The sequence below is a fragment of the Anaerococcus vaginalis ATCC 51170 genome (assembly GCF_000163295.1).
In the GTDB taxonomy this organism is placed as follows: Bacteria; Bacillota; Clostridia; order Tissierellales; family Peptoniphilaceae; genus Anaerococcus; species Anaerococcus vaginalis.
Map to the genome: position 1 here is coordinate 1,321,837 of NZ_GG700527.1, position 57,671 is coordinate 1,379,507.

General features: G+C 30.5%; 35 protein-coding genes and 1 riboswitch (1 of these 36 running past the window's edge). Of the genes, 8 read left to right on the top strand and 27 right to left on the bottom strand.

The window, feature by feature from the left end; translation table 11 throughout:
- The 3 genes from HMPREF0078_RS06300 to uvrB form a co-directional block, all read right to left on the bottom strand.
- A partial coding sequence (locus tag HMPREF0078_RS06300; protein ID WP_039920581.1) for a YPDG domain-containing protein occupies positions 1 to 5,601 on the bottom strand: 5,601 nt, incomplete at its 3' end.
- A 746-nt stretch (positions 5,602 to 6,347) separates the two neighbouring features.
- Positions 6,348 to 9,161, bottom strand: a complete 2,814-nt coding sequence (gene uvrA, locus HMPREF0078_RS06305; RefSeq protein ID WP_004839303.1) for an excinuclease ABC subunit UvrA — start codon at positions 9,159 to 9,161, stop codon at positions 6,348 to 6,350.
- Positions 9,162 to 11,141 (bottom strand): excinuclease ABC subunit UvrB, encoded by a 1,980-nt coding sequence (gene uvrB / locus HMPREF0078_RS06310; protein ID WP_004839304.1) that lies wholly within the window; start codon positions 11,139 to 11,141, stop codon positions 9,162 to 9,164.
- Between the two features lie 239 nt (positions 11,142 to 11,380).
- Here uvrB and HMPREF0078_RS06315 point away from each other — a divergent pair, with 239 nt between their 5' ends.
- Positions 11,381 to 13,210: an HAD-IC family P-type ATPase gene (locus tag HMPREF0078_RS06315; RefSeq protein ID WP_232618468.1), complete on the top strand. Its 1,830-nt coding sequence runs from the start codon at positions 11,381 to 11,383 to the stop codon at positions 13,208 to 13,210.
- A gap of 31 nt (positions 13,211 to 13,241) precedes the next feature.
- Here HMPREF0078_RS06315 and HMPREF0078_RS06320 read toward each other — a convergent pair whose 3' ends face one another.
- Entirely contained in the window at positions 13,242 to 14,009 is a 768-nt protein-coding gene (locus HMPREF0078_RS06320) for a hypothetical protein (protein WP_004839306.1), read from the bottom strand.
- Positions 14,010 to 14,157: 148 nt separating this feature from the next.
- On the opposite strand from HMPREF0078_RS06320, the gene HMPREF0078_RS06325 reads away from it, so the two are divergent.
- Positions 14,158 to 14,433, top strand: coding sequence for a GNAT family N-acetyltransferase (locus HMPREF0078_RS06325; RefSeq protein WP_004839307.1), 276 nt, complete (start codon positions 14,158 to 14,160; stop codon positions 14,431 to 14,433).
- Positions 14,434 to 14,442: 9 nt separating this feature from the next.
- Here the strand turns inward: HMPREF0078_RS06325 and HMPREF0078_RS06330 are convergent, their stop codons facing one another.
- Together HMPREF0078_RS06330 and HMPREF0078_RS06335 are read right to left on the bottom strand one after the other, a co-directional pair.
- Positions 14,443 to 15,579, bottom strand: a complete 1,137-nt coding sequence (locus tag HMPREF0078_RS06330) for an MFS transporter (protein WP_004839308.1) — start codon at positions 15,577 to 15,579, stop codon at positions 14,443 to 14,445.
- Positions 15,576 to 16,172, bottom strand: a complete 597-nt coding sequence (locus tag HMPREF0078_RS06335) for an HD domain-containing protein (RefSeq protein ID WP_004839310.1) — start codon at positions 16,170 to 16,172, stop codon at positions 15,576 to 15,578. The genes HMPREF0078_RS06330 and HMPREF0078_RS06335 overlap by 4 nt, the downstream gene beginning before the upstream one ends.
- 85 nt (positions 16,173 to 16,257) lie before the next feature.
- Here HMPREF0078_RS06335 and glsA point away from each other — a divergent pair, with 85 nt between their 5' ends.
- A complete protein-coding gene (glsA, locus tag HMPREF0078_RS06340; protein WP_004839311.1) occupies positions 16,258 to 17,187 on the top strand; it encodes a glutaminase A in 930 nt (309 codons plus the stop codon).
- A 711-nt stretch (positions 17,188 to 17,898) separates the two neighbouring features.
- On the opposite strand, the gene HMPREF0078_RS06345 is transcribed toward glsA, so the two are convergent.
- Complete coding sequence (locus HMPREF0078_RS06345) at positions 17,899 to 19,962, bottom strand: glutamine synthetase III (RefSeq protein ID WP_004839312.1); 2,064 nt, start codon at positions 19,960 to 19,962, stop codon at positions 17,899 to 17,901.
- Between the two features lie 206 nt (positions 19,963 to 20,168).
- On the opposite strand from HMPREF0078_RS06345, the gene HMPREF0078_RS06350 reads away from it, so the two are divergent.
- Positions 20,169 to 21,221 carry a C40 family peptidase gene (locus HMPREF0078_RS06350; protein ID WP_004839313.1) on the top strand — a complete coding sequence of 351 codons (1,053 nt, stop codon included), beginning with the start codon at positions 20,169 to 20,171 and terminating at the stop codon, positions 21,219 to 21,221.
- Positions 21,222 to 21,333: 112 nt separating this feature from the next.
- The gene (locus tag HMPREF0078_RS06355) at positions 21,334 to 22,605 is read left to right on the top strand and encodes a Glu/Leu/Phe/Val family dehydrogenase (RefSeq protein WP_004839314.1); all 1,272 of its coding nucleotides are present in this window, start codon (positions 21,334 to 21,336) and stop codon (positions 22,603 to 22,605) included.
- A 139-nt stretch (positions 22,606 to 22,744) separates the two neighbouring features.
- On the opposite strand, the gene HMPREF0078_RS06360 is transcribed toward HMPREF0078_RS06355, so the two are convergent.
- Both HMPREF0078_RS06360 and HMPREF0078_RS06365 read right to left on the bottom strand, forming a co-directional pair.
- Positions 22,745 to 23,725: a DUF1002 domain-containing protein gene (locus tag HMPREF0078_RS06360; RefSeq protein ID WP_004839315.1), complete on the bottom strand. Its 981-nt coding sequence runs from the start codon at positions 23,723 to 23,725 to the stop codon at positions 22,745 to 22,747.
- Positions 23,726 to 23,734: 9 nt separating this feature from the next.
- Entirely contained in the window at positions 23,735 to 24,523 is a 789-nt protein-coding gene (locus HMPREF0078_RS06365) for an Mrp/NBP35 family ATP-binding protein (RefSeq protein ID WP_004839316.1), read from the bottom strand.
- Positions 24,524 to 25,087: 564 nt separating this feature from the next.
- Between HMPREF0078_RS06365 and HMPREF0078_RS06370 the strand changes: the two genes are divergently transcribed.
- The 3 genes from HMPREF0078_RS06370 to HMPREF0078_RS06380 all read left to right on the top strand — a co-directional run bounded on the left by HMPREF0078_RS06370 (position 25,088) and on the right by HMPREF0078_RS06380 (position 27,959).
- A complete protein-coding gene (locus HMPREF0078_RS06370) occupies positions 25,088 to 26,650 on the top strand; it encodes an ABC transporter substrate-binding protein/permease (protein WP_004839318.1) in 1,563 nt (520 codons plus the stop codon).
- Positions 26,643 to 27,377: an amino acid ABC transporter ATP-binding protein gene (locus tag HMPREF0078_RS06375; protein ID WP_004839319.1), complete on the top strand. Its 735-nt coding sequence runs from the start codon at positions 26,643 to 26,645 to the stop codon at positions 27,375 to 27,377. Before HMPREF0078_RS06370 ends, HMPREF0078_RS06375 begins: the two co-directional genes overlap by 8 nt.
- Positions 27,378 to 27,443: 66 nt before the next feature.
- Positions 27,444 to 27,959, top strand: coding sequence for a hypothetical protein (locus HMPREF0078_RS06380; RefSeq protein ID WP_004839320.1), 516 nt, complete (start codon positions 27,444 to 27,446; stop codon positions 27,957 to 27,959).
- Between the two features lie 181 nt (positions 27,960 to 28,140).
- Here the strand turns inward: HMPREF0078_RS06380 and thiE are convergent, their stop codons facing one another.
- From thiE to HMPREF0078_RS06470, 18 genes are all read right to left on the bottom strand, one after another.
- On the bottom strand, positions 28,141 to 28,752 hold the full coding sequence (thiE, locus tag HMPREF0078_RS06385) for a thiamine phosphate synthase (protein ID WP_004839321.1): 612 nt from the start codon (positions 28,750 to 28,752) through the stop codon (positions 28,141 to 28,143).
- Positions 28,749 to 29,570, bottom strand: a complete 822-nt coding sequence (gene thiM, locus HMPREF0078_RS06390) for a hydroxyethylthiazole kinase (RefSeq protein WP_039920585.1) — start codon at positions 29,568 to 29,570, stop codon at positions 28,749 to 28,751. The genes thiE and thiM overlap by 4 nt, the downstream gene beginning before the upstream one ends.
- Positions 29,545 to 30,084, bottom strand: a complete 540-nt coding sequence (gene thiW / locus HMPREF0078_RS06395) for an energy coupling factor transporter S component ThiW (RefSeq protein WP_004839323.1) — start codon at positions 30,082 to 30,084, stop codon at positions 29,545 to 29,547. Before thiW ends, thiM begins: the two co-directional genes overlap by 26 nt.
- A gap of 8 nt (positions 30,085 to 30,092) precedes the next feature.
- Complete coding sequence (thiH, locus tag HMPREF0078_RS06400) at positions 30,093 to 31,247, bottom strand: 2-iminoacetate synthase ThiH (protein WP_198482157.1); 1,155 nt, start codon at positions 31,245 to 31,247, stop codon at positions 30,093 to 30,095.
- A 1-nt stretch (position 31,248) separates the two neighbouring features.
- Positions 31,249 to 32,013: a thiazole synthase gene (locus tag HMPREF0078_RS06405; protein ID WP_004839325.1), complete on the bottom strand. Its 765-nt coding sequence runs from the start codon at positions 32,011 to 32,013 to the stop codon at positions 31,249 to 31,251.
- Positions 32,003 to 32,617, bottom strand: coding sequence for a sulfur carrier protein ThiS adenylyltransferase ThiF (gene thiF, locus HMPREF0078_RS06410; RefSeq protein ID WP_004839326.1), 615 nt, complete (start codon positions 32,615 to 32,617; stop codon positions 32,003 to 32,005). The genes HMPREF0078_RS06405 and thiF overlap by 11 nt, the downstream gene beginning before the upstream one ends.
- 1 nt (position 32,618) lies before the next feature.
- Positions 32,619 to 32,816: a sulfur carrier protein ThiS gene (gene thiS, locus HMPREF0078_RS06415; protein WP_004812827.1), complete on the bottom strand. Its 198-nt coding sequence runs from the start codon at positions 32,814 to 32,816 to the stop codon at positions 32,619 to 32,621.
- 151 nt (positions 32,817 to 32,967) lie between these two features.
- A riboswitch (TPP riboswitch) is annotated at positions 32,968 to 33,067 on the bottom strand.
- Between the two features lie 37 nt (positions 33,068 to 33,104).
- The gene (locus tag HMPREF0078_RS06420; protein WP_004839327.1) at positions 33,105 to 34,445 is read right to left on the bottom strand and encodes a citrate synthase; all 1,341 of its coding nucleotides are present in this window, start codon (positions 34,443 to 34,445) and stop codon (positions 33,105 to 33,107) included.
- The gene (locus HMPREF0078_RS06425) at positions 34,438 to 35,445 is read right to left on the bottom strand and encodes an isocitrate/isopropylmalate dehydrogenase family protein (protein ID WP_004839328.1); all 1,008 of its coding nucleotides are present in this window, start codon (positions 35,443 to 35,445) and stop codon (positions 34,438 to 34,440) included. Before HMPREF0078_RS06425 ends, HMPREF0078_RS06420 begins: the two co-directional genes overlap by 8 nt.
- Positions 35,446 to 35,447: 2 nt before the next feature.
- Positions 35,448 to 37,379: an aconitate hydratase gene (locus HMPREF0078_RS06430; RefSeq protein WP_004839329.1), complete on the bottom strand. Its 1,932-nt coding sequence runs from the start codon at positions 37,377 to 37,379 to the stop codon at positions 35,448 to 35,450.
- Positions 37,380 to 37,601: 222 nt separating this feature from the next.
- On the bottom strand, positions 37,602 to 38,369 hold the full coding sequence (gene proC / locus HMPREF0078_RS06435; RefSeq protein ID WP_004839330.1) for a pyrroline-5-carboxylate reductase: 768 nt from the start codon (positions 38,367 to 38,369) through the stop codon (positions 37,602 to 37,604).
- 584 nt (positions 38,370 to 38,953) lie between these two features.
- Positions 38,954 to 40,216 carry a glutamate-5-semialdehyde dehydrogenase gene (locus HMPREF0078_RS06440; protein ID WP_004839331.1) on the bottom strand — a complete coding sequence of 421 codons (1,263 nt, stop codon included), beginning with the start codon at positions 40,214 to 40,216 and terminating at the stop codon, positions 38,954 to 38,956.
- Complete coding sequence (gene proB, locus HMPREF0078_RS06445; RefSeq protein WP_004839332.1) at positions 40,185 to 40,979, bottom strand: glutamate 5-kinase; 795 nt, start codon at positions 40,977 to 40,979, stop codon at positions 40,185 to 40,187. The genes HMPREF0078_RS06440 and proB overlap by 32 nt, the downstream gene beginning before the upstream one ends.
- A gap of 131 nt (positions 40,980 to 41,110) precedes the next feature.
- Entirely contained in the window at positions 41,111 to 42,286 is a 1,176-nt protein-coding gene (locus HMPREF0078_RS06450) for an iron-containing alcohol dehydrogenase (RefSeq protein WP_004839333.1), read from the bottom strand.
- 154 nt (positions 42,287 to 42,440) lie between these two features.
- A complete protein-coding gene (locus tag HMPREF0078_RS06455; protein WP_004839334.1) occupies positions 42,441 to 47,840 on the bottom strand; it encodes a SpaA isopeptide-forming pilin-related protein in 5,400 nt (1,799 codons plus the stop codon).
- A gap of 51 nt (positions 47,841 to 47,891) precedes the next feature.
- Positions 47,892 to 55,067: a SpaA isopeptide-forming pilin-related protein gene (locus HMPREF0078_RS06460; RefSeq protein WP_004839335.1), complete on the bottom strand. Its 7,176-nt coding sequence runs from the start codon at positions 55,065 to 55,067 to the stop codon at positions 47,892 to 47,894.
- Positions 55,068 to 55,410: 343 nt separating this feature from the next.
- The gene (locus tag HMPREF0078_RS06465; protein ID WP_232618469.1) at positions 55,411 to 56,379 is read right to left on the bottom strand and encodes an alpha/beta hydrolase; all 969 of its coding nucleotides are present in this window, start codon (positions 56,377 to 56,379) and stop codon (positions 55,411 to 55,413) included.
- Positions 56,380 to 57,312: 933 nt separating this feature from the next.
- On the bottom strand, positions 57,313 to 57,671 hold the 3' portion of the coding sequence (locus tag HMPREF0078_RS06470; RefSeq protein WP_004839339.1) for a cysteine hydrolase family protein. It continues 163 nt past the right edge of the window; 359 of the gene's 522 nt are visible here — the last part of the coding sequence; its start codon lies off the right edge, out of view; its stop codon occupies positions 57,313 to 57,315.

The following is a 57,671-nucleotide window of genomic DNA, read 5'->3' on the forward strand; positions in this document are numbered from 1 at the left end:
TTTTCCTTCTGGTACTTTTGCTGTCCAGTTTCCTTCTCCATCTGCTGTTGTTTCTACTTTTGTTCCGTCTGGAAGTTCTACTTCAACTTTTGCATTTGGTTCAGCTTTTCCTTTGATTTCTTTATCGCCAGCTTTTGGTGCTGTGATTTCTGGTTTTGCTGTTGCTTCTGCTGGATCAGCTTCTGCTACTGTTTTTGTTGCTTCGTCTGATTGGTCTTTTCCATCTTCTTGAGCTACTGCTTTTACTGTTTGATCTTTTTCTAATGCTGGTGTATCTACTGACCAGTTTCCTTGATCGTCTGCTTTTGTTTCTTTTACTGTTCCGTCTGGAAGAGTTACTTTTACTGTTGCACCTGGTTCTGCTGTTCCTGATACTGTTGTATCGCCTGCTTTTGGTTGTGTTATTGTTGGTGCTGGTGTTTGACCTTGTTTTACAACAGTTAAATCAGGAGCTAATTTAGCAGTTTGTTTTCCTCTTGTTATTGTAACTTCTCCCTTATTATCTACAGAGATTTGATTATCTAATAGATCTGGGTTTGCAGTTTTAACTGCTTCTTTAACTTTATTTTGTTCATCTGCTGTTAAGGAATCAGGATTTGCTACTTCTACTACTGCTGGGTTTTTAGCATAAATTCTATTTACTAGATATGCTTTCTTACCTTGTACATCTGATGGTGTGTTTTCGCCTTCATCAAATAAATAAGTATATCCTTTAAATTCCTCTGGATTTTCCTTATCATATCCTATAGTAGCTTCTTTAAGTTCTTTTCCATCAAGTCCAACTGCTTTTGATCCTAACAATAATTTATATACATTTGTATATGTTATTGTTGTATCGTCTTCAGTCTTGTCTGTACGAACAAATTCATATCCTTCTATATCTGATTTTCCATCGTTATCTGGATGTGCACCATCTTGTTTTTTTAATTCAATTGTTCTTCCATCAGCTGTTTCTTGTACCCATTTTGTGATTTCTTTTTTAGTTACTGGATTATTCTTTGCATTTACTTTTGCTTCATCAGAATGTGTACCATCTTTTTCAGCTACTGCTTTTACTTCACTTCCATCTTTAACTTGATTTGCAGGAATTGTTACAACGCCTGTTGCTGGGTCTATTGTTATAGATGGGTCAGTTCCATCTGGCAATTTCCAATTTCCATCTTTGTCCTTTGTTGCTACAAGAGTTCCTTGATGATTGTTTTCATCAGTGTATGTGATTTGAACAACATCAACGTCTTTGTCAGTTGGTGGTGTTACTGTTACAGATCCATCATCATTTGCTTTTAGAGTTGGAGCCTCTGGTTTAGCTGCTGGAGCTTTTTCCTTTACAGTTGTATTTTCTGTAGCTGGTTTTTTATCTTTTTCAGTTTGTTTTACAACTATTTTTTGACCTTTTTTAAGAGTTTTTCCAGCTGGAACATCTACAGACCAAGTTCCGTCGTCTTTTACTTTAGTTTTTAGAATAAAATCTTTGCCTTTCATTACAACAATATCTGATCCAGCTACACCTGTACCAGAAATTTTAGCATCGCCTTCAGTTACATCATTGATTACTGGTTTTTTTGAAGTTTCTTCGTTTTTCTTAGTAGCTATTGCTGTAATTTTTGCATTATCTTTTGTAATTGCTGTTCCTGGTTTTGTTGACCATGTTGGATTTTCATATCCGTCTTTTGCTGTTACTGTTGGATATTTGTCAGCTGTAAGAACTGTGCCTTCTTTTACATCATAAACCTTAGCTCCTTCAAGAGGATTTACTCCTTCGCCAGCTTCAAATGTTACTCTTACATATCCTGCTGGTGTTGGTTTTGTTGGATCAGCTGTTCTGTCTATGATATCGTCTAATTTTGCTACATTGATTTTTGCTGTTGCATTGTCTGTAGATTTGTCTGGATAAGTTACTACTACTGGAATTTCTACTGGATTGCCAGCGTCAGCTTCTGTTGGTGTGTATTTGATTTCTCCTGTGTTTTCATCGATTGTTGCATCTTTTGGAGCGTCTTTACCTAATGTGTATTTTGTTCCTTCTGGTACTTTTGTAGCTTTTCCGTCTTTATCTGTAACTTTTGGTTTTACAGTTGTTTTTTCTCCAGCTTTTCCTTTTGCATCTTCATATTTTACATCATACTTATCAGCATCTTTTTCTGCTGGTGTTGTGTCTGTTACTGTTACTGGTACTGTAACGTCTACTTCTTTGCCGTTTGGTAGGGTTACTGTTACTACTGCTTCCGTGTCTCCAGCTTTGGATACGTCTGGTTCTGTTTTTACTACTACTTTTGATCCTTTTGGTAGGTTTGTGATCTTTTCTTTGTATTGATCTACTGTTGGTTGTGTTCCTACTGTTGTTTCTACTTTTCCTTCAACTTTGGCATCCCATTTCTTTGGATTTTGATCTTTATCATCATTGATTCCATCGTTGTCGTCGTCTGGATCTGTTGAATCTGGTATTCCGTCTCCATCTGTATCTCTTAATATTGTTATTTGGATTTCTTTTGTTGATTCGTTTCCAGCTGCATCTTTTGCTTTGATTGTTACTGTGAAGTCTCTTTCTTCTTCTGTGTCTGCCCAGTTTGTTAGTTTGTCAGGTGTTCCTTCGATTTTGCCTGTTTCTTTGTTGTAGCTTAATCCTTTTGGTAGTCCTGTTACTTCTACTGTTGGGTTTTTATCTGCATCGTCTTTTACATTTACCTTTATTGGTGTGATTTTTTGTCCTTCTGTTACTCTTGCACCGTTAGCCCATACTTGTGGTCCTTTGTTGTTTTCATCTTCTTTTGGTGCTACTGGTGTTTTTGGATCGTCATCATCGTCTAAGTCACCAATTTCTGGTTTTGTTGTGTCGTCTGCTTTTTCAGCTATTGATAGAGGCACTCTATCTACGTGTCCTTTTTTGATTAATACTTCTTCGCCTTTTTCATTTAATATATAAATATCATAAGTTACTTCTACATTTGGATCATCTTGTGTTGCTTCAACTTTTGTTTTTGGTGTTCCTGTAATTTGATCTCCTGTAATTGTTAGACCATCAATAGCTTTTCCATCTATAAATTTAGCTGTTACATTTTTAAATACATATCCATCAATTTGTTTTGGTTCTACTTTAGTATTGTATTCTTTACCTACATTACCATCTTTCAAAGGAGAATCTGTAACTGTATAAGTATAGAACCTTGATGCTGTTATATCCCCTGATTCATCTGGAACTACTGTAGTAACTTCAACTTGGAATTTACCACTTTCTTTTGGTACTCCCTTAATATCTCCTGTTTTAGGATCAATTGTAAGACCTTCTGGAAGTCCCTTAGCAGAATAAGTTGCATCTTTTATAGGATTTGGATTTTTATATTCGAATTCATCATACATTGAAGTAATCTTCTTTGTATCTTCAACTACTACTGTAAATGAATCTTGAGCTAGCAATTCTGCATTTTTACCTGAGCTATCTACCCTATATAGCTTAGCTGTATAATTAGTTGTCTTTGTTACTTTGCTTGTGTCAAAGTCTGCTGATTCTAGTGATCCTGTGCTTGATGGTTTTGAAGCTTTTGATTCTTGAACTTTATTTCCATCTTCGTCATACCAAACTATTCTAAAGTTCTCACTTGATTCTCCATAATATGGTAGACCTTCTGTTGATGTTTTAGCAACATCTCCAACTTTTGCAGTGTTCTTGCCTGAGTCATAATTTGTTATATTAAATTTAACTTCTGCTGGAGCAACTGCAAAGTCTGCACGTAAGATTTGTGGTACAGCATTAGTTACACCAACACCAAATCCACCTCCAGACCAACCACTATTGATACCAAATACATTACTCATTTGTGTATATTGATTATTGTTATATGGTGTCATAACACGGAGATTCTCAGAACCTTCTATAGATACAAATAACCAGTCATAGTTTACGTGTTTTACTTGATTTGTAGCAGCTTTTGAAAAATCAAATCTTCCATTGTCTGCCTTATCTGCAACTTTGCCAAGTCTGTCAATTTGTTCTTTTGTCCACCTATTCCAAATTTGTCCACTGGAAGCATCGCCTTCCTTATAATTATAATTTTTCAATCCAGCATCTTTATTTTTTAAGTTTCCCCAAGTTCCCTTAAATTGGATAATATATTTTCCATCAGCATTTGTTTTTGCTGATACTGTTTCAGCTATCCACTTGTCTGGATCTTTTTTAACTTGTTCTTTTATCCAATCTTGTAATTTCTTTTCTTGCTCAGCAGTCCAGCCATTTCCACGAATATCTGATGGTTTTTTAACACCCATCATAACAGCAGTAGAATCGCTATAAATTTCTTTTAGCGCATAATCTGATAGATATGAAGCTTTTACTGTTACACCTTTAGCTGGAGTATCTATATCAGCAACTTGATTCCATTGGATTCCACCAATTCCTGATTTGTAATCCCAACCAACTGTACCTGTAAGATATCCACCGTCTTGTTGGATTTCTGTTGGTGTTGCTTCTTTATGCATTTGTTCAAGTGGTTTTTCCATTAATAATATTTTCCAATTACCATGAATATTTCTGGCAGTGTTTGATCCTGACCCACCTTGTGTTATTGGTAAATCAGACCCAGGGAATATAACAGATTCACCTGTTATATATTGAAGTTGGTAGCCTTCTGGAATAGTTGACTCATCAATCCAGAATCTATATCTTTCACGACCAGCAGAAACTGTTGTATCTGCATCAAATTTAATTAATTTTCCATCTTCGGCTAAATATGGTTTTATTCCCATGTGTAATTGACCATCTGCTCCTGATGTAGCTGTATAAACTGGAGATGAATATTCTTTTCCACCCCATGTTTCAAACCATTGGAAATAAGCCTTAACACCTGCAATTGGCTTAAATTGATTATCACTTGCCTTAGATAGGTTTGCATCAATATTTAGTCCATTAACCACGCCAACATAAGCATGCACAGCGTTATTTGCATCAGCGTCTGTAGTTGTATCTTCTGGTGGAGCTGCATCTCTAACTCCAGTTTTTGGATTTTCTGGAGCTTTTACTGGTTGTATGTCTACATTTTCAGAAAGTTCTAAATCCTCTGCTTCTTCTTTTGCTTCAACAGCTTTAACATTAACTTTGATTTGAATTTCTTTTACAGATCCATCAGCAAAAGTTATTTTTGCACTTGTAGTTTTTTCGCCAGCTTCTTTTGTATCAACTGGTGTTACTACATCAAGTTTTGCATCTTGTGGAAGATTGGTTACAGCTTGTTTGTAATCAATTTCTTCTCCTTCTTCTACTTCTATAGCTTCTAATTTTTCTACAAAAGTGTCAGCTTGTTTTGCAACAACTTCTTGTGCTTGTTCTACAACTTCTTCTTTTGTTTCTTCTTTTTTAATTTCTTCATTTGCTACTGGTGTAGCTTCTTCAACCGGATTTTCTTCTGGCGTGTTTGTCTCTGTTGCTACTGTTTCATTTTCACTAGCTTCAGCAGCCTTAGAAGATCCCGGAGCAATTATTAATGAAAATCCTAACATACATGAAACTAATCCAATGGATAGTTTTCTTGTACCATACTTAGGAGTTTTCTCTTGACTTAATTCTTTTTTCTTTTCGATGATTTCAGTCATCTTTTTCGAATTGTTCATGATTTTCTTATCCTTTCATTAATATATTTTGTTAAAGTGTTAATACAGAAATATGATAATTTATGCAAGACTTTTTGCAACATATTTTTTGTACCATAACTTTAAATTAGAATTTTATGTATAGATTATTATATCATTTTCATTAAAAAAATCCACTTATTTTTTATAATATCCTTATTGAAAATATTTATAAAAATTCATTTTGGAATTTATAAATATTTTTCAATCTATTTTAAAAGTAAATATATTTAAAATTATTTACTATTTTATCAGCGTTTTGATTTTTATTATCAAATTTTTGTGAATATTGATGAATTATTATTAGCAAAAAGAGATTATTTTATAAATTTTTGGAAATAAAAATAAAGAATTCGGTATTTAAACATTTTAAAAATTTTTGAATATTTAAATAAAAAAATGAGATGGCTAAGTCGTGAAAAAATCTGAAAAAAATAAAAAATCACGACTTAGCTACTTGCTTAAAATATTTGAAAAATGAGTTTTGATTTTTTCTACTATACCAGAAAATATAGAAAAAATAAAAGACCACATCAAGGTGGCCTTAGATTGTAGACAAAGTTAGTTTAGTGATTCATTATTAATTTAAAAATAAAAATACGCTACACCCCATTTTTTTTCTTTGTAATTCTATATTTGTTTTATTGCCCAAGTTTTATTATTTTTATATTTTTAATCTTTATCCTAGTTTTTCTTCTTGATTTTCTTATTGAAATATATTTTAACTGCTACAATATTTTTTTAAGAAATTGTCCTGTGTAGGATTTTTTTGTTTTTGCTATTTCTTCTGGCGTGCCTGTTTTTACTAATTCTCCTCCTCCATCTCCGCCTTCTGGGCCTAGGTCTATGATGTAATCTGCTACTTTTATCACGTCAAGATTGTGTTCTATCACTACTACTGTATTATTTTGATCAACTAATCTATTTAAAACTTCTATTAATTTATGAACGTCTGCCATGTGAAGGCCTGTTGTTGGTTCGTCTAAAATGTATAGGGTTTGACCTGTGGATCTTTTTGCAAGCTCGCTTGCAAGTTTTACTCTTTGGGCTTCTCCTCCTGAAAGTTCTGTTGATGGTTGACCGATTTTTATATAGCCTAGTCCTACGTCATATAGGGTTTGTAATTTTTTTACTATTGATGGATGATTTTCGAAAAATTTTAGGGCTTCTTCTACTGTCATATCCAAAACTTCGGATATATTTTTCCCCTTGTATTTTACTTCAAGGGTTTCTCTATTGTATCTTTGTCCGTGGCAAACTTCGCATGGAACGTAGACGTCTGGCAAAAACATCATATCTACCTTTATTGTTCCATCGCCATTGCAGGCTTCGCACCTTCCTCCTTTTACATTGAAGGAAAATCTTCCCTTGTCAAAGCCTTTCATTTTTGCTTCTGTTGTCATTGCAAAAACATCTCTGATATTGTCAAATAATTTGGTGTAGGTTGCAGGATTTGATCTTGGTGTTCTTCCTATTGGAGATTGGTCGATGGAAATTATTTTGTCAATTTGTTCTACGCCTTCGATTGAGTCGTGTTTTCCTGGGTGGGTTTTGGATTTATTTAATTTTTTGGTAACTGCCTTGTACAAAATTTCATTTACTAAGGAAGATTTTCCTGAGCCTGATACTCCTGTTACTGCTGTAAAGGTTGATAGAGGAAATTTTACATCTATTCCTTTTAAATTATTTTGTCTGGCGTTTTTTACTTCTATATATTTGTCCCAAGTTCTCCTCTCTTTTGGCACTGGGATTTTTTCTTTTCCTGAAAGATAGGCTCCTGTGATTGATTTTTTGCATTTTTTTATATCGGAAAGTGACCCTTTTGCAACAATTTCTCCTCCATGAACTCCTGCTTTTGGTCCAATATCTACAAGATAGTCTGCAGCTTTCATTGTATCTTCGTCGTGTTCTACAATTATTAGTGTATTTCCAATATCTGTTAAATTTCTCAACGATTTTATTAATTTGTTATTATCTCTTTGATGAAGTCCGATTGATGGCTCATCCAAAACATAGCAAACGCCAACAAGGCCTGATCCGATTTGGGTTGCAAGTCTTATCCTTTGGCTTTCTCCTCCTGAAAGGGTTGAGGCTGCTCTTGAAAGGGAAAGATAACCAAGTCCTACGTCTTGCAAAAATTTAATTCTTGCCTTTATTTCTTTTATTATTAATTCTGCAATTTTTTCTTTCATTGGCGAAAGTTTTAAATTATCAAAAAATTCTATAGTTTTGTCGACTGACATATCTGCAATTTCTGAAATTGATTTGCCATCTACTTTTATTGCAAGGATTTCATCTTTTAATCTTTGCCCGTGACAAGTTTTACATTCTTCCTCGCTCATAAAGCCTCTCATTCTTTTCTTTTGAGAATCGGAATTTGTTCTTTCGTACCTGTCGGATAAATTTTTGATTGCTCCTTCAAAATGTCCTGTGTATTTTTTTCTTCCAGAAAAATGACTATCAAAGGTAAAAGAAATCTCTTTTTTTGTTCCGTACAAAATTTCATCAATCATTTTTTTTGGAGCATTTTTGATTGGCTCATCAAGGGAAAATTTGTGATTTTTGGCAATGGCTTTAATTATTTCATTATAATATGTTCCTTTTCCGCTTGTGGCGTATGGATCGATTGCGCCTTCATTTATGGAAAGATTTTTGTCGGGAATTACAAGGTCGGGGTCGATTTGCAAATGAAAACCAAGTCCGTTACATTCTGGGCACATTCCTTGGGGAGCGTTGAATGAAAACATATTTTGTGTAATTTCTGGAAGGGAAATATGACCTTCTGGGCAGGCAAGTTTGGATGAAAGGATAAAATCTTTTCCGTCTATTACATTTATTTCTACAAGTCCATCTGTAAGTTCAAGGGCAGTTTCCAAAGAATCTGCAAGTCTTGATTCAATTTTTTCTTTTATCACAATCCTATCAACTATTATTGATATGTCATGTTTTTTTGTTTTTGAAAGTTCAATTTCTTCTTCAAGATCATATCTTTCGCCATCAATCATCACCCTAACATAGCCCATTTTTTGAATATTTTCGAGTTTCTTTTTGTGTTGACCTTTTTGGGATCTTACTACTGGGGCAAGGATTTGGATTCTTGTTTTTTCTTCAAGTTTTAAAATCCTATCAACCATTTGATCGATGGATTGGGCTTCAATTTTTTTGCCACAAACTGGGCAGTAGGCATCGCCAATTCTTGCAAACAAAAGCCTATAATAGTCGTAAATTTCTGTTACGGTTGCAACTGTTGATCTTGGGTTTCTGTTGGTTGTTTTTTGATCGATTGAAATTGATGGAGAAAGTCCTTCAATTGTATCGACATCTGCCTTGTCCAAATTTCCCAAAAATTGTCTGGCGTATGACGATAAACTTTCTACATATCTTCTTTGACCTTCGGCATAAATTGTGTCAAAAGCCAAGGTGGACTTTCCCGATCCGGAAAGTCCAGTAAATACAATCATTTTATCGCGAGGAAGGGTAAGGTCTACGTTTTTTAAATTATTAGTCCTTGCCCCCTTTATAACTATTTTATTTTCACTCATTTATACCTCCGCAAATTCTCTTTTCATTTTTGCTATTTGGTCACGAATTTGTGCTGCTTTTTCGAAATCTAATTCTTCTGCGGCCTTGTACATTTCTGTTTCCAAATTTATAATTATATTTTCAATTTGTTCTTGTGAGAATTCTTCTTTTACTTCTTCTACATTTTCTGTTGATTTTGTTACCTGAATTATTTCTGCTATGTTTTTCTTGATTGTCGTTGGGGTTATGCCGTGTTTTTCGTTAAATTCTGTTTGAATTTTTCTTCTTCTTTCGGTTTCGTCAATAGCTTTTTTCATTGATCTTGTAATTTTATCTGCATACATTATTACATGACCTTTTGAATTTCTAGCAGCCCTTCCTATGGTTTGGATAAGGGAAGTTTCACTTCTTAAAAATCCTTCTTTGTCTGCATCTAAAATTGCAATCAAAGAAACTTCTGGCAAATCTAATCCTTCACGAAGAAGATTTATTCCAACCAAAACATCAAATTTTCCAAGTCTTAAATCCCTAATTATTTCACTTCGCTCGATTGTTTTTATATCTGAATGGAGATATTTTACCTTAATTCCATTTTCTGATAAGTAATCGGTCAAATCTTCTGCCATTCTTTTGGTTAGAGTTGTTACAAGAACCCTTTCATTTTTGTCGATAATTTGATGGATATTTTCTATCAAATCATCAATTTGATTTTCTACTGGTCTTACATCAATTAATGGATCCAAAAGTCCAGTTGGTCTTATGATTTGTTCAATAACTTTTCCACCTGTTTTTTCCATTTCGTAGGGACCTGGAGTTGCTGAAACGTATATTGTTTGTTTGATTAATTTTTCAAATTCTGGAAATTTTAGGGGTCTATTGTCAAGGGCTGAAGGAAGCCTAAAGCCAAAATCTACTAAATTTTGTTTTCTTGACCTGTCCCCCTCATACATTCCACCAACTTGGGGAATTGAAACGTGAGATTCGTCAACAAAAAGCATAAAATCATCTGGAAAATAATCTATTAATGTATATGGTCTAGATCCTGGTTCTCTTTGGGATAAATGTCTTGAATAATTTTCTATTCCTGAACAAAATCCAATTTCTTCTAGCATTTCTATATCGTAATTTGTTCTTTGCTCAAGCCTTTGAGCCTCTACTAATTTATTTTCATTTTCAAGTTCAACAAGTCTTTCTTTTAATTCTTCTTTTATAGTTGTAATAGCAGCTGCTGCTTTTTCGGCGCTTGTTGCATAGTGACTTGCAGGATAAATATAGCCGTGGGAGATGTGGCTTGTAACTTTTCCTGTCAAAGAATCAAATTCTGAAATCCTATCAATTTCATCTCCAAAAAATTCTACTCTTATTGCTTTTTCTTCGTTTCCTGCTGGGAAAATATCTAAAACATCTCCTCTTCTTCTAAAAGTTCCACGCGAAAAATCAAAATCATTTCTTACAAATTGTCTTTCGATTAATTCTTTCATAACTTCTTCTGGAGAAATTTCTTGACCTGGTCTTAGGGACAAAACTAATTTTCTATATTCTTCTGGATCTCCCAAGCCGTAAATACAAGAAACGCTCGCCACAATTATTACATCGCGTCTTTCAAACAAACTCATTGTTGCTGAATGTCTTAATTTATCAATCTCATCATTGATTGAAGAATCTTTTGCAATATATGTGTCGGTTGCCGCAACGTAGGCTTCTGGTTGATAATAATCGTAATATGATACGAAATATTCAACGGCATTGTCTGGGAAAAATTCTTTAAATTCTGTAAATAATTGGTAGGCAAGTGTTTTGTTGTGGGCAAGAACAAGAGTTGGCTTTTGAACTTCTTGAATTATATTTGCCATAGTAAAAGTCTTGCCAGATCCTGTAACTCCTTGGAGAATTTGATGAGCTTTTCCATTTTTTATTCCACAAGCAAGTTTTTTAATTGCATCTGGCTGATCTCCTTTTGGAGTGTAGTCTGATTTTAAAATAAATTTATTTTTTGTCATTTGACACTTCCTTTATGTAAATCATAATTTTTTTCTTTTTTTTTCTTTTTAAATCTATTTTCAGTCTTTTCCAATATACACTTTCACTTTTTAAATTCAACTTATTTACTCGGGATTAAAAGCTTTAAATCTTGCCACAAATTCGCCTTTCTGCTATAATTTTTTGTGAATATACTTATGAATTTTTTAATGTTAAATTTAATTATGAAAGGTTGATATATATGGAAATTTTTAAAAATATGAAAAAGGAAAGAAAAAAAGAATTGTTAGTCCTAACAATTTTTGCGATTTTCTTTATCTTTGTTACTTATAAATTTAAGCAAAATGGGAAAAATTTTTTTCTTGTTATTAGTTTTCTTGCAATATATCTTGCTGTTGGAGCTGATACTTTTGTAAATGCAATAAATTCAATTTCTAATAAAAAATTTATGGATGAAAATCTTCTTATTACTCTTGCAAGTTTTTTTGCGTTTTTTATGGGATTTTTTGTTGATGCTTGTGCCATAATGTTTTTATTTAATTTGGGCAATTTTTTTGAAAATCTTTCAAAAGATAGGATAGATGAAAATTTCAAAAAATTATTTGATATTGTCCCAAAAACAGTTACAAAAGTTTTGGATGATGGGACTTTGGCAAAAATTTCGATTAAAAAAATAAAAAAAGGCGATATACTTCTTGCAAAAGAGGCAGATATTATCCCTGTTGATTCTGTTGTAATTTCTGGCGAAGGGCTTTTGGATACTTCATTTTTAAATGGCAAATCTTTGCCAATTGAAATTAAAAAGGGATGTGAAATTTTATCAACTTCTATGCTAAAAACTGGAGAGATCAAATACAAGGCTGTGAAAGTTTTTGATGAATCTATGGCAGCAAAAATTATGAATTTGATAAAAACATCAAGAAATAAAAAATCTCAAAGTGAAAAATTGATTAAGCAATTTACAAAAATTTATACGCCTTTTCTTGTTGCCATAGCAATTTTTCTTGCTGTAGTTTTCCCTATTTTGGGAGGAGATTTGAGCAAATATTTACAAAAATCTATAAATTTCTTGATTGTTTCTTGTCCAAAAGTTTTTATACTTGGGATTTCTCTTTCATATATTTCAGCTTTAATTCTTGCAAATAAAAATAAAATCCTTGTTAAAGATATAAAATCTTTTGAAAAGCTGATTGATTGCGATTATTTTTATACAGATATGACAAATACTTTGACTGTTGGGGAATTTGATTTGAAAGAAATTGTTTATTATTCTCCTTATAACAAAAATTTGCTTTTGGATTATTTGTATAATTTGGAAAAATTATCGGCTGATCCTATTGCAAAAGCCATAGTCAAAAATCTTAGACGTAGAGATAATTTTTCGTATTTTATAGCAAGTAAAAATATAAATGATATTGACATTTGGGCAAAAACTTATGAAAATGAAGAAATAAAAATAGGCTCCAAAGACTTTGTAAATGTTGAAGATGATTCAAATGAAAAGGCAATTTTTATGTCAATAAATAATATTTTAGTTTGTAAGGTTGTTTTGGAAGATACCATTAAAGATGATGCCAAAGAAAGCTTAGATTATTTAAAAAATGAATTTGTTGATATTGCTGTTTTATCAGATGAAAAAGAAAAAGTTGTTGAAAATCTCGCGAAAAATCTTAGCATTTCCTATGCGGCAGAAATTTCTTCAAACGAAAAAATTAATCTTATAAAAAATGAGCAAAAAAATAAACATAAAATTATTTATGTTGGAGATGGAATAAAAGAAGGCGAAGTTTTGAAAAATTCTGATATTGGAATTAGCATGGGTCAAAAATCTTCGGATATTGCAATTTATAATTCTGACATAATGATTTCTGATAAATCTTATGGAAAATTAAGAGATTTGATGAAAATCGCAAAAATCGTGGACAAAACTGCAAAAAAAAATCTTATCTTACTTATTTTTACAAGAATTGTGCTTTTGATTTTAACTTTAATTGGATATTGTCCAATGTGGCTTGTAAGCCTTGTTGATGTGGTAGTTTTAATTATTTCAATCTTATCATCAATTAAAATTTTTAATAAAAAAATTTAGCAGGAAGAATTTTTATCTTCCTGCTTATTTTTTATATATTTCTTGTAATTGTAAATTCGTTATTGTTTTCTGGATTATCTTTTTCAATTTCTTGGTCTATATCTCCTGTAAAATTTAAATAATTATCAGAAAGTCTTGCTGAAACCAGTGGCGAAATTAATATATAATACAAGCCTAAAATTCCGCCTCCTAACATAATAATTCCAATACCTGCTTCAGGACTACTTGTTCCAACGACAATTCCAACAATTATTCCAAAAATAAGGATAATTGGTAAAACTATATACAACAAATACAAAGTAATAGTTTTGCCAAATAATTTTACTCCAATTGCAAATACACTTTTAAGTGCATCCGTGATTGATTGGTCTTTGTTTCTTGGATCTGAAACTATATGATTTGCATAGGCTGTAAAAATTGAAAGAATGCCTAAAAGAAGTGTTCCAAGAACAGAAAGTGATAATAAATTTAATTTCTTACTTTCTACATCAAAAACTCCAATTTTTCCAAAAGAAAAAGTCAAAACAATTGTAATAACTATAAGAATTAAATTTACAATTATTGCTTTTTTATCAAGTCTTTGCAATTGATTTAAATAATCTCCAACACTTCCCTTTCTATTGTTGATTAAACCTGATGCAATTATAAAAGAACCAAGCCAAGTGATAACAGAAGATAATAAATTATATATTATACTTTCATCTGCATTGCTACCAAAAATTCTGTTGAGAACAAAAGCAAAAACTGCAACTATAATCTCAACCAAAATAACTGAGCCATAACTATATTCTCTTTTCATAATAATTCCTTTCGTTTTTCCATAAATTTTCTCTTACAAAAATATTTATACCCACAAATTCGACTTTAAACAAAAATATTATATTTTTTTATATTAAATTAAATATATTTTAAGCTCATTAAGGGTATAAAAAAATAGAGGTGATATTATGGAATATAAAATAAATAAAAAAGAAAAACAAGTGCAAGTTTTTGATAAGGAAAATAAAATAGGATTTATAGATATAGTAGAAAAAGAAAATCTAATCGATGCACCACACACAGAAGTTGACAAAAAATATGGAGGTCAAGGAATAGCAGGAAAATTGGTAGACGAATTAGTTCAATACGCAAGGGATGAAAATAAAAAAATAATTCCAACCTGCCCTTATATAAAAGATAAATTTGAAAAAGACGAAAAATATAAGGATGTGTACTATAAATAAAAGAGCCAGCTAGGCTCTTTTTTTATTTCTTCTAAAAAATATTCCAATAAAAATAAAATAAATTATTACAAAACCACCAAAGCCTTTTGATAGGGAATTTGTATTTATTAGCTTGTCTATGCTTTTCATAAAAAATGGTGCTAAAAATACTCCTATATTACACCCTATAAAAATTAAATTTGTGGCTATTCTTGAGCTGTGACCTTTTACAAATCTTGGCACTTCTGCAAATATGTAAGGCATACACATTGATTGTCCAAAAGTCAAAAGCAAAATAGAAAATAAAAATCCTAAAAGATTTTTTTCAAAATTTACTATCAAAAAATTTGCTAGTATAAAAAATCCCAAGCCAAAAAATATAGTTTTTTCTCTCAATTTCAAATTGATTGGTGTAAATAAAAATGCCGAAATCATTCCAACAATTGGCACAAAATTTAAATAAAAACTTACATTTACATCAATTCCACGGCTTTGGCTTGCAACAAAAGGAAATCTCATTAGCATTGCCGTTCCATTTAAAATCATAAGCATGGCAAAAATTATAAAAAGAAAAATATTTGAATCAAAATTGATTTTTGCCTTCTCTTTTTCAATTTTTACATCTTCTACATTGATTTTGAAAAATATAAAAATAAGAAATGCTGATGTATAAAGTGAAAAAGTGTACATATAATCAAATTTTACAAGGATTCCTGCCAAGGAAAAAAGAATTATTTGCCCAATAAATTCAAAAGCATTTCTTAGACCATGAAGTTTTGTTCTCTCATTGTTATCATGGTAGAGCAAATTAATATAATTTGCCGAATGCCCATTAAAAAGACCAAGCCCTGCCCCAAGAAAAAATCTTGAAATAATTATTGATAAATAAGTCCTAAAAACTAGGGGAATAATCCCGCTAAATCCCACAATCAAAAGTCCCAACAAAACTGTATTTTTTATTCCAATAAAAATCGCCAAATATTCTGCCAAAAAAATAAAAATCATAACAGCAAGGCTTGAAAGACTTATTATGAATTCAGCCTCATTTCTAGTAAGATTGAAGGCTTCTTGTATATAAACTAAACTTCCAGAAATTATGCTATTGCTTGTTAAAATCAAAGAAATTGATAAAATTGCAAATTTTTCTCTTTTTAAATTTTCTTTCATTGTCTATCCAAATATTTTTCAAATAATTTATTAGAAAAATCTATCAAATCATGAGAAAAATCATTTCTCAAATATTTTTCATTCAAATCTCCAAGCCTAACCCTATCAAGAGCATCAGCATCCTTGAAAAGTTTTGACAAATATCTTGCCCTATCCATATCTTTTACAAAAAATTCTTCAATTGTTTCGTCCATTTGTTTGTCAGGTCTTGAATGAACTGCCAAAACTGCTTGAAGAATATTTTTATCGCTTTCATTTATTTTTGCATAATCAATCGAATATAAAGCTGCCCTATAACCATGTTCTGTATCATAAGAATCGTCAACTCTTTTTGTATCATGCAAAGATGCAGCAAATCTTAAAATATCCGTATCATTTTTGTCCAATTTATAATTAAAAGCCAAAAGCATTGAAATAAAAATTACTCTTTCAATATGACCTTGACCGTGGATTTTGCTTTGGTAAAGAATTTTTGTATTTAAATTTTTATAAGTATCTAACAAAATTTTGTAATAAGAAGAATTTTTAAAATCCTCAAAAAATTTAAAATCTTCTAGCCATTTATCTTCATTTAATATTTCCAAAATAATCATAAGAAACTCCTTTTATTTCTTTAATTAATTATTATTATATCAAATCGGGTAAATATTTTATATAAAATTGTAAGTAGGTGATATTATGTTTATGAAAAGAGAAGATATAGAAAAAGAAATAGAAGAATGCATAAAAAAAGCAAAAAATTTTTCAAACCAAGGAGAAGTTGCCTCCTACATTCCAGAGCTTAAAAACGTAGACGAAAACGGCTTTGCCCTTTCTATTGTTACAACAAGCGGAGATATTTATAATTTTGGAGAAAAAGAAAAAATATTTTCAGTTCAATCCATTTCAAAAATTTTTACCCTAATCATGGCACTAAAAGACAACACAACAGACGAAGTATTTTCAAAAGTTGGAACAGAGCCAACAAGATACGAATTTAATTCATTAATTCCAATTGACCAAAGGGCAGCAAATCCATTTATAAACGCTGGAGCAATGACAACAACATCAATGATTTATGGAAAAAGTGAAGAAGAAAAATTTAATAGAGTTATGGAATTAATAAAACAAATGAGCGACGATGGCACATTTACATTTATGGAAAATATTTACAAATCAGAAATTTCTACAACAGACAGAAACAGAGCAATTGCTTATTATTTAAAAAGCAAAAATATTTTTGCCCAAAACGCTGATGAAGTTTTAGATTTATACGTTAGAATTTGTTCAATAGGAACAAACGTAGAATCCCTTGCAAAACTAGGAGCACTCCTTGCCAACGAAGGCTTTGACATCCACTCATCAAATTTAATAATTCCACAAAACATAGTCCAAATGACAATAGCCCAAATGGCATCGTGTGGAATGTACGAAAAAAGCGGAGAATATTTAATGAAAGTAGGAATCCCATCAAAATCAGGAGTAGGCGGAGCGATTTTAGGCGTTGTACCAAACAAATGCGGAATCTGCGTATATTCCCCAAAATTAGATAAGTCAGGAAATTCAGTTGTTGGGAAAAATTTATTAAAAATATTATCAGCAGACTTAGGACTTAATATTTTTCTGTAGAAATATGAAAAGACTTTTTTGAATAAAAAATTTAATAAAATAATAAATCATAATATTTTTTTAATTCTTCGTTAGTTAAGGGGACAAATTAGGGGACTTCCGATTGTCCCCACAATTTTTCTCCTTAAACCCCTTTCAACGAACCCCCTTAACCGGCCCTTGCAGGGAGCAAAATCAGAAAGAAACTTGCGTTTCTTTCAGTTTTTAAATTGATTAGCCAAATTTAATAAAAATAAATACCCAAAATAAATAAATTCTAAGTTCATTAAAATAGAAAAAATAACTCACTAACGTTCAAACAATTTTTTCTCCAATAATTCACTTGAATTTATAATTATTTTTAAAAATTTGAAAGAAGCGTAAGCTTCTTACAAGAAAAGCTCCATGCAATGGTCGGTTGCAGGGGGGGCAAAAAAGTGGGGGTTTTAGGGGATATAATTAGCTTGAAATTGTGCCAGTGGTACAATTTCAATAATTATACCGCGGACTTTATTCGTAGCTTTATTTTAAAATTGAATTTTGATTTAAGATTTTTTTAAATTTAAAAAGCAATTTAGCGTGGAAAAAGGGGGAGAATCGAAACTCCCCCATTTCCTCCGCCCTAACATTACGAAGTATTAATTTTATAAAATAATTATTTTATTAATGAAAGAAATAAATGTATATCACAAAAAAAGAAGCTTTTTCAAGCTTCTAAATTTTTTAAAAAATCTATAAAGATTTCAACATGTCCACATATCTAGGCATTGAATAATTTTCTCTGGAAATTTCTTTTTCTAAATTATCTGCTACTTCTCTTATTTCTTCTGTGATTTTTCTGGTTTTTTCTTGAATGTAGATTGCTTTTTCTTCTATTTCTTTTATTTTTTCAAAATCTTTTAGAATTTCTTTTATTTCTTCTCCAAATTCTAATAAAACTTTTACATTTTCATTTATTCTTTTTGCCTTTTCTTCTAATTTTTCATTTTCTAAAAAGGCAAGATAGGATTTTATTTCTTTTATTTCTTTCATTGCCGAAGGAAGGATTTCTTGATAGATTAGGTTTGATAAAATTTCAAGCTCTTGTTGGCAAAATTTTATTATTTCTTCAAATTCTACGTTTATTATTGAATCTATTTCTTTTTGGCTAAATATTTTTTCTTCTTTAAATATTTCGTATGATGAATTTTTCTTTGCATAGACTAAGGCGTCTAAGAAGCTTTTATGGTTAATAAGTCCTCTTTTTTCTGCTTCTTTTATCCATTCTTTTGAGTATCCGTCGCCTTGGAATAAAATTTTTGAATTTTCCTTGTAGATTTCTTTGACTATTTTGTAGACTTCTTCTTTTAAATCTTTTTCATTTTTCCCTTCAAGTCTTTTGCCTATATCTTTTAAAACTTCTGCCATAGCAAGATTAATTACTGTGTTTAAATCTGCGGCTGATTTTGAAGAGCCTAACATCCTAAATTCAAATTTATTTCCCGTAAAGGCAACTGGAGATGTTCTATTTCTGTCTGATGAATCTGTTTGGATTTCTCCAAGATGTGGAATTTTAACTTTATTATTTATTCCTTTTATCTCTTGGTCTTTTGCTATTGATTTTAAAATATTTTCTAAATCTTCGCCAATAAATACAGAAATTATTGAAGGTGGTGCTTCATTTCCTCCAAGTCTATAATCATTTGAAACTGATGATGAAGAAAGTCTTATTAAATTTTGGTATTTATTACAAACTTTAATCATTGCTGATAAAAATAATAAAAATAAATAATTATTTTTTGGGTCATCTCCTGGATAAAAACAATTTTTCCCGTAATTTGTTGTAAGGGAATAATTATTGTGTTTTCCACTTCCAGCCATATTTTTGAAAGGTTTTTCTTTTAATAGGCAATAAAGATTGTGTTTGATGGCAGTTTTTTCTAAAATATGCATGAGTAATTGGTTGTTGTCTACGGAAATATTACAATTTTCATACATTATTGCAATTTCAAATTGATTTGGCCCAACTTCATTATGCTCAGCCTCCATATAAATTCCCAAATTATATAACTGTTCGTTCACATCTTCAAAAAAATCATTAACTCTTTGAGGAATTGCACCAAGATAATGGGAAATTATTTCCTTTTCAACCATAGAATCACGTCCAACAAGACTCATTCCACAATATTCTAAATCTATTCTTTTATCATAAAATTCTTTATCAATTAAATAAAATTCTTGCTCAAGTCCAACTTTCGCCTTTACCCTATAAGTTTTTTCATCTTTCAAAAACATATTGCAAATTGGACTTGCGTACTTGCTCAAGATATTCATTGATTCAATTAAAGGCAATTTTTTATCAAGTTTTTCTCCATAAAAGGAAACAAAAACTGATGGAATATATAAAACTTTATCTTCAATAAAAGAATTTGCAGTCAAATCCCAATATGTATAACCACGAGCCTCAAAAGTCGATCTCATTCCACCTGATGGAAATGATGAGGCGTCTGGCTCTCCTTTTATTAATTCATTTCCAGAAAATCTATTGATTGGATTGTGTTTATCATCTCTATTTAAAAACGCAGTTTTTTTATTTGCAGTTTTTCCATTTAAAGGTTGAAACCAATGAGTATATGAAGTTGCCCCCTTTGAAATCGCCCAAATTTTCATAGCATGAGCAATGGAATCAGCAGTTTCTTTATCAAGAGTTGTATTATTTCTTGCAGCCTCTTTCCATTTTAAATAAACAGGATAAGGGACATTTTCTTTCATAGTTTTTTTATCAAAAGCCAAATTTCCAAATTCTTTTAAATCCATATTTTTACCTTTCTTGATATTTTAAAATTTGTTTAAATAATTATATCATAAAAAAATACATATTAAATTTTTAATCCATAATTTTTTGCAAAAAATATTTTTTTGCTTTATAAATATTTTGCAAATTAAATTTAATTAATTGACACTATATCAATATAATGATAAATTAATAGTAGTTGAAATTATAATAATTCGAGGATGGGAAAATGAGAAAAAACAAAAAAATAATTTTATTATTATCCACTCTTATTTCTTTTCAATTATTTGCACCAACAAATACTTCTAAGGCGAAATCTATTTTAATAAATTATGATCTTGCAGAAGGTGTAAATGTTAGAGAAAAACAATCTTTTGCAGATGATTCTAAAATATTAGGAGGAATAGATTATCCTGATTTTTATGAAATAAAAGAAGAAAATGGCAATTGGTTAAAAATTAATTTTGAAGGAAAAGATGGATATGTAGCAAAAATTTGGTTTCATATTTTAGATGATATGAAAGCAATTAAAAATGGCAAAATATATGAAAAAGCTGACGAAAAATCAAAAGAAATTTCAAATTTTAAAAAGAAAGAAAAAATTGATTTAATAGATTTTGATTCTAACAAAAATTTTGTAAAGGTCAAAAAAGGCGACAAAATTGGTTTTGCAAAAATTGATAATTTTGATTTATCAAAAAAAGATGAAAAAGATTTAAATAAAGTAAAAGATAAATACAAAAAAATATATGATTCTGTAAAAAGATATATGGATTATCTTGATAGGAATAATTTAAGTTTGTATCCAATCGAAGAAAAAGATAAGGCAAAAGAAAATGAAATTGTTAGAAATTATGTGGTAGATGAACCAGAAGAAAAAACTGAAGAAGTTGAATATATTTATTACACAGTTTCAGGAGATGATATTGGATCACAAGCCTATAATTTTGCAACAAAATTTATTGGAAATCCTTACGTTTGGGGTGGAATAAGTCTTACAAATGGAGTTGATTGTTCTGGATTTACCCAACAAGTTTATAAAGAATTTGGAATTAGTCTTCCTCATTTTGCTCAAAGCCAAGCTGATTATGGAAAAACTATAAAACTTGGAGAAGAAAAGGCAGGAGATTTGGTATTTTATGGAACAAGCCTTTCAAATATTACCCACGTTGCCATTGCAGACGGTCAAGGAGGAATTGTTCATGCAGCAAATCCTAGAAGTGGAATTATAACATCAGGAATTGGAAATCCAACAATTATAAAAAGATTAATTGAAGATTAAAATACGCCCTTTGCGGCGTATTTTTTTATTGTAAGCGAAAAAAAATAATGTTATAATTATTTAAAAGATTAAATTTTATAGAAATTAATTAGTAAATATAAAGGAGTTAAAAATGACAGATACATTAAATCCCTTAGAATCTGCACAATTACAAATAAAAAAAGCGTGTGAAAAATTAAATTTAAATCCAGCAGTTTATGAAATTTTAAAACAGCCTCAAAGATTTATAGAAATTTCTATTCCAGTAAAAATGGATGATGGTTCTCTAAAAGTTTTTAAAGGATATAGATCAGCTCACAACCATGCCCTAGGTCCTTCAAAAGGTGGAGTAAGGTTTCATCAAAGTGTAAATGTAGAAGAAGTAAAAGCTCTTTCAACTTGGATGACTTTAAAGGCAGGACTTTTGGCAATTCCTTACGGCGGTGGTAAGGGCGGAATATGTGTTGACCCAAAAAAATTATCTGATAGAGAACTTGAAAGTCTTTCTCGTGGATATGTTAGAGGCTTGTACAAATATTTGGGAGAAAGAATAGACATACCAGCTCCTGATGTAAATACAAATGGAAAAATTATGTCATATTTTATTGACGAATATGCAAAATTAAATGGCGACAAAGAAGATTTTGGAACTTTTACAGGCAAGCCTTTAATCCTTGGTGGAAGTTTGGGTAGAAGTGAAGCTACAGGATATGGAGTTGTTATCACAACAAAATATGCAGCCAAAAAAATTGGACTTGATTTGAAAAATGCAGAAATTGGTCTTCAAGGTTTTGGAAATGTTGGAAGTTTTACTTTAAAATATTTAGTAGAAGAAGGTGCTAAAGTTAAATATCTTTCTATAAGAGATGAAAATGAAGAGTGCGGAAGATCAGCCCTATATTCTGAAGATGGATTTGATTATGAATCTTTACAAAAATATAGAGATGAAAATAAAACTCTTGTAGGATATCCTAAGGCAAAAAAAATATCTGATAAAGAATTTTGGCAAACAAAATTTGATATTTTAATTCCTGCAGCTTTAGAAAATATAATTACTGAAAAAATCGCCAAAAATTTAGATGTAAAATTAATTGCAGAAGGTGCAAATGGCCCAACAACTCCAGAAGCTGATATTATTTTAAAAGAAAAAAATGTAGAAGTAATTCCAGATGTCCTAGCAAATTCTGGTGGAGTTTTGGTTTCATATTATGAATGGATTCAAAATCAATATGGAAATTATTGGTCAAAAGAAGAAGTTCAAGAAAAACAAGAAAAAGATATGCTAAAAACTCTTGAAGGAATTTTTGAAATTAAAGAAGAATTTGATACAAATATAAGAGAAGCATCTTATATGTTTGCAATCAAAAGAATTGCAGAAGCAATGGAGCTTCGTGGTTGGTATTAAAAAATCTACATTTATTAGCCAATAATTTGAAAAAATAAAATTATATGCAAATGCTTAGTTTGTAAATTATAATTTTTTGCACAAAAACGGAGGAGAAATCTAGATAGATTTCTCCTCCGTTTAATTTTAAGATATATTATTAATTATTTGAACTATCGTCATTTGAATTTGTAAAAGATGCAAATAAGTCTTTGAAAAATTGTACTATTTTATCCCAAAGACCTGACTCTTTTATATCATTTCCTACTTTATCAATGTCTTCTTTGTTGTCTTCGTAGAATTTTTTTCCTTTTTCTGTCAAAGTTCCTGCAAATTTTTTAAGATTTTCTTCTACTGCCTTGCTATCAATTGATGGGCTTTCTTGATATTTTTCAAAATAATTTACAAGAATTTGTATATTGTTATTTGATAAAATATCTCCCATATTTACATTGTTCAAAGCATCTTTTATAAAAATTTGAATTTGCCCGCTGTCAGCAGTTTGTCCATTTTTATCTTTGTAATCTTTTAAATTTTGTTTTACTTCTGCAACTGCTTGGTCTAATTTGTCTTTGTCAAAAGATTCCTTATTTTCATTTTCTTCGCTTATTTTCTTTAATGTTCCCAGCTCTTCTTGAGCAGTTTGAGTGCTTTGTGTATTAACTTTTTCTCCATACATCTCTATTGCCTTATACACTCCAACAAGGGCAGATTCTCCTGTAACTTTTGTTGGACTTGCAACTTTAATTTCTGCATCTGTAATTCCTGATGTGATTGCAGCGTTTGTGTATTGGCTTTGAGTAATTGATGTTATGTTTTCTGGTGTTAAAATTTCTACCTTGATTCCGCTTCCTTTTGGAAGTTTTTTTACTGAAACTGATGAAATCATATTATAATCTTCTGCTTTGTAGCCTAGATATTTTTGGCAATCAGCACCATTTACACTTGATTTATTTATATCATCAGATAGTCCCAAATTATTTTTTACTTCTTGAATTTGATTTTGATTTAAGCCAGCTCCATACATATAAGCTTCTTTTTGTGAATCGAATTCTCCACTTGCTTTTGCAGCTTGTGGGATAATTAAAATTAATCCCAAGGCAAATGCCTTTAACATTTTGTTTTTAAATATTTTTTTCATAATATCTCCTTATAATTTTTCAATTTTTTCTACTAATTTGTCAAGGTCACTTTCTTCAACTTCTTCAATTTTTCCTTGGTCAATCAAACTTGTAATTTCTGGATTTATTGCAAGTTTTGCTACTGTATCAATTTTAAATTTTTCAGCAATTTCGTCGGTTTTTCCTTCTCCAAATATTTTGTAAATATTTCCTGTATCTTTTGCCTTAAAATAAGACATATTTTCAACTATTCCAAGAATTTCTTTGCCCATCATTTTTGCCATATTTAATGATTTTTCTACAACCATTCCTACCAAATCTTGAGGAGTTGTAACTGCAATAGCCCCATCAATATTTAGGGATTGGAAAACTGTTAGAGGAATATCACTTGTTCCTGGTGGCATATCAATTAATAAATAATCAATTTCGCCCCAATCAACGTCTGTATAAAATTGTTTTAAAACATTATTTACAATTGATGATCTCCAAACAACTGGAGCGGATTTGTCTTGTAAAACTAAATTTATTGACATAATTTTTATTCCGCTCTTGCTTTCTGGTGCAATTAAAGTTCCATCTTCAAGACTTCTTACACTTTCTTTTATGCCAAAAGCTTGTGGGATTGATGGGCCCGTTATGTCTGCATCCAAAATCGCAACTTTATTTCCATCTTTAGAAAGTTTTGCTGCAAGCATACTTGTTACAGAAGATTTGCCAACTCCTCCCTTGCCTGACATTATAGCAATTGTTTTTTTTATATTTGATCCTTCTTTGGGTTTTATTATAAATTTTTCGAAATTCATTTTCTTTTGTGTCATTTCTATCTCCTTTAAGATTTTTTCAAATATATTATATGGTATTTTTTATATTTTTCTATTTATAATTTATCCCAATTTTTTCAAGCTAATAATATCTTATAATTTTGTAATAAAAAAGTTTTTAAATCTAAAATCAAAAAAATTATAAATTTTCAAATAAAAATATAAATATTTATTTGACAAATGCAATTTGAGGATGTATCATTAGTCTAAGATTAAATATAAAAACTTTGAAAAGAAGAGTAGCTAATAAATTATATGCACAGAGAATCTTTGTAGGCTGAAAAAAGATCTTATAATCTTAGTGAATAAAGACTTAGAGTTGTACCGAGGATATTTTGATTCGGTATCGTATTTTGCACGTTATAGCAAAGGGGTATAATTTTGTACTTTCTTATTGGATCCTTTGAAAGTATATTTTGTACTTAATAAGGATATTTTTGTGAAAAAATATTAAATTTGGGTGGTAACACGGTCTTCGTCCCTTGGGATGCGGATCGTTTTTTTTATATTTAATCCATAAGAAAGTTACGACTAAAAAAAGAAAAAAATTTGGAGGAAATAATGAAAAAGATATTAAAGTTTCTTATGGCTTTTGTTTTGACTTTTGTTTTTACAATGGGAATTTCACACGCCGATGAGGACACATTTAAGGTTGGAATGGAAGTTAATTATGCTCCTTTTAACTTCTCACAAGTTAATGATGCTAATGGAGCTGTTGAAATTAAAAATTCTAAGGGAGAATTTGCAAATGGATATGACGTTCAAATTGCAAAAAAAATTGCTGATGAACTTGGAAAAAAATTAGAAATTTACAAAATAGAATGGGATGGTCTTCCACCTGCTCTTACAAGTGGAAAAATTGATGCAATTATTGCTGGTATGAGCCCTACTGCTGAAAGAAGAAAAGAAATCGACTTTACAAATTCATATTATATTTCTGATTTGGTTATAGTTTTGAAAAAAGATTCTTCTTTTGCAAAGGCAAAATCCATAGCTAATTTTAAAGATGCAAAAATCACTGGACAATTAAATACTTTCCATTACACAGTACTTGATCAAATTGATGGAGTTAATAAGCAAGCTGCAATGGAATCTTTCCCATCAATGATTTCTGCAACAAAAGCTGGAAATATTGATGGATATGTTTCAGAAAAACCTGGAGCAATGTCAGCCATTTCTGCAAACGAAGATTTAACTTATGTAGAATTTGAAAAAGGCAAAGGCTTTAAAACTGAAACAGACGATACATCAATTGCTGTAGGTCTTAGAAAAAATTCCCCAATGAAAGATGAAATAGATAATATTTTATCTCAAATGAATGTCAAAGATCAAGATAAAATAATGAATGAAATGGTAAAATTATCAGAAGATGATGGCGAACAACTTTCATTTTTTGGACAAATGAAAGCTATTTGGAGCGAATATTCTTCCCTATTTATAAACGGAATTTTCTCAACACTTTTCATTTCAATAATTTCTACCTTGATAGGATTTGTAATTGGACTTATAGTTGCAGTAATTAGAAAAATAAAAGTTGATAAAAATAAAAATATTTTCGCCTATATTTTACAAAAAATTGTAAACTTTATCTTGGTTTGTTACATAGAAGTCTTTAGGGGAACTCCAATGATGGTTCAAGCAATCCTAATATTTTATGGAGCAAAACAATTTTTATCAATCGATATGTCAACCATGCTTGCAGCCTTTATAATAGTTTCAATTAATACTGGAGCTTACTTATCAGAAGTTGTAAGAGGCGGAATAAATTCAGTTGACGAAGGACAATTCGAAGCTTGTAAGGCACTTGGAATGACCCATTCACAAACAATGTTTAATGTTGTAATTCCACAAACAATAAAATCAATTTTGCCAGCAATTGCAAACGAATTTGTCGTAAACATAAAAGATACATCAGTATTAAACGTAATAAGCGTAACAGAATTATTCTTTGTATCAAAATCAATAGCAGGTTCAACCTACCAAATATTCCAAACATATTTGATAACTGCAATAATATATTTCATTTTGACTTTCATAACAACAAGAATTATCTTGTTAATTGAAAAGAAATTTACCAACAAAGAATTTGTACTTGGATCTGTAACAGGAGGAATTCATGCCTAATATAATAAAAGTAAATAATCTAGAAAAAAAATTCGGACAAAATTTGGTTTTAAAAGATATAAATATGGAGGTTCAAAAAGGCGAAGTAGTTACAATAATAGGCTCATCAGGCTCAGGAAAATCTACACTTTTAAGATGTTTAAATCTATTAGAAGAACCAACAAGCGGAGAAATTTTGTACAAAAATGAAAATATTTTAGACAAAAAATTTGACCTAAGAGCTTACAGAACAAAAGTCGGCATGGTTTTTCAAAATTTTAATTTGTTTGAAAATAAAACTGTCCTACAAAACTGCACCCTAAGCCAAGAAAAAGTTTTAAAAATTTCAAAAAAAGATGCAGAAGAAAAAGCAAAAAAATTCCTACAATTAGTAGGCATGGACCAATATATAAACGCAAAGCCATCACAAATTTCTGGTGGACAAAAACAAAGAGTTGCCATAGCAAGAGCCCTTTGCATGGATCCAGAAGTTTTACTTTTCGATGAACCAACAAGCGCCCTTGATCCAGAAATGGTTGGAGAAGTTTTGGAAGTTATGACAAAACTTGCCAAAGAAGGAATAACTATGATAGTAGTAACTCACGAAATGGATTTTGCAAGAGAAGTTTCAACAAGAGTTTTGTTTATGAATGAAGGAATAATTTTAGAAGAAGGATCTCCAGAAGAAATTTTCACAAATCCAAAAAATCAAAGAACAAAAGATTTCTTGAAAAGATATATGGGATAAAAGCAGGATTTTTCCTGCTTTTTATTTTGTATATTTTTAGTATAATGGAAATGAAAAGAGGTAATTATGGAAAATAAATTAATAGAAATTTTAAATAATGGCTCATCATTTGCATACGGATTTTTGCTAGATGAAAATGAAAAAAATTACTTGATAAAAAACCTAGACGATCAAGGAAGATTTGACGGTTACACTTTGATTTCAAAAGATTTAGTAAAAATAAATGAAAAATCTGATTTTTTAAAAAAATTAAAAATTTATAATGAATATTGGAAGTCAACTAAGGAAGAAAAGAAAGGCGAAAATATAGGCGAAATTTTTAAAAACATACCAGATTTTTTTGATATGATAAAATATGCCAAAGAAAATAAAAAAATAATAAATTTAGGAAAATCCTTAGATTATTTCGACCAAATTTGTGGTTATATAAAAAATATAGAGGATGATTTTGCAATAATTGACGCAGTAGATATAAATTCCGGACAAATTTACGATGAATTTGAAATTGACATTAAGGAAATAAAATATATAGAAGTTGAATCTATAGATAATATTTTGCTTGATTTTGTAAATAAAAAGTAAGTTTTTATATTTTAAAAGTTTCAAGGTTAAAATTAAAACTTATATATATTTAATAGAGAGATCTCTTAGGTTAAACTCATTTTTAAATTTCACTCTTTCTTTGAGATCTCTCCGCAAGGTTAAATGGGTATTGAAGGATTTTTTTATTATAGATTTTTTTATGATTAAAATTACTTTTACTTTATAACTCTTGAATTTTTTCTTTTAATTCAAGGCTTGTTTGATAGACGTCTTTTGCATCCATTATTGCTCTTACCACGCAAATCCCATCGACTTTTGTATTTTTTAATATTTCTACATTTTCAATATTTAAACCACCGATGGCATAAATATCTATGTCCACTTCTTCTTTTATTTTTTTCAAAGTTTCTATTGATGTTCTTTTAGTTTTTACGTGAGTTTTGGTTTCAAAGATTGCCCCAACTCCCAAATAATTTGCACCATCTTTTTTTGCTTTTTTGGAAGCTTCTACTGATTTTGCAGTTGCTCCTATTATTGCTTTTTCTCCCAAAAGTTTTCTACAAAGTGCAATTGGCATATCATCTTTACCAACATGAACGCCACAGCCAAGAGCCCAAGCAAGATGAACTTTATCATCAATTAATAAAGGAATATCGTATTTGTCGCAAATTTTTTTTACTTTTTTCCCTAAATTTAAAATTTCAATATCACTTTTTTCTTTTTCCCTCAATTGAACAATATCGACTCCGCCTTTTATAGCATCTTCAATTCTTTCTAAAAATTCTTCTTCATTATATTTATCTGAATTTGTTACCAAATATAATTTTTTCACAAATTTCCCTCCCTTATTTTTGCTCTTTTTATAATTTCTTCATCGCTAATTTCTGATATATTATCCATCAAATTTACAAAAAAACTATAGGGCTTTTTTGTATCAGAAATTTCTCCAGATATTTCCAAAATAAGAAGAGCTAAAATTGACGCATCGATTGGATTTGAAACTGATAAAAATGTAGAAATTAAGCCTGTCAACATACAACCTGTGGCTGTAATTTTTGAAAGATTATCACAACCATTTTCAAACAAAAAATACTTATCATCTTTTAATAAAATATCAGTTTTTCCTGTAATCAAAACTGTCGTTTTGTATTTTTTTGAAAGCTTTTGAGAAATTTCCGTAAAATATTTTATATTTTTATCCGAAACCTCATCCTCATCTCCTGCATCTATTCCTTTAGCATGAGATTTTTCTCCACAAAGAGAAAGAATTTCCGATGAATTTCCCTTAATGACTTCAAATTTATATTTTTCTAGCAAATTTTTTGCAAAATCAAGCCTAATTTTACTTGCACCAACTCCAACCACATCCATTATTACGGGAATATTTTTCTCATTTGCAAATTTTGTCGCTATTTCCATTGCTTTTAATCTCGAATTTGTAATATTTCCAAGATTTATAGAAAGCGAATCTGAAATTTTTACAATTTCTTCCATTTCATCTTCGCATTCGGCACAAATTGCCTTGGCTCCTTGAAATAAAATCGAATTTGCCACCATATTTATGGCAATTGGATTTGTAATTGCGTGAATTAATGGAATTTTTTCCCTAACAAATTTTCTATTTTCAAGAATTTTTTTTAGATTTTTCATATACATTTACTCCAAGCTTTTTTTGTATGGAATATAAAACTTTAGATTTTTGCAAAGTTTTTAAGAAAATATAAGCTACACTTCCTCCAATAATTATTGCAATTGTAAAAGAAGGTAGGTAAAAATACCAAGTTATATCGCCTGTTCCATAAAATAATTTCATAACTGGATAAGAAACAATAGCTCCAATTATTCCTGTTCCAATTATTTCTCCAACTACAGCTGCCAATAAATTTCCTTTCGATTTTCTATAAAAAATTCCAGAAAGCATAGCTCCAAAAATTTGTCCAGTTATGGCAAGAGGAGGAATTCCTAGAAAACTCATTCTCAAAAATGCAGTTATTAATCCATTTAAAAGCGAATACCACGGTCCCAAAAAAACTGAACAAACAATATTTACAAAATGAGCCGTCGGAGCAAAACCTTCAAATCTTAAAATTGGAGAAATAACAACTCCAATAGTGATAAACATTGAAAGACTTAGCATAATAAGCAAAGAATTATTTTTTTTCATAATCTCTCCTAAACATTTATATAATCAGTAAAAACTGGAGTCATGCCAATTGCTTTTAAATCTTTAATTGCATCGTCACAAGACCTATTATCAGCAATTTCAAATTGCTCATCTCCCGTATCTTGAGAATTTTTTGATCTATGACCAATTGACGTATCAACCGATGCAGAAATTTTTGTTGCGGCATATTTTACTGCCAAATTTCTAAAATCACGATCTTCTCTTGTTGAAAGAGTTATTGATGCAAATGGCAAAAATATTCTAAGGGCAAGCATAATTTGGAAAAATTTCTTATCATTTACTTCAAAAAATTTAAGCTCATCTGCTCCGTGAGTTGGTCTTATTCTTGGAAGAGAAATTGCAATTTCTGCGTGAGGATATTTTTTTTGAATTTTTTGAGCGTGAAGACCTAATTTAAATGCTTCTTCAATTGGATCATTAAGTCCAAAAAGCGTACCAAAACCTACTCCCCTAAATCCTGCCATCATTGCTCTTTCTTGAGTATCAATCCTGTAAACCCAAGATCTTTTGTGACCATAAGGATGGTAAAAATCATAAGTTTTTGGATTGTAAGATTCTTGAAAAACTGTAACAAAATCTGCTCCTGCTTCTTTTAATTTTTTATAATCAGAAACATTTGCAGGATAAACTTCTATTCCTATTGTTTTAAAATATTTTTTTGCAATTTCACATGCTTTTGCAATATATTCTACTGATGAAAATTTTTTGCTCTCTCCTGTTAAAATCAAAACATCTTCAATTCCAGTATCTGAAAGAGCCTTCATTTCTTCTTCGATTTCATCAAAATTTAATTTTGCCCTTTTTATATCAGACTTTGCCCTAAAACCACAATACCTGCAAGAATTTTCACAATAATTTGCTATATAAATCGGAGAAAAAAGACAAACATTATTTCCAAAATATCTTACCCTCTTATCTTTTGCAAACTCTCCCATTTTTTCCAAATGATTTAAAGCTTTGTCGGATAAAAGATTGTAAAAATCTTCTTCATCAAGTCTTTCTTTTTCTAAACTTCTTAGAATATCATCATCGCTTACATTTTTATTTTTTATTTTTTCGTAATGATCTAAAACTTCGGTTTTTATATGAGAATCGATTATATCCATTTCTGGAAAATAATCTGTAACTTTTTTAATATTCATCTTAATCAAAAAAATCTCTTAGTGGAGATGATGGATCAGCTCCAGATTCTAAAACTCTGCCTGGTTTTGAAAGATAAGCAAGACGCCCCGCTTCAATTCCAAGTTTAAAAGCTTTTGCCATCATTGTAATATCAGATGCACTGGCAATTCCTGTATTTGCCATAATTGCAGCAGCTCCCATTTCCATTGCCTCTGCAGCTTGACTTGGAAGGCCAATTCCTGCATCAACAATTACTGGAAGGTCAACCTCATCAATAATTATTTTTATAAATTCTTTTGTAACAAGGCCCTTGTTAGATCCAATTGGAGCAGCAAGAGGCATTATAGCAGCAGCTCCCGCCTCTTTTAAATCTCTTGCATAATTTAAATCTGGATACATATAAGGTAGAACAACAAATCCTTCATCAGCCAAAACTTTTGTAGCTTTCAAAGTCTCTTCGTTATCTGGCAAAAGATATTTTGTATCTCTCATAATTTCAATTTTTACAAAATTTCCACATCCCATCTCTCTTGCAAGTCTTGCAATTCTAATTGCCTCATCGGCATTTCTTGCTCCAGAAGTATTTGGAATAATTGTAACGTGTTTTGGTATATAATTTAAAATATTTGCCACATCTTTTGTATTAGCGCGCCTTAGAGCGACTGTGATCATTTCACATTCTGCATTTTTTACAGCAGCATCGATTAAATCCACAGAATATTTCCCACTACCAAGAATAAATCTTGAATTAAATTCTTTTCCACCTAGTATAAATTTATCTTCCATAATAATCCTTCCTTATTTTTTTCAAACACTCAAGTGCCTCAAGGCTTGCCATAATTGATACATAGGCAAGATAAAGCCCATCTTTTTTTGCGTCTGATTTAAAATCACCAACCATAGTGATATTATTTATTTTTTTTACCTTAATATCTGAAAAATCTCCAAGTCCTGCCATGCCCGATGCAGTAAAAAGAAATTTATTTTCCTTTTTTGAAAAATAATCAAATGCCATTACCTTGGATTCTTTATTATCAAAAGCTTCAATAAAATAATCTGTATTTTCTACAATTTTATCCATATTTTTTTCATCCAAATACATATTTTTTGCATGAATTTTTGTATAGGGGATGGTTTCTGCGATTATTTTTTTTGTTGCAAGTACTTTTTCTTTGCCGATATCAGAAATTTTATAATTTTGCCTGTTTAAATTTGAATATTCAACCTTATCAAAATCATACAAAAAAATTTCTCCAATACCTGCCCTTGCCAAAATCATGGCAATATTTGAGCCAAGTCCCCCACAACCTAAAATTGAAACTTTTGCTTTTTCAAATATTTCATTGTCATTTTTATTTTGTCTTTTTAAAATTTTATCTCTTAAATCCAAATCAACCCCCTCCAACAAAGGAAAAAACTTCCACCTTGTAGCCATCTTTTACAAGAAAATTTTTAAAATTTTCTCTTTTTACAAGTTCTTGGTTGACTTCAACAGCCACAAAGTGAGGATCAAATTTATTTTCTTTTAAAAATTCATACAAGGAAATTTCATTTTTTATTTTTACTTCCTTGCCATTTATTAAAACCATATTCACCTCCTAAAAAAAAGAACACAAATAGAAACCATACCCGAGGTGGTATGCCCCATTTGTGTTTTGCACATAGATTATTTGACTAACTACTATAAATTAATTTTTTATTAGGATCAAAAAAAGACCCTAACTAGGGTCTTTAAACTTCTTTTAAAATTTGCCGCTTTCTTACGCAGGTTTTAACCTAATCAAGTTTAAAGGGTTGATGAAAAATCATCTCTCAGCTAAAAGCACCCCTAGCTATTTTTATTATAGGACAAATTTATTTTATTTGCAAAATATTTTTTACCTATCTTCCAAAGATATGTAATTTTTTATTTGGCTTAGTGATTTGTAGGCTGGTCTTATTATTTTTGAATCTTCAATTTGTTCAAGTCTGTGAGCAGACCATCCAACTGTTCTTGCTATGGCAAAAATTGGAATATATAAATCTTTTGGAATATCTAGCATTTCATAGCAAAATCCTGAATATAAATCTACATTTGCACAAATTGGATAGGATTTATTTAATCTTTCCATCAAAAGCCTTCCACCAATTTTCTCAATTTTTTCTATATATTCAAAATCTTTTTGTCTATTTTTAATTTTTGAAAGCTCTCTTGCCTTTTCTTTTAATAAAACTGCCCTTGGATCTGAGATTGTATAAACTGCATGTCCCAAACCATAAATCAAACCTTTTTTATCAAAGGCCTTTTTGTCCAAAATTTTTTCCAAATATTTTTCTATTTCTTTTTCGTCTTCTATATTTTTTAAATTTTCCCTAATATTTTCAAGCATAAGGCTTACTTTTAAATTTGCTCCTCCATGTCTTGGGCCTTTGAGCGAACCAAGTCCTGTGGCAATGGCTGAATAGGTATCAGTTCCTGATGATGAAACTACATGGGTTGCAAAGGCAGAATTATTTCCTCCTCCGTGTTCTGCATGAATTATCAGTAATAAATCCAAAATTTCTGCTTCTTCTTTTTTATATTTTTGGTCGATTCTAAGCATAGAAAGTATATTTTCTGCAATTGATTTGTTTTCATCTTGATTGTGAATTACCAAAGATTTTCCATCAAAATTGTGAATTTTAACTTGGTAGGAATAAATTGCAATTAATGGCATTTTTGAAATCAAGGACAGAGATTGGGACAAAACATTTAAAGTATCTGTATTATCAGCCATTTCGTCATAAGAATAAAGGGCAAGCACTGACCTCATCATTATATTTACGATATTATTGCCTGGAAGATTTAGGATTGTATCTTCAAAAAATTTATTCGGCAAATTTCTTTCTTCTACTAGAATTTTTTTGAAACTTTCTTGGTCGTTTTTATTTGCTAATTTATTGAAAAGCAAAAGATAAATAATTTCTTCAAAGCCAAATCTTTTTGTATTATTAAAATCTTCTACCATACTTGTGAGGGGATAACCCCTATAAAAAAGCTCGCCTTTGCTTGGAATTTTTTCTCCATTTTCGATTTTATAACCGCAAACATCGCCGACTTTTGTTACTCCAACCAAAACTCCAGTCCCATTTTTATTTCTAAGTCCTCTTTTTATAGAAAATTTATCGTAGAGGTTCTTATCTATTGTATTTTCTATTTTTATTTTTTTTGAAAGGTCTACAAGTTTATCTTTATTCATTTTCTCCTCCCAAATTTTTGATTATTTCTTGGGTGATTTTCTCCAAACTTGCATCTCCTCCCAAATCTTTTGTATGGTTTTTCTTATCTTCCATTGTTTTTTCAATAGACTTTCTTAATTTTTTAGCCAAATTTTCTTCCCCAATATCATCAAGCATAAGAGAAGCTGTGAGTAAAATTGCAATTGGATTAGCAAGATTTTTCCCAGCAATATCAGGAGCTGATCCGTGAACTGATTCATAAATTGCAATATCTTCTCCCTTATTTACTCCAGGAATTAAACCAAGTCCACCGACAAGGCCTGCTCCCAAATCTGACAAAATATCTCCGTACAAATTTTCAGTAACAATGACGTCAAATTTGTTTGGATTTAAAACCATTTGCATGGCAGTATTATCAACCAAAAGCTCTTCAAATTCTATATCTGGATAAGATTTTGAAATTTCACGTCCAACATTTAAAAATAATCCATCGGTAAATTTCATTATATTTGCCTTGGTAACTATGGTCACTTTTTTCCTATTAAATTTTTTTGCATACTCAAAAGCTGCTTTTATAATTCTTTCAGATTTTTTTCTTGTGATTACCTTTATTGAATGAAATTCATCTTCAGAAATTTTTTCCTCAAGGCCCATATACAAATCTTCAGTATTTTCCCTAAAAATTACCATATCGACATTTTCATATTTTGTTTTTATATTTTTGATTGATTTTATTGGCCTAATATTTGCAAAAAGATCGTATTTTTTTCTAAGCTCAACATTAATTGACCTAAAACCATGTCCAATTGGGGTTGTGATTGGGCCTTTAATTGCAATTTTGTTTTTTTCAATTGATTTAAAAACTTCATCTGGAATAAAGGTATTTTCTTTTTCAAAAACACTGGCTCCAGCATTTACTTCTTCAAATTCAACTTTTGATCCCAAAGCCTTTAAAACTTTTTTCATAGAATCGCAAATTTCTGGACCGATTCCATCTCCTTTTATCAAAGTTACTTTCATAATTACTCCAATTCTAAATTTTTGGCATAATTTAAATAGCCACCCATTTTTAATATTTCAATTTCTCTTTTTGAAAATTCTCCCCTAACTTTTATTTCTATATCCTTATCCAAATCTTTTAAAATAAATTCTCCACTTTCCAAAGACTTTTCTATATTTTTTATTTGAATATTATCAAATTCTGATAATTTTTCATAATCTTCTTTCTTTTCAAATTCTAAAGGTAAAATTGCATTGTTAATCAAATTTGACCTGTGAATTCTTGCAAAAGATTTGGCAATAACCGCTTTTACATTTAAATACAAAGGAATTAAAGCAGCATGCTCTCTTGATGAACCTTGACCGTAATTTACACCTGCAACAATAACTCCACCAGAGTTTTTTTCGGCTCTTTTTTTGAAATCATCGATTTTTGTTGTAAAGGCAAATTCTGATAAATATTCTATATTTGACCTAAATGGCAAAAGTCTAGCATTTGATGGGCAAATATCATCAGTCGTAATTCCATCGCCCCCCTTATAAATTATTTTTGAATTTATATCAGAAACAGGACTTGCCTTTGGAAATGGCTTGATATTTTTTCCCTTTACAGTTTTTTTAATTCTTTTTGATAAGTCTTCTTCTCTTTTTATAAAATAAGCATCAGTATGGTCAAAAATAATATTTTCGTCAAAATCTTTTTTAAATTCAGCCTCTTTTGGATTGGATATGAATCCATTAATTGCAGAAATCGCACAAGTTTCTGGACTTGCTAGATAAATTTGAGCATCAATTGTACCAGATCTTCCCTTAAAATTTCTATTAAAAGACCTTAGAGAAATTCCACCAGCTTTTGGAGCTTGACCCATGCCTATACAAGGCCCACAACCCGATTCCAAAATCCTTGCACCAGCCTTAATCATTTTTGCAAGGGACCCATTTTCAGATAATTTTTGCAAAATTGTGGCAGAGCCTGGAGAAATTACAAGAGATACATCAGGATGAACTTTTTTCCCATCAAGAATTGAAGCAACCTTCATCATATCCATATAAGATGAATTTGTACAAGATCCGATTGCAACTTGGTCGATTTTTATTTTATCCATTTCAGAAATTTTTTGGTATTGGTCTGGAAAATGAGGTCTTGCCACAGCAGGTTCAATTTTACTTAAATCAATTTCCATAAACTCATCATAAAAAGCGTCCTCGTCTGCCTCTAATTTTTTGTAATCTTCTTTCCTATTTTGACTTTTTAAATATTTTAAAGTATTTTCATCAGAAGGAAAAATCGAAGTCGTCGCCCCAAGCTCAGCTCCCATATTACAAATTGTCGCCCTGTCGGTTACAGACAAAGACTTTACACCTTCTCCAGAATATTCCATTATATATCCCGTTCCGCCTTTGACAGATAATTTCCCCAAAATATATAAGATCAAATCCTTGGCATTTACATAATCCTTCAAAGAATTTTTTAATTTAATATTGAAAATTTTTGGAACTTTTATAAAATAAAAACCTCTTGCCATAGCAACAGCTACATCAAGTCCACCCGCTCCAATTGCAATTTGTCCCAAAGCTCCGCCCGTTGGAGTGTGAGAATCAGAACCTAGAAGAGTATTGCCAACTTTTCCAAATTGCTCCAATTGAACTTGATGACAAATTCCACAACCAGCCTTTGAAAAAGTTATACCAAATTTATTGGCAGCAGATTTTATAAATTCATGGTCGTCAGCATTTTCAAATCCTTGTTGGAGAATATTATGATCAATGTATGCAAGAGAATTTTCAGTTTTTACATCCTCAATATCCATTGCCTCAAGTTGCAAATAAGCCATAGTCCCCGTAGAATCTTGAGTTAAAGTTTGATCGATTTTAATACAAATCTCCTCGCCAGTTTTTATCTTTCCTTGTAAAAGATGGTTTTCTAAAATTTTTATAGCTAATGATTTTTTCATTTTTTACCTCTTTACTTTAATATATTATTGTAATAATTATACACCGAAGTAAAATAATTTCCAAAAAAAAATCCCACGCAAATTACGCGGGGAGAGATTTAAAATGATAAATTGTATTAGGTTAAAATTTAAAATAGCTATTAAAAAAAAATAGCTATTAAAATAAGAATAAAAAAATAAATTCATAGGAAATTTTTTAAAAAAATCCCCCATGAATTTAACCTACATATTTTTAGCTTTATTAAAAGAAGCCTCTACTGCCTTTATCAAACCTGCCCTAAAATTATTTTCTTCCAAGGCCTTCACTCCTTCGATTGTTGTTCCTTTTGGGCTTGTTACCTTATCTTTTAAAAGTCCTGGATGCTCTCCTGACTCTTCCATTAATTTTGCTGATCCTATTATAGTTTGAAGAATTAATTTATATGAAATATCTCTTTTAAGTCCACAAAAAACTGCCCCATCAGACAAGCCTTCTATAAATAAATCTACAAAAGCAGGCAGACATCCATTTACAATACTTGCTGCATCAAATTGATTTTCGTCAATTTTTATGGCCTTGCCAAACGATGAAAAAATTTCTAAAACATTTGAAAATTCGTCATCACTCACATTTGAATTTGGACAAAGAATTGACATTCCGCATCCTACAGATGCTGGAGTATTTGGCATAGTCATAACAATTTTTTTATCAGATCCCAATAAATTTTCAAGTTTTTCAAGAGTAAAACCTGCAGCTATTGAAATAAATACTTTATTTTCCAACAAATCTTTTATTTCATCAATTACTTCTTTATAATAATTCGGTTTTACAGCCAAAATTATATAATCAGAATTTTCCACGACTTTTCTATTTCCCATTATATAAACTTCTTTGTCTTTAAAAAATTCTAAATTAGATCCCCTATTAGACAAATAAAGTTCATTTTGACCCAAAAGACCTTTGGCAATTGAAGAACCCATATTCCCAATGCCGATAATACCAATTTTCATATTTCCTCCTTATAGAAAAATATATTTATTTTTGTTTTCATATTAAATTTAATCGTTTTATTAAATTTATCCTTCGTATACTTAGGGCGGAAGGAATAGGGGACTTCCGATTGTCCCCTTTTTCCTTCCCCCTAAGAACCCCCATCTTTATAACCCCTTAACCGGCCCTTGCAGGGAGCAAAAATCAGAAAGAAACTAAAGTTTCTTTCATTTTTTAAATTGATTATCCAAATTTAATAAAGATATAAGCCCAAAATAAATAAATTCGAAGTTCATTAAAAGAGAAAAAATAAACTCACTACCGTTCAAACAATTTTTTCTCTAATAATTCACTTGAATTTATAATTATTTTTAAATAGCAGTAAATCTTTAAAAACTTGAAAGAAGCGTAAGCTTCTTACAAAACTAGCTCCATGCAATGGTCGGTTGCAGGGGGGCAAAAAAGTGGGGGTCGTTAGGGGGAGGAAAAAGGGGGAGAATCGAAACTCCCCCATTTCCTCCGCCCTAACATTACGAAGTATTAACTAAATAAAATAATTTATTCTAAAATAAAAATCAAATTTCTAAAATAATCTTTAAAAAGATTATTCCCTAACTTGCCCTTCTCCCAAAATCACATATTTATAAGTTGTAAGCTCATTTAATCCTACTGGTCCTCTTGCGTGAAGTCTTTGGGTTGAGATTCCTATTTCTGCTCCAAATCCAAATTCTGAACCGTCTGTAAATCTTGTTGAGGCGTTTACGTAAACGCAGGCTGAGTCTACTTCTTGGATAAATTTGTTTGCTTCTTCTATTTTTTCTGTAATTATTGCATCTGAATGGCCTGTGGAATATTTGTAAATGTGGTCAATTGCACAATCTATATTTTCTACTTCTTTTACTGAAAATTCGTAGTCCAAATATTCTTTCCCATAATCTTTTTCACTTGCAGGAATTGCTCCCTTTATTTTTCCTATTGTATTTTTACAAGCGTGAACTTTTAATTTATATTTTTCTACGATTTTATTTAATCCATCATAAAAACTTTGGTCGATGTCTTTGTGAACGACTAAACTTTCAAGGGCATTGCACACGCCGATTCTTTGGGTTTTGCCGTTTTCGAAAATCTTCAATGCTTTTTCTATATCTGCATACTTATCAACATACAAATGGCAATTTCCCACTCCCGTTTCAAGGGTTGGTACACTTGCATTTTTTACAACTGCATTTATCAAAGATGCTGAACCTCTTGGGATTAACAAGTCTACATATCCGTTTAATTTCATAAGCTCAGTTGATGATTCCCTACTTGTATCGTCAATTATTTGAACAATATTTTCATCAAAACCTGTGTTTTTTATTCCTTCTCTTATTGCACTTGCAATGGCAAGTGAAGAATTTATTGCCTCTTTTCCACTTCTTAAGATTATAGAATTTGAAGATTTTATGGCAAGAATTGACGCATCCAAAGTTACATTTGGCCTTGCCTCATAAATCATTGCCAAAACTCCGATTGCAACTGATTTTTTCCCAATCAAAAGTCCATTTTCAAGAGTTCTCACATCAGTCATTTTTCCAATTGGATCAGGAAGTTTTATCATTTGATCAATTGATAAAATCATTGAATCAATTCTTTCATCATCAAGTTTTAGCCTATCAAGAAGACCTTCTGCCATATTATTGGAAATCCCCTTGTCGTAGTCTTTTTTGTTTGCTTCAAGAATATTTTTCCTGTTTTTTTCCATGGAAATTTTTATATTTTCTAAAATTTTATTTTTATCTTTTGTTGAAAGCTTTACAAAATCTTTTTTTGCTTTTTTGGAAAGCTCGCCCATTTTAATCAATTTTTCTTTTAAAGATTGTTCCAATTTCCTCTCCTTTCACTATTCTTCTTATATTTTTCAAATCTTTTGAATTTGCAATTACCGTATCAATTCCCTTTTCCATACAAAGGTTAGCTGCATTAATTTTTGTCGCCATCCCACCTGTTCCAAGATTTGAATAAGAATCCTTACCCATTGACCTTAATTTTTCATCAATCACATTAACTTCTTTGATTAATTTTGCATCCTTATTAATTCTAGGGTCATCTGTATAAAGCCCGTCAATATCTGACAAAAGCATAAGCAAATCAGCATCAACCAATTTTGCAACAACAGATGATAGGGTATCATTGTCCCCAAAATCAATTTCGTAAGTAGAAATCGTGTCATTTTCATTTACAATCGGAATAACTCCCATTTCCAACAAATCATTTATAGTATTTTTGGCATTAAAATTCATAACCTCGTTAGTTTCAACCATTCTTGTAAGAAGAATCTGCCCGATAGAATACCCATATTCCGCAAAAGCTTTGAGGAAAGTATTCATCAAAGTAACCTGCCCAACGGCAGCTGTGGCTTGTTTTTTGCTAATATCATTTCTAGGCCTTTTTATAGAAAGCCTGTTTGCCCCAGTTGCAATCGCACCAGATGAAACCAAAATCACCTTAATGCCCTTATTTTCCAAATTTACAATTTCCTTAGCCAAATCCTCAATTCTTTCAATATCAACCCCACCATTTTCATGGCTTACAGAAGAAGAACCTACTTTTATAACTATTTTTCTTAATTCATTACTAAATTCTCTCATATTTTTTCACCTCTTATATTTTATAAGAAAACACAAAAATAAGCAATTTAAAACACCCTTTTTGTAGGGTGTTTAGTATTAAAAATTATTTATTATTTGATTTTAAATTACTATTAAAATTTTTCAAATTATTAATCCTCAAGGCACATTTGATAAATTTTTTTCACATCTTCAGGTTTAAGTTCTACAAAACCATTTATTTTGCCGTTTTTGCCACAGGCTTTTTTGCTCATTTGTTCAAAATATTCATCGTCTATATTTATTTTTCTTAAATTTGAATCTAGTCCAAGACTTTCAAAGAAAAATTCTTTTGTTTTTTCTATAGCTTTTTTTGCAACTTCCATTTGTTCAAGATTTTTGTCAATATCAAAAACATTTACTCCCAAATCATAGAATTTATGAACAGTTTTTTCACTCAAAACATATTCCATCCATCTTGGTGTTAAAATTGCAAGACCAAGTCCATGGGTTATATCATAAAAGGCTGAAAGTTCGTGTTCTATTGGATGAACTGTCCAAGATGCCTTTGCAGAATTTGCAATAAAATCATTGATTGCCCAAGATGATGCCCACATAAGATTTGCCCTTGCCTCATAATTTTTAGGATCTTTCATGGCAATTGGACCGTATTTTATTACAGTTTTCATCAAAGATTCCATAATTCTATCAAGCATAAACATTGAATCATCAACATTAAAATAGGATTCAAAAATGTGAGATAAAATATCGCTAGAACCACAAGCTGTTTGGAATTTACTTACAGAATAAGTAATTTCTGGATTTAAAAATGAAACTTTTGGTCTGGTATCTTCGTGACCTGATGAAAGTTTTTCTTTTGTTTGAGGATTTGTTATAACCCCACCATTATCCATTTCAGAGCCTGTTGCAGCCATGGTTAGAACTGATAAAAGTGGAATTGCAGGGCTCATTGGTTTTCCTTTTGAAATAAATTCCCAAGGATCAAAATCTGCACAAGCACCTGCTGCCATAAATTTTGACGCATCAATTGTAGATCCACCTCCAACAGCAAGAATTGCCCCAATATTATTTTCCTTAATTATTTTGACCCCTTCTCTTACAGAATCAATCCTAGGATTTGGTTCAATTCCAGAAAGCTCAAAAATTTCAACTCCAGAATTTTTAAGCTCACTAATAACCTTATCATAAACTCCGTTTTTCTTAATAGATCCACCACCATAAGTGATAAGCACCTTATCAGAATATTTTTTAACTTCTTCGCCCACAAAATCAAGAGCGTCTTTGCCAAAATGTATTTTTGTTGGAATATTATAAGTAAAATCTAACATAAATCCTCCTTTTTTTCTCTAGTAAATACTTACCCAAAACTAACCAATATAAATTTAAATTTTATACAAAAAAACTGACTCTAATTTGAGAAAAACTCAAAATAAAGTCAGTTAAAACTTTTAAAATTTATAAATTAAATTTTAATTTTTGCTATTAATTTTTTTCAATTTCTAGCGCTTTGTTTTTCTTTTTGTTGTAATAATAAGCCGCAAGAATCATAAGAACAAGTCCTATAATTGTAAATCCAATCCAAGCTCTAATACCATTTGTCATTGGAAGAGATACTTTCCTATTAATAATTTGCATTACATCAGAATTATCTGCCTTTGGCTCAACATAGTCTACATAAACATAAGATTTTTCATCATTTTGTTTTTGTTTTTCTATGTTATCAAGTAAAGCTTGTAAATTAGCTGGAATTCTTCCAGAATTAAAACTATACATAGCTTCAACTGTTTTTCCATTTGCAATTAAGCTTGTTTTTATTTCATCATTTCTAGCTACACCATAGTCTAGTGCATTTACCTTTATTACAATCTTATCAGAAGATTTTTCAGCTCTTGCAAGTTCTTTCAAACTAAATTCTACTCTCTTACCTTCAAATTCTGTTGGTAAATTAGCAGCTATATTCGCATCAGCTTTTGTCTTATCTGATGGTTTTTCTCCTTTTTTAAGTCTATAAACCTCTACGTTTCCAGATCTGTTATCTGTATTATTGATGTAGTCGATTATAAATTTATCGTTATCAGAGTAAGTTTTTTCTTCGTTATTTGGATTTATTACATAATACATTTCTAACAATCCAAGACCTGAAGTAGTTCTGTTTGTTAGTGTAGCATAAGCTACTGTATCATTAGCATCTGTAGATTTTTCATCCTTTTTAATATTTCCAACACTTGCTTGTGATTTTACTCTAAGTTTTCCATCAATTATAGCAAATTCTCTTACAAAACCATCAACTTTTGAATATCCATCTGGAGCTTTAACTTCTTTTAGTGCATAGTAGCCATTCTCATAGAATTTAAATTCTATAAGTCCATCATCTCCTGATTTTAGAATATTATCATCTGACTTTGTATAACCTAGCGGAGCTTTTTCAGATTTTTTCAAGAATATTCTTCCCTTACCATTATTTTCTTTGTATAAGACGAATTTATCTTTTTCGTAATCTGCATCTGGATTTTCTTTATAATAAAGCTCAAATTCTGCACCAGCAAGTTGTTTACCATCCTGGTCAGTTTTCTTAAACTTAATTATTTGCTCTTTAAGATTTACAATTTCGATTGGAACAGTAGAACTTATTTCTTCAACTTGTTCGCTTCCATCTTCTTTGACTATTTTTCTTACAATTCTACCAGTTTTTTCAACAGTAAACTCGTAAACAGCACCTTCAATTTTTTTATAACCAATAGGTGGATTAAATTCTTGCACTTGATAATCTCCTTCTTCAAGATGATCAAATCCAAATGTTCCATCTTCTTGTGATTGTTTATCAAAACCATTGACATACTTAAAGAGTCCATCTTTTGTATCTTTTTTGTACAAACCAAAAGTTGCACCTTTTAATGGATTTTTCTTTGAATCAACCTTTTTAAATAGTATTTTGTTAGGTTTATTTATAGCTTTTATACTAAACTTAGCTTCTCCTGTATTTTTTTGTTTAAAGACGTAAATACTATTAACTCTTTGTACATAATATCTTGTTATAGCATCTTCAAGATATACTGTTGATTCATAATCAGTTTCTTCTCCAACCTTTAAATATCCTGTGACTTTTACAATATAAGAATCATTTTGGCTAACATTTGAGCTTTCTAAACGATAATTTGCACTTCCACCTTGAGCAACACTCTCCCAATAAGCTTTATGATACTTAGTTGTTCCTGGGCTGTTATCATTAACTCCAAAAGATTCAGGCATGTATAAGTTAATATTTTGACCAGAATTATTATTCAATGCTTGTGTTTCTATTTCCAAATTTGTAACTAATTGATTTGGTCTATAATAGAAATTCAATGGACCAGATGTTTTTCTTAGCTTGTTAATGTAGAAGTATTGTTCAAACTTACCAGTTTTTACATCAAAGCTTGTTATCTTTGATGCCATATTAAGATGTGTATTACCTACTATATTTTCAGCCATTTCTGGATCATAAGTTACTCGCATGTTCTTATAATTTTTAGTATCATTTCCTACTCTCATTCCAAGTTTTTGAGTAGAAGAATTTTGAACTTTATATAAGTTAATGTGGGCTGTTAAAGCATTTGAAAATTCTATCAATTCAAATTGTCTAGCATAATCAGTGAAAGTATAAATTATTCTATTATTTTCTCTGTCATACTCTCCTTTTGCTATTGTACCAACTCCATCAGCAAAAATATCTATATTCTTATTTTCATTTCTCAATATTCCCCATAGATCAATATTGTCACTAAGATTTAATACAAAATAATCTCCAGGATTAATATCAAGTCCATCCTTTGGTTTGAATTTATTTTCAAATAACATACTTTGACCAAGATGAGGTCTTATTTCATCATTTCCTGTAGTATTATCTCCCTTTTGCTTGTGCGGTCTAAGAATTTCTATACTTGAATCAGTCATTTCTATTGAGTCAGTAAGATTTTTCCCAGTTCTTTGAATAGGTCCACTGTATGGGTCAAGTTTATCTCCACCGATTGTAAAGTTCCAAACACTATCAGATTTTACATATCCTGGATGAGATTCAATTTCTTCAAGCCTATAATTTCCTATAGGAAGTCCTTCAAATGTTAAATTTCCATCTTCTCCGATAGTTTCAGTATATTCTGATTTGCTTACAGGCTCTCCCTTTTCATTTTTCTTCGCACTCGTTCTTGTTAGTTTGAATTTTGCTCCGATTAAATCGCCTGCTTGATTTCTAAATCCTTTTAAACTTTTTCCTTTATCATCAACTTTATTTACACTTATTTTACCTTTTCCAGGTTTTTCGTTGATAATTTTACCCATGTTCTTAGCAGTTGCTGCTGTTACATAGTCAATTAGTTTACCGTCGGTTTCTTTTCCATCATAATGGTAAATTGATTTATTTTGGTAATTTATTCTAATATATCCATTTCCTTTTGGAATAATTTTTTCGTAACCAGTAGTTGGATCTGTTATTACTAAATCTTCCTTTGAAACTTCTATATTGAAGTCTATAATTGGATCTTTAATTTGTTTGTAGCCATTTGGTGCCTTTACTTCCAAAACTCTATAACGGCCTTCTTTAAGACCTCTAAATCCAAAATATCCATTGAAAGCTGATGATACATATTTTCCTTCAACATCTTCCCAGCCATATTGTGGACCTAGATAAGTTTGAATTTTAAATACAGCACCTTCTAGTCTATTTTTAGTAATTTTCGGATCATTAATATCTAATCCTTCTTCATCTCTACCATGTTTAGAGAAGGTTATATTATAATCAGACTGTTCATTGTTAATGCGTAGTCCCTCGTTATCCACAGTTTCACTATTGTTAGATTCATACAATGAATTGATATTTGCACTTGTAGTTACTGATGAAAGTTTTCCTACCTTATCTCCTATTGCAGGATAAATTCTACCAGTATCCCACCATGTTCCACGAGCATCATACCAACCTTTACTCAAATAATTTGGATATTTTCCTTTTTTATTTGGATCTTCCTTATTTGATGTACTCATTTTACCAAAATTAGTATCACCTGTAACACCAAGGTTAATGTTACCTAATTGATAAGAACCGCCATCAACAAAATCATAGTTCTTATCAGCTCCACCACGGTGTTGGAATTTTCTTTCTCCTTCATAGAAGTCGATTTTTATATCAATATTTTCTAATTTTTTAATATCATCTCTATTTTTAGGAATTCTATCAAAATATCCTTCAATGTCTATAAAATAAACACCCTTTTCAATATTTAATTGGTCCTCATCAAATCCCCAATCGAATGGTCTCCATCTTGCAGTATTAACCATTGAAACATTTTGATTTGAAATGTCGTACTTGTTCAATACTTCATTAATATCTACGCCATCTGGGTTTTTGATTTTATAAGTTGTTCTATAAGCTGTTTTTACTCCTCCGGTTTCTGTTGTTGGAGCTGCTGCTGTACCATAATCTCTTTCATCTCTTTTTATTACTGGATTTATTTGTACATTTATTTTTTCATTTCCAGTATATCCTCTCGTATCAATATAGATTCTTTGAACATAAGTTCCTAGAGTAGTATCGATATTTGTAATTTTTGATGAATATTTTATTTGAGCGTTAGAATCATTTAAGTTCTCTCCAGCTTTTGCCTTGTCACTTGCAACATAGTTTGCTGGTGCGTACTCAGGACCTGTTGATTTAATTATCAATTGTCCTTTTTCTTCAATAACATGGAGCTTCCATGGAGCTGGAATTTTTTTGTAGCCAACTGGGGCTTCCACTTCTTCTACTTGATAATAAGCATCTTTTTGTAGTTTTACAACTTCTCCATTTTTATCAATAAATCTTACCAAACCATCCTTATCTGATGTAGCAGTCACTTCCTCAAATTTTTTATCAACAGTTGTGTAAGTTTTATCTGTATATTTTTTAATAGTGAACTTTGCACCTTTTATATACTTACCATAAGATTTTTGTTTTAAGATTTTAAATTCTATACCAGTTTGTTTATTTGTAATTGTTGCTGTATTATCTAATAATTCTTCACCGTCAACTCTTGTTCCTCGACGTTGTTTTTTATCAACTTTTGGCTTAATCTCTCTTACAAATTCAATGTTATAAGCTGCAATTCTTTCTCCTGCTTGTTTTTCTGGCACTGGCAAATTTTCTGGCCAATCAGCTGGTTTTTGTGCATCTGGTTCATTTTTCCTATCAAATGTTACAGAATATTTATATTCAGCTTGTCCATTTTCTCCATCTACATCAACTTCTATTTCGCCTTGTTTTAAATTAGGATCGTCAGTTGTTATCGTATCAAATGGAATTTCTTTTGTTAAACTTACAGGATTTGTTGTTCTAGATTCTGGTCTTTTCTTTGTACCATGATGATATTCGTTAGGAACTGGTGCTGGATCTTCTTTTGTTTCTTCTGTTTTTTCTTCATTTCCAGTTGCAACGCCATCAGCTAGCTCCCTCTTATATTTTCTATAAAGTTTACCAGCTTTTCCTTCTACAGTCCAAGTTTCATCCTCATATTTGTCAGGCTCTGGAACATCAATTGTACTTGGTTGAATATCATTTTCAAATTTCCAAACATAATCATAAGTTATAACTGGGCCTTTGTTAATTTTATCTTCACTTGCGTAAGATTCCCCTATCCAGTTTGTGTTATACCTTGAACTTCTTGTATTAGAAATATAATCTGCACCTAGACCTATTCCTTTACCATCTTCATAGTATGTTTCTATTTCGACTAATATATTACCTTTTACGCTTGAAGGGATTGAATCGTTTTTCAATCTAAAATGATTTTTAACAAAATCTTGAGTAAATCTTACATTAGTTATTTCTGTCTTTGTTCCTAGATTGTCTAAGCTTGATCCTGTAACAGTGTACACTTTTACTATAGCTTTTTTAGGATTATTGGCTCTAACGTCAAATTCCTCTGGTTAACTGTGAATTTGGATTTTACGTGTCGTAGGTGCGAATTTTGATTCTCCAAACAAGAATACCTGCTTAAATTTATTATCAACCTTATTGATTTCTGTCATTCTAGTTTCTAAAACTATTCCAGGATCATCGGTAGCTTTTATTGTTGATAATTGCGTCTTTTCAGACCTAGCTGGATCAATATTTTCCCAATCACTCTCAGCTCTTTGTGCATTTTCCAAAAGATTTCTTGGATTTATTTCAGAAATTTCAAGTCCTTCATTTTCATCTCTAGAATCTTTTGCCATTCTTGCTAGATAATATGTTCTATTATTTATTAATTCTTCATTTGCATTATCTTTATTGGAAAGTGATCTAGCTGACTTAGAATTTAAAAGTGATGTATTTTGGGCATTTTGATTATTTTGTTTTATAAAAGTTTTTCCCTCAGCTGTAATTGTTACTGTCCAATCTGTGTCTACTTTTTCGTAACCTGAAGCAGGGCTTTCTTCTACCAAAGTATATGTTCCTGGTTCAAGATTTGTGAAAGTTATCATACCTTTTTTGTCGGTTGTCATATATCTTTCATCTTGTGAAGGATCTGGTCCTATTAATTTGAAAGTTGCTCCTTCTATTGCTTGATTAGGATCTAGCTTTCTTACTTTTTTAACTTTAAATTGGAATCTTTCTTTTTCGTTTGTTACATCAAGTGAGTCCTCTGAAATATAAGTTCCTTTTATATTCCCAGCCTCTCCAATTATTGGGTCAGATTTTTTGATATCTGAAACTTTTTCGTAGTAATCACTCTTCCAATAAATTTGATTATCTTCTGAGTACCAATCTAATCCAAGACCAACTCCACCATCTTTATTTCTGTATGGAACTTTTACATCAACTACTATAGGTTGTTTTGTAGGAGGCAATGTCATTGCCAAACGGTTAGGTTCTCCGTATCTTCCTGCTTCTGCTTTTTCAGATTTTTTAACTTCATCTGTTATATCTTCTACATTGTAATTTGCAAGTCTTACATCTGAAATTAATCCTGTTACTGGCTTATCTAATTTGAATACTTTGTATTCAGCATCTCCATCATACCAAGTCATATTATCATACTGTGGTTTTTCTCTGTGGATTGACACTTTTGTATTTTCTTCAATTTCGGATGCTTCTGGATTTATTATAAATCTTTGAACAACGTAATTTTTTTCTTCATTTATTGCAATAATTCTTGTTCCTAAGTAACGTGCGTTTTGATTATTTCCTGCCCAGCCTGTCCATCTATTATCATAATTTGTGAACTTTGATGTATCTCTTCCTTTTACATTAATCCAATTTCCGCCTTGAGCAAGGATTGATTTTATATCAGTTTGTGTTGAATCTGAAACATAGGTATAAACTTTTGTTTTTCCGTCACTTACTTCAAGAACCCATTTTTGATCAAGCTTTTTATATCCTTTTGGAGTTTCGATTTCTTTTAGAACGTATGTTCCATCTTGCAATTCCTTATTAAATTCAACTAAACCATTAGCATTTGAAATTCCTTCTGCTATTGTTGTAGTTTCTTTTTTATCTGTTATTGCAAATTTTGCTCCTGGAAGAGCCTTGCCGTCATTATCTTTTTTGTAAACTCTAAACTTTGTTCCAGCTGGCTTATTACTTACTGGGATTGTTAGATCTTTTCCTTCATATCTTCCGCCTACTCCAGTGATAGAATTTTCTGTAATTCTTACATTTCCATCGTCGTTTACTATAACTTGCCATTTTGTTTCAAGTTTTTTATATCCTTCTGGTGCTTTACTTTCAATTAAAGTATATGTTCCAGGCGCAAGCTCTGTGAAGTTTACTATACCTTCATTATCTGTAGACCTATTTATTGTATTTCCATTTTTTGAAGTTAGAGTAAATACTGCTCCTCTTAAATCTTTTCCTGTTGATTGGTCTGTTTTCTTTATTTTAAACTTACCAGCAGTATAAGGGAAGTTTGGTAATTTTACTATTTGAACATAAGTTTTTGGTATTTCTTTTCCAGATTGACTAGCAGCAGCTGAGTTATAATTTCCTTTTTGGTAAGATGCAGTTTGCCTGTTACCATCAGACATATAATATAGTCTCCATCTTTGCTTATATTTTTCAAAGTCTGTTACTTTAAAAGTTTGCATTATAACGTAACCTTCATCTGCATTAGAAATTGCTGGCACATCTATTTCAAGAGGGTGTCTTGCATGATTATATTGGTTTATAGTTCCAGATGATTTAATATTATCTTTATTGTATCTAACTGCAAGGTTACTTTGTCTATCTTGGAATGACGAAGTAAAATCGTCTCTTGAATACACTAAGTTATATATTTCAGGATTTTTTTCAGGACGTACACCATAAGATAAAGGCATGTATTTGAATTTTGTATTTACAATATCTTTTGGATTTCCATGAGTTCCATTGTAGTAATCTTTGTATGGATATACTTTGTAAATTTGCATATTATCCAATTCATAAGCTGGTGGTCCATCTGCTGGGTAGTTTTCCATACGTGGAACTCTTTCTTTTTGAATTGCTGATATCCAGTCGTATCTTAAAGTCCTTGCCGCTTTCGATTTTTTTTCATCTACTGCGTTGTAGTAAGATACTCCTTTAAAATATTTTTCTCCATTTTCTTCATATATATCTGTATAGTAATTTGCAGTTAATGGTCCTGGTCCTTGATTCCAATACCATTCATAATCTGCATCTATCGTATATGAATTTTTTTGGGCTACACCATCTGGATCCAATATATTTGTTACTGTCCATTTTCCACTGTATTGTGCCCAATATTTATCTGGAATTATTCCATTAATGTCTAGTTTGAAATTAGCAAAGTCTTGTTTTTGATTTTCTGTAAATATATAAGTCAAAAGATTAGTTTGGTAGTCAAAATATGCTTTTGCTATGACTTGACCATTTTCATCTCTTAAATCTGGAATTTCATAAACATATTGTACAAAGTTTAAGTTAGGATCAAATTGTATTTTAAATACTGAGCCTGGTCTTGCTCCTTCTATACGAGCCTCTGCATGATAGTGGAGTGATTCAAATTCATAAGCTTCCCATACACCTGGTTTATATCCTACAGAACCTGATCCTGGTCCTTCAGGAAGCGTCATTTCTTGACTAGCATTCAATACTCTTAATTTTTCTCCTGTGTCAGCAATATCTTTATTTTCTATATAATAATCTATACCATTAGTTGGTGTTCCAACTCCATCCAAGAATTTTGCTGTATATTTTACTGATCCATTTTCACTCACATTTACTTCAAAGTAAACATCTGATTCATTGTGATTTCTTGGAGCTTTCTCTTCTTCTATTCTATAGGTTCCTGCTGGAAGTTTTCCAAAATCTGCTTGTCCGTCTACGCCTGTTATAACTGTTTTTAATACTTTTCCTTCTTTATCTTTTAGGACAAAGTTTGCGTTTGCTAATGGATTTCTTTTTTGTCTATCATCATCTACTTTTATGATTTTTACAGACTGTTTTGGCAACTCTTCGTTTTGAATTTTTATTATGCTCTCATTGTCGTCTGCGTCGGCTGACGAAATATTTACGTCTGCTTGTATCCTTGCATTTTTTGATGTATCTTGTGGAGGATCGGTCAACCAATCGTAAGATACTGATGTAGATTTATTTCCTGTTGCTGTGACTTTTACCAAAAATCCCCAATCATTTGTAAATCTTTGTTTAGGAAATTTTATTTGTGTACCAGTTTTTCCAGTATAAGGATCTTTTACATTTTTATTTGCTGTTATATCATCATCTACGCCTCTGTTTAGGACACTCGAACCAAGATTTTCTGCATTTTCAACTGTACCTTGGTCTTTCATAGCTTGTACAATTTTATCTCTATAGTATGGGTCGACATCAAATACTTCTACTGTTTGTATTTGTCCACCGTTTACGTTTAGATTTAATCTTGTATCTCTATTTGTTGAACCTCCGGTATAATTTGCTCTTGGTTTTAGGTAAATGTAGCTTGTTATATTTCCATTATCATCTATCTTTGCAAAATCCATTGAGTTCATATAATCTGGCCAACTTGGTTTTTGATTATGTTCTCTAAATTGGGTTTGTGTTTTTCCTCCTGTAATACTTACATTATTTCCGCTTACAGATATTTTTCCATTTTTAGACACTATAACTTCTTTTTCTTCTTGGTCTAATTTATATCCTGTTGGTGCTTTTGATTCTGAAAGTACGTAAGTGCCAGGTTTTACGTTTGAAAATCTAGCTTGACCATTATCATCTGTGATAACTTCTCTTACTCCATCAGCATTTTCTAATGTAAATGTTGCTCCTGATAATTTTTTATTTCCATCTTTTGCATCGGTTTTTACTATTGTAAAGTTTGCATTTATGCTTTCGTCTTTTTCTGATATCCAGTTTACAAGATGATGAACTTTATCATCTGATTTTTGGTAATTAGCTACTTCTGTGTAGGTGTAGGTTTTTGTACCTTCTTGAAAATCAGCTGGGAATTCTTGAATTAATTTATGATTTATTTTTTCTTCTTTTCCATCAGCAGAAATATTCCATGTTTTTACCTTATCAAGTACCAAATCTCTTTGACTTTTATAGTCTGTTTCTCCAGGAACATCTATTGTTTTTATTGTATTTCCTTTTTCATCTTCAACTATAATCTTTTGGTCTGGAATTTTTTGGGTGTCAAGTTTATTCCAACTTTGATTTACTTTTACATCTTCATATTTATTTATGTTTACTCCAGCTAATGTATATCCTGCTTCGTCTTCATCTATATTAGTCTTGTATTCGTAAACTGCTATTCTTCCTGGAAGTTGAGGTTCGCTTGGATTTGTTTCTTTTTCTGGAATAGTTTTATTTAAGTCTGTTTCTCCAATTTTTTCAACCATCTTGCCTGTTGTTGTATCTATTCCATAAACTGCCATTTTTGATGATGTTAGGCTTTGTTTTCCTGATAATTCTCTTGTTTGAAGAGGAAGACCATGATTTTCATCTCCTGTAGATACTCCATCTGTAACTGTCCATTTTGCAGAATCATTGCTTGTAAATTCTCCCATTATTGTAGTTCTATTATTCATTCCTACACGAATGGATGTATCATCTTTTACTTTTTGTTCAGGATACCCTTTATCAAAAAGCAATCTTACTGCACCAGTTTTCCCTCTATTTTTAAGTAAAACTGAAAAGTCTATCATGTATGTTTGTTGTTTTCCCATTATTGGTGTTTGGAAATTAACTACAACATCTTTTGTTGACTCTTTTAGGGTATGATTTTTGGATTCTCTTATACCAAATTTTCCTTCGATTTCGTTTGTTGTTATATCATCTGAATCAATAGGTTTTCCATTTAAAATAATATTTTCAAAATTTTTTAAACCTGATCCTTTTACTAGAGTAGCGTTTGAAATAAGTCCTAAATCCAGTAAGTCTTTTGTTGCTGAAAAATGTACTGTCCAATCAATTGCAGTTAATTCTCCATCTGTCAAAACAGGAGTACCATTTGCATCCATATATACTTGGTAATCTTCTCCTTGATCTACAATTTCTAAAACTTGATGACTTCCTGGTTCTGCAATTGTATTTATTACATTTCCCTTATCATCTACTACAACTTGTGGCAATTTTGTTTCTTTTACTCCAGGTCCACTTATTGTATTTTGTATAAAATGCTTTTTAGCATCTCCATCAAGTTGTTTAATTTTTGCAACATTATAATCAACATCAATATTTAGAGGAATTTTTGCATTATCTTTAATTTGTTTTGTTATTCTATATGTGATTGTATTAGTTTCCTTATTATAAGAAGGAGTTGCTATTTGATCATTTTTGTAGGTTATTGGTTTTAGACTTTTTGGATCTTTTACTATTAGCCTATCGTCAAGTTTTATATCAAAATGTTGACCTGGTTGTATAGAACCAGCTTGGTTTGATGTTTCAAACCTTGTCATGATTGTGAATTTATTGTTTTCTAAACTAGGTTCACTTTCTCTATTTTGGTTTGCTCTTACTTGTACCTTTGCTGGTTCATCTTGACCTAAAAATAACATTCTAAGTTTTGGCAACAAGCCTTTTTTCTCTGTAGTTTTCTTTTCTTTTTTATCTTCACTTTTTTCTTGTGTTTGTGTTTTTTGTGAAGATTCTTCTTTTTGTTCTTCTTTTTTTGGTTCTTGTGTAGAATCTTTTTTATCTTTATTTTCTGTGTTCTCTTTTGTATTTTCCTTTGATTCTACTTGGACTTCTGTTTTGCTTTCCTTGTTTTCTTTTGTATCTTCTTTGTTTTTTTGTTCTTTTTTATCTTGTGAAAGATTTTCTTTATTAGAAGAAGATTTTTCATCTTGTACTTTTTCTTCTTGGCTTTGGCTTGGAGCATTTTCTTGCTCTTTTTTATCTTGAGCCTTTTGTTGTTCGGTTTGTTTTTCTTCTTTGTAAGCTTTTAATTTATTGTAATCTTCTTCTAAGGAGTTTGTATTATATAATTTTATTTTATCTTCACGAATTAGGGCAAAAAGATCCCCTTGGTTTTTGATTTTCAAATTTCCCTTTTCGTCTTTTTCGTATAGTTCGAAATTAGGGTCTAGGCTTGTGTATTTGATAAATTCTAAGTTAAATAATAATTTATCTTCATCAAATAATTTTTGAATTCCTTTTTCATTAAAATCAAAATCATCCATTATTTTTAAATCTATGTAGGAATAATTTTGACCGTAAATATTCTTATCTTCGTCTTCTTCAAGCTTTTCTAATTGTTCTTTTGTTACAATTTTATAGCCTTCATCTTCTTTTATGATTTCCAAATCAAGGTCAAGACCTTGGGAGTTTAGCATATCTTTTACTCGCCAATATTCCTTGCTAGCCTTTTCGTTTGTATCGAAATATCCATCTTCATACAATTTTAGGTCATTTCTTTTTATAAGCCTAAATTTCGAAGTGGTATCGGGCATAGAAATTGCTATAGAAAATTTATTTTCGTCCTTTTTCTTTTTGCTTTTGTCATAAATTTCCTGTGATTTTAGGATTGAAAAATATACATCGTCATCATCTTTCATCTCCTCTAATCCCTTTATAGAATTTGGTTTTTCTTCTTCAGCTTTTGATGAGCTTGCAAAAGCTGGTAACATCACTTGTAAAACCATAAAAACAGCCATAACAAATGACATCATTTTTCTTAAAATCTTTTTCATAATAACTCCTTTTTGAAAATTTGATTTTTGTTTATAATTAATATTTTTTCTTCTTTAATTAGCTTTGAAATTTGAATTTTTTCAGTGTAATCAATTAAAGAAATTGGTTATATTTTTTAAAACTAAAAGTGAGAATTTCTTCATTTTTACACACTTCTAATCATAATTAATTATATAACTTTATAGTTTTTTAGTCAATCTTTTTTAGATATGTTATTTAAATAAATTATTAATATAAATTTAAAATTTTGATGATTTTATTTTTTATGAAAAATTATTATGAAAAATTTTTCAAACAAAAAAATTCTCTTAATTTTTTCAAATCAAGAGAATTTTTCAAAATTTATTTAGTAAATTGTTCCAAAACCCACATATAAGATTCTTCTGTAATTTTATTCCAATAATCCCAATCGTGGTCGAATTCTTTGCCGTCTTTTTTGAATTGTGTATTTATTTCAGATTTTTCTAAGTCTTTGTTGAATTTTTCTACATCTTCAATGTTTATTTTTGAATCGCCTTCGCTTGCTCTAATATAAAATTTAATATCTTTTGTATTTTCATTTATAAAATTTGAAGGAAATTTTTCTTTATAAACTTCATCAGACCACATTTGCTTTCCATCTGAAAACGCCATATAATTTCTCCTAATAAGGCTATCTTCATCAAGTTTGTCCCAAAGAGTTGGGGAAATCAAAAGAGCTTTTGAAAACAAATCTGGATTTCTTAGTGAGAGGCTTGCTGCCCCGTAGCCACCTACAGAAAATCCTCCGATTGCTCTTTTTGTTTTGTTTGCATCTGTTTTATATTTTCCATCAATTTCTTTTATAAGTTCCTCTTTTATAGCAGATTCCATTTTTTTATCATAGTCGCTATCTACAAAAAATGAAGAAAATCCATCAGCAAAGACAACAATCATTTTATTTTCTTTATCTTTCATAATTTTATCTAGCATATCTTTTGTATTTGATTTTTCAAGAATTGAAGAAGAATTTCCGCCAAAGCCGTGGAGCATATACAAAACTGGATATTTTTCATCGCTTTTTTCATCATAACCATTTGGCAAATAAACTTTGTATTTCCAATTTTGTTTTAAAATTTCAGAATTTATTGACCCATCAACAACTTTTCCTTGGTCTTTTTTGTCAACATCAGATTTTTTATTTTTTTCTTCGTTTGATTTATTTGAATTCTTATTAGAATATGCAATTGTAGGATCTGATGAAGGATTTTCCTTGCTATTTTCATTTTTACATCCCCCAAAAATCAATCCCAAAGAAAGAATTCCTACCATTATTTTCACTTTATTTTTCATCATTAATCTCCTCAAAATAATATTGGTTTTATTATACAATATGGAAAAAAATTCTTCAATCCACAAATTTTTTCACAAATAAATGCCATATTTTTTACAAGATTAATCTAATTTAAATAAATATTTAACTTTTTAATTTATAATTTCAAAAATAAAATCTCATTGTGATATAATAATTTTGCCTATTACTTAATAGGTGAAAGGTGGTGATTGGATTGATCACGTTCCTAATGGAAAATTTTATTTTTCCCTTGTTGGTTGGTTTGATTTTATTTTTTGTAAAAAAATATTATTCCAAAAACAAGTAAATAAAAAGACAGTAGTTCCGACCTACTGTCTTTTTTTGTGGTGATTGCACATTTATCACGTTCCATTCCTTGAAATTAATCAAGGGTTTTTTGACAAGAGTTTTCTTCTCTTATCTAAATTATAACACAAAAGCCTATTTTTTCAAGGCTAATGATTTTCATTTATTTGTTGTGATATAATAATTTTGCCTATTACTTAATAGGCGGAAGGCGGCGATAAGTTTGTTCGCCATAATATTGGAAAATTTTATTTTTCCCTTGTTGGTTGGTTTGATATTGTTTTTTGTAAAAAAATATTTTTCCAAAAACAAGTGAAAAAAAAAGACAGTAGTTCGCCCTACTGTCTTTTTTTGGCAGTTGCCATGTTTGTTCACCATAACACCTTGAATAAATCAAGGATTTGTAAGAGTTTTTCTCTTAATTAGATTATATAACAAAAGCCTATTTTTTCAAGATTTCAAAATATTTTTTTGGAAAATATGGGACTTGAATCCCTGACTTTTTCACTTTAAATCTTGTGCACTCCCACCTGAAGTAATTTCCAAGTAAGATTATTTTTGCACATTAAAACTTAGAAGTCGATTTTATAAGATTTTTAAAAATTATTTTTGGGGAGTTTGAATTTTTATTTCCCTTTAGAATCTATGATATTTACTTGGCAAGACTTCATTGCTTCTAGAGCTATTTTGTGATTTTTTTCGTTTGTTGCCTTGCACAAATCTTCTATTACTGTTACTTCTGTATTTAATAGGGCGTTTTTTATGAGTATGGCATTTGAAAGTACACAAATATCTGTACAAATTCCTACCATATAAATATTTTTGATTTTTTCTTTTTCATTTAATTTCTTTAAATATTCTACAAGTTCATAAGAACCAAATGATGGTTTGTCAATTATTTTGTGATTTTTTGTATCAATTCTTATTTGCCAACCTTTTGAATTTTTTATGCAATGTTTTACTGGCAAATGACTTCCTTCTAGGC

Excerpts from the sequence above, each read along its gene's own strand:
- uvrA (WP_004839303.1), bottom strand. The coding sequence starts at position 9,161 with ATGAGTGAAAATAAAATAGTTATAAAGGGGGCAAGGACTAATAATTTA.
- uvrB (WP_004839304.1), bottom strand. The coding sequence starts at position 11,141 with ATGACAAAAAATAAATTTATTTTAAAATCAGACTACACTCCAAAAGGA.
- HMPREF0078_RS06315 (WP_232618468.1), top strand. The coding sequence starts at position 11,381 with ATGAAAAAGGAAAGAAAAAAAGAATTGTTAGTCCTAACAATTTTTGCG.
- HMPREF0078_RS06320 (WP_004839306.1), bottom strand. The coding sequence starts at position 14,009 with ATGAAAAGAGAATATAGTTATGGCTCAGTTATTTTGGTTGAGATTATA.
- HMPREF0078_RS06325 (WP_004839307.1), top strand. The coding sequence starts at position 14,158 with ATGGAATATAAAATAAATAAAAAAGAAAAACAAGTGCAAGTTTTTGAT.
- HMPREF0078_RS06330 (WP_004839308.1), bottom strand. The coding sequence starts at position 15,579 with ATGAAAGAAAATTTAAAAAGAGAAAAATTTGCAATTTTATCAATTTCT.
- HMPREF0078_RS06335 (WP_004839310.1), bottom strand. The coding sequence starts at position 16,172 with ATGATTATTTTGGAAATATTAAATGAAGATAAATGGCTAGAAGATTTT.
- glsA (WP_004839311.1), top strand. The coding sequence starts at position 16,258 with ATGTTTATGAAAAGAGAAGATATAGAAAAAGAAATAGAAGAATGCATA.
- HMPREF0078_RS06345 (WP_004839312.1), bottom strand. The coding sequence starts at position 19,962 with ATGGATTTAAAAGAATTTGGAAATTTGGCTTTTGATAAAAAAACTATG.
- HMPREF0078_RS06350 (WP_004839313.1), top strand. The coding sequence starts at position 20,169 with ATGAGAAAAAACAAAAAAATAATTTTATTATTATCCACTCTTATTTCT.
- HMPREF0078_RS06355 (WP_004839314.1), top strand. The coding sequence starts at position 21,334 with ATGACAGATACATTAAATCCCTTAGAATCTGCACAATTACAAATAAAA.
- HMPREF0078_RS06360 (WP_004839315.1), bottom strand. The coding sequence starts at position 23,725 with ATGAAAAAAATATTTAAAAACAAAATGTTAAAGGCATTTGCCTTGGGA.
- HMPREF0078_RS06365 (WP_004839316.1), bottom strand. The coding sequence starts at position 24,523 with ATGACACAAAAGAAAATGAATTTCGAAAAATTTATAATAAAACCCAAA.
- HMPREF0078_RS06370 (WP_004839318.1), top strand. The coding sequence starts at position 25,088 with ATGAAAAAGATATTAAAGTTTCTTATGGCTTTTGTTTTGACTTTTGTT.
- HMPREF0078_RS06375 (WP_004839319.1), top strand. The coding sequence starts at position 26,643 with ATGCCTAATATAATAAAAGTAAATAATCTAGAAAAAAAATTCGGACAA.
- HMPREF0078_RS06380 (WP_004839320.1), top strand. The coding sequence starts at position 27,444 with ATGGAAAATAAATTAATAGAAATTTTAAATAATGGCTCATCATTTGCA.
- thiM (WP_039920585.1), bottom strand. The coding sequence starts at position 29,570 with ATGAAAAATCTAAAAAAAATTCTTGAAAATAGAAAATTTGTTAGGGAA.
- thiW (WP_004839323.1), bottom strand. The coding sequence starts at position 30,084 with ATGAAAAAAAATAATTCTTTGCTTATTATGCTAAGTCTTTCAATGTTT.
- thiH (WP_198482157.1), bottom strand. The coding sequence starts at position 31,247 with ATGAATATTAAAAAAGTTACAGATTATTTTCCAGAAATGGATATAATC.
- HMPREF0078_RS06405 (WP_004839325.1), bottom strand. The coding sequence starts at position 32,013 with ATGGAAGATAAATTTATACTAGGTGGAAAAGAATTTAATTCAAGATTT.
- thiS (WP_004812827.1), bottom strand. The coding sequence starts at position 32,816 with ATGGTTTTAATAAATGGCAAGGAAGTAAAAATAAAAAATGAAATTTCC.
- HMPREF0078_RS06420 (WP_004839327.1), bottom strand. The coding sequence starts at position 34,445 with ATGAATAAAGATAAACTTGTAGACCTTTCAAAAAAAATAAAAATAGAA.
- HMPREF0078_RS06425 (WP_004839328.1), bottom strand. The coding sequence starts at position 35,445 with ATGAAAGTAACTTTGATAAAAGGAGATGGAATCGGTCCAGAAATTTGC.
- HMPREF0078_RS06430 (WP_004839329.1), bottom strand. The coding sequence starts at position 37,379 with ATGAAAAAATCATTAGCTATAAAAATTTTAGAAAACCATCTTTTACAA.
- proC (WP_004839330.1), bottom strand. The coding sequence starts at position 38,369 with ATGAAAATTGGTATTATCGGCATTGGGAATATGGGTTCTTCAATTGCC.
- proB (WP_004839332.1), bottom strand. The coding sequence starts at position 40,979 with ATGAGAGAATTTAGTAATGAATTAAGAAAAATAGTTATAAAAGTAGGT.
- HMPREF0078_RS06450 (WP_004839333.1), bottom strand. The coding sequence starts at position 42,286 with ATGTTAGATTTTACTTATAATATTCCAACAAAAATACATTTTGGCAAA.
- HMPREF0078_RS06460 (WP_004839335.1), bottom strand. The coding sequence starts at position 55,067 with ATGAAAAAGATTTTAAGAAAAATGATGTCATTTGTTATGGCTGTTTTT.
- HMPREF0078_RS06465 (WP_232618469.1), bottom strand. The coding sequence starts at position 56,379 with ATGAAAAATAAAGTGAAAATAATGGTAGGAATTCTTTCTTTGGGATTG.